Annotated in this window: 44 protein-coding genes; 31 read left to right on the forward strand and 13 right to left on the reverse strand. The window is 69.6% G+C overall.

Features of this window, described 5'->3' with window-relative positions:
- Positions 1 to 816 precede the first annotated feature (816 nt).
- A complete protein-coding gene (locus AB0B82_RS25190; RefSeq protein ID WP_360173203.1) occupies positions 817 to 1413 on the reverse strand; it encodes a GNAT family N-acetyltransferase in 597 nt (198 codons plus the stop codon).
- 56 nt (positions 1414 to 1469) lie between these two features.
- Between AB0B82_RS25190 and AB0B82_RS25195 the strand changes: the two genes are divergently transcribed.
- Complete coding sequence (locus AB0B82_RS25195) at positions 1470 to 1958, forward strand: helix-turn-helix domain-containing protein (RefSeq protein WP_360173206.1); 489 nt, start codon at positions 1470 to 1472, stop codon at positions 1956 to 1958.
- On the opposite strand, the gene AB0B82_RS25200 is transcribed toward AB0B82_RS25195, so the two are convergent.
- Positions 1955 to 2845: a helix-turn-helix transcriptional regulator gene (locus tag AB0B82_RS25200; RefSeq protein WP_360173209.1), complete on the reverse strand. Its 891-nt coding sequence runs from the start codon at positions 2843 to 2845 to the stop codon at positions 1955 to 1957. The two genes, AB0B82_RS25195 and AB0B82_RS25200, sit on opposite strands and share 4 nt — an antisense overlap.
- A gap of 175 nt (positions 2846 to 3020) precedes the next feature.
- Here AB0B82_RS25200 and AB0B82_RS25205 point away from each other — a divergent pair, with 175 nt between their 5' ends.
- Positions 3021 to 3851: an SAM-dependent methyltransferase gene (locus tag AB0B82_RS25205; protein ID WP_360173212.1), complete on the forward strand. Its 831-nt coding sequence runs from the start codon at positions 3021 to 3023 to the stop codon at positions 3849 to 3851.
- 66 nt (positions 3852 to 3917) lie between these two features.
- Here AB0B82_RS25205 and AB0B82_RS25210 read toward each other — a convergent pair whose 3' ends face one another.
- Positions 3918 to 4472, reverse strand: a complete 555-nt coding sequence (locus AB0B82_RS25210) for an XRE family transcriptional regulator (protein ID WP_360173214.1) — start codon at positions 4470 to 4472, stop codon at positions 3918 to 3920.
- Positions 4473 to 4538: 66 nt separating this feature from the next.
- On the opposite strand from AB0B82_RS25210, the gene AB0B82_RS25215 reads away from it, so the two are divergent.
- From AB0B82_RS25215 to AB0B82_RS25240, 6 genes are all read left to right on the forward strand, one after another.
- Positions 4539 to 5225, forward strand: coding sequence for an AzlC family ABC transporter permease (locus AB0B82_RS25215; protein WP_360173217.1), 687 nt, complete (start codon positions 4539 to 4541; stop codon positions 5223 to 5225).
- A complete protein-coding gene (locus tag AB0B82_RS25220; RefSeq protein ID WP_360173219.1) occupies positions 5222 to 5542 on the forward strand; it encodes an AzlD domain-containing protein in 321 nt (106 codons plus the stop codon). The genes AB0B82_RS25215 and AB0B82_RS25220 overlap by 4 nt, the downstream gene beginning before the upstream one ends.
- A gap of 131 nt (positions 5543 to 5673) precedes the next feature.
- Entirely contained in the window at positions 5674 to 6399 is a 726-nt protein-coding gene (locus AB0B82_RS25225) for a hypothetical protein (RefSeq protein WP_360173222.1), read from the forward strand.
- Between the two features lie 5 nt (positions 6400 to 6404).
- On the forward strand, positions 6405 to 7106 hold the full coding sequence (locus AB0B82_RS25230) for a tyrosine-protein phosphatase (RefSeq protein ID WP_360173225.1): 702 nt from the start codon (positions 6405 to 6407) through the stop codon (positions 7104 to 7106).
- A gap of 42 nt (positions 7107 to 7148) precedes the next feature.
- Positions 7149 to 8030 carry an ABC transporter permease gene (locus AB0B82_RS25235; RefSeq protein WP_360173228.1) on the forward strand — a complete coding sequence of 294 codons (882 nt, stop codon included), beginning with the start codon at positions 7149 to 7151 and terminating at the stop codon, positions 8028 to 8030.
- Positions 8017 to 8802 carry an ABC transporter ATP-binding protein gene (locus AB0B82_RS25240; RefSeq protein ID WP_360173231.1) on the forward strand — a complete coding sequence of 262 codons (786 nt, stop codon included), beginning with the start codon at positions 8017 to 8019 and terminating at the stop codon, positions 8800 to 8802. Before AB0B82_RS25235 ends, AB0B82_RS25240 begins: the two co-directional genes overlap by 14 nt.
- Before the next feature lie 26 nt (positions 8803 to 8828).
- Here AB0B82_RS25240 and AB0B82_RS25245 read toward each other — a convergent pair whose 3' ends face one another.
- A complete protein-coding gene (locus AB0B82_RS25245; RefSeq protein ID WP_360173320.1) occupies positions 8829 to 9827 on the reverse strand; it encodes a glycosyltransferase family 2 protein in 999 nt (332 codons plus the stop codon).
- 12 nt (positions 9828 to 9839) lie between these two features.
- Positions 9840 to 11324: an LCP family protein gene (locus AB0B82_RS25250; protein WP_360173234.1), complete on the reverse strand. Its 1485-nt coding sequence runs from the start codon at positions 11322 to 11324 to the stop codon at positions 9840 to 9842.
- 247 nt (positions 11325 to 11571) lie between these two features.
- Here AB0B82_RS25250 and AB0B82_RS25255 point away from each other — a divergent pair, with 247 nt between their 5' ends.
- The 7 genes from AB0B82_RS25255 (at position 11572) to AB0B82_RS25285 (ending at position 17087) form a co-directional block, all read left to right on the forward strand.
- Positions 11572 to 12426 carry a serine protease gene (locus AB0B82_RS25255; RefSeq protein WP_360173237.1) on the forward strand — a complete coding sequence of 285 codons (855 nt, stop codon included), beginning with the start codon at positions 11572 to 11574 and terminating at the stop codon, positions 12424 to 12426.
- Positions 12427 to 12502: 76 nt separating this feature from the next.
- The gene (locus AB0B82_RS25260) at positions 12503 to 12778 is read left to right on the forward strand and encodes a hypothetical protein (RefSeq protein ID WP_360173240.1); all 276 of its coding nucleotides are present in this window, start codon (positions 12503 to 12505) and stop codon (positions 12776 to 12778) included.
- Positions 12706 to 14586 (forward strand): spermidine synthase, encoded by a 1881-nt coding sequence (locus tag AB0B82_RS25265; RefSeq protein ID WP_360173242.1) that lies wholly within the window; start codon positions 12706 to 12708, stop codon positions 14584 to 14586. The genes AB0B82_RS25260 and AB0B82_RS25265 overlap by 73 nt, the downstream gene beginning before the upstream one ends.
- Positions 14579 to 15211, forward strand: coding sequence for a class I SAM-dependent methyltransferase (locus AB0B82_RS25270; RefSeq protein ID WP_360173244.1), 633 nt, complete (start codon positions 14579 to 14581; stop codon positions 15209 to 15211). Before AB0B82_RS25265 ends, AB0B82_RS25270 begins: the two co-directional genes overlap by 8 nt.
- 76 nt (positions 15212 to 15287) lie before the next feature.
- Entirely contained in the window at positions 15288 to 16241 is a 954-nt protein-coding gene (galE, locus tag AB0B82_RS25275; RefSeq protein WP_360173246.1) for a UDP-glucose 4-epimerase GalE, read from the forward strand.
- An 85-nt stretch (positions 16242 to 16326) separates the two neighbouring features.
- Positions 16327 to 16746 carry a cyclic nucleotide-binding domain-containing protein gene (locus AB0B82_RS25280; RefSeq protein WP_360173248.1) on the forward strand — a complete coding sequence of 140 codons (420 nt, stop codon included), beginning with the start codon at positions 16327 to 16329 and terminating at the stop codon, positions 16744 to 16746.
- A gap of 5 nt (positions 16747 to 16751) precedes the next feature.
- Positions 16752 to 17087 carry a hypothetical protein gene (locus AB0B82_RS25285; protein ID WP_360173251.1) on the forward strand — a complete coding sequence of 112 codons (336 nt, stop codon included), beginning with the start codon at positions 16752 to 16754 and terminating at the stop codon, positions 17085 to 17087.
- 691 nt (positions 17088 to 17778) lie between these two features.
- Here AB0B82_RS25285 and AB0B82_RS25290 read toward each other — a convergent pair.
- Both AB0B82_RS25290 and AB0B82_RS25295 read right to left on the reverse strand, forming a co-directional pair.
- Positions 17779 to 18570 (reverse strand): SDR family NAD(P)-dependent oxidoreductase, encoded by a 792-nt coding sequence (locus tag AB0B82_RS25290; RefSeq protein WP_360173254.1) that lies wholly within the window; start codon positions 18568 to 18570, stop codon positions 17779 to 17781.
- A gap of 2 nt (positions 18571 to 18572) precedes the next feature.
- Positions 18573 to 19253, reverse strand: coding sequence for a TIGR03089 family protein (locus AB0B82_RS25295; RefSeq protein ID WP_360173257.1), 681 nt, complete (start codon positions 19251 to 19253; stop codon positions 18573 to 18575).
- Between the two features lie 78 nt (positions 19254 to 19331).
- Between AB0B82_RS25295 and AB0B82_RS25300 the strand changes: the two genes are divergently transcribed.
- Positions 19332 to 19610: a twin-arginine translocase TatA/TatE family subunit gene (locus AB0B82_RS25300; protein WP_360173260.1), complete on the forward strand. Its 279-nt coding sequence runs from the start codon at positions 19332 to 19334 to the stop codon at positions 19608 to 19610.
- Here AB0B82_RS25300 and AB0B82_RS25305 read toward each other — a convergent pair.
- Positions 19548 to 20480, reverse strand: coding sequence for a LysR family transcriptional regulator (locus tag AB0B82_RS25305; RefSeq protein ID WP_360173263.1), 933 nt, complete (start codon positions 20478 to 20480; stop codon positions 19548 to 19550). The genes AB0B82_RS25300 and AB0B82_RS25305 overlap by 63 nt on opposite strands.
- A gap of 71 nt (positions 20481 to 20551) precedes the next feature.
- Between AB0B82_RS25305 and AB0B82_RS25310 the strand changes: the two genes are divergently transcribed.
- The 7 genes from AB0B82_RS25310 (at position 20552) to AB0B82_RS25340 (ending at position 28623) form a co-directional block, all read left to right on the forward strand.
- Positions 20552 to 21379 carry an SDR family NAD(P)-dependent oxidoreductase gene (locus tag AB0B82_RS25310; RefSeq protein WP_360173266.1) on the forward strand — a complete coding sequence of 276 codons (828 nt, stop codon included), beginning with the start codon at positions 20552 to 20554 and terminating at the stop codon, positions 21377 to 21379.
- Between the two features lie 55 nt (positions 21380 to 21434).
- The gene (locus AB0B82_RS25315; protein WP_360173268.1) at positions 21435 to 22772 is read left to right on the forward strand and encodes a hemolysin family protein; all 1338 of its coding nucleotides are present in this window, start codon (positions 21435 to 21437) and stop codon (positions 22770 to 22772) included.
- Positions 22769 to 23851, forward strand: coding sequence for a hemolysin family protein (locus AB0B82_RS25320; RefSeq protein WP_360173271.1), 1083 nt, complete (start codon positions 22769 to 22771; stop codon positions 23849 to 23851). Before AB0B82_RS25315 ends, AB0B82_RS25320 begins: the two co-directional genes overlap by 4 nt.
- A gap of 897 nt (positions 23852 to 24748) precedes the next feature.
- A complete protein-coding gene (locus AB0B82_RS25325) occupies positions 24749 to 25816 on the forward strand; it encodes an NAD(+)/NADH kinase (protein WP_360173273.1) in 1068 nt (355 codons plus the stop codon).
- 11 nt (positions 25817 to 25827) lie between these two features.
- Positions 25828 to 26922 carry a sugar phosphate nucleotidyltransferase gene (locus AB0B82_RS25330; RefSeq protein ID WP_360173276.1) on the forward strand — a complete coding sequence of 365 codons (1095 nt, stop codon included), beginning with the start codon at positions 25828 to 25830 and terminating at the stop codon, positions 26920 to 26922.
- A gap of 106 nt (positions 26923 to 27028) precedes the next feature.
- Positions 27029 to 27394, forward strand: coding sequence for a YciI family protein (locus AB0B82_RS25335; RefSeq protein WP_360173279.1), 366 nt, complete (start codon positions 27029 to 27031; stop codon positions 27392 to 27394).
- Entirely contained in the window at positions 27394 to 28623 is a 1230-nt protein-coding gene (locus AB0B82_RS25340; protein WP_360173282.1) for a sigma-70 family RNA polymerase sigma factor, read from the forward strand. The genes AB0B82_RS25335 and AB0B82_RS25340 overlap by 1 nt, the downstream gene beginning before the upstream one ends.
- A gap of 53 nt (positions 28624 to 28676) precedes the next feature.
- On the opposite strand, the gene AB0B82_RS25345 is transcribed toward AB0B82_RS25340, so the two are convergent.
- From AB0B82_RS25345 to cofD, 3 genes are all read right to left on the reverse strand, one after another.
- Complete coding sequence (locus AB0B82_RS25345) at positions 28677 to 29354, reverse strand: DUF3105 domain-containing protein (RefSeq protein WP_360173285.1); 678 nt, start codon at positions 29352 to 29354, stop codon at positions 28677 to 28679.
- 136 nt (positions 29355 to 29490) lie between these two features.
- Entirely contained in the window at positions 29491 to 30465 is a 975-nt protein-coding gene (locus AB0B82_RS25350) for a coenzyme F420-0:L-glutamate ligase (RefSeq protein ID WP_360173287.1), read from the reverse strand.
- The gene (cofD, locus tag AB0B82_RS25355; protein WP_360173290.1) at positions 30462 to 31451 is read right to left on the reverse strand and encodes a 2-phospho-L-lactate transferase; all 990 of its coding nucleotides are present in this window, start codon (positions 31449 to 31451) and stop codon (positions 30462 to 30464) included. The genes AB0B82_RS25350 and cofD overlap by 4 nt, the downstream gene beginning before the upstream one ends.
- 114 nt (positions 31452 to 31565) lie before the next feature.
- Here cofD and AB0B82_RS25360 point away from each other — a divergent pair, with 114 nt between their 5' ends.
- The 4 genes from AB0B82_RS25360 (at position 31566) to AB0B82_RS25375 (ending at position 37978) form a co-directional block, all read left to right on the forward strand.
- The gene (locus AB0B82_RS25360; protein ID WP_360173293.1) at positions 31566 to 32822 is read left to right on the forward strand and encodes a hypothetical protein; all 1257 of its coding nucleotides are present in this window, start codon (positions 31566 to 31568) and stop codon (positions 32820 to 32822) included.
- Between the two features lie 314 nt (positions 32823 to 33136).
- On the forward strand, positions 33137 to 33403 hold the full coding sequence (locus AB0B82_RS25365; RefSeq protein ID WP_355473429.1) for a WhiB family transcriptional regulator: 267 nt from the start codon (positions 33137 to 33139) through the stop codon (positions 33401 to 33403).
- A gap of 184 nt (positions 33404 to 33587) precedes the next feature.
- The gene (locus AB0B82_RS25370; protein ID WP_360173296.1) at positions 33588 to 36500 is read left to right on the forward strand and encodes a glycosyltransferase family 2 protein; all 2913 of its coding nucleotides are present in this window, start codon (positions 33588 to 33590) and stop codon (positions 36498 to 36500) included.
- Positions 36497 to 37978 (forward strand): DUF5719 family protein, encoded by a 1482-nt coding sequence (locus AB0B82_RS25375; RefSeq protein ID WP_360173299.1) that lies wholly within the window; start codon positions 36497 to 36499, stop codon positions 37976 to 37978. The genes AB0B82_RS25370 and AB0B82_RS25375 overlap by 4 nt, the downstream gene beginning before the upstream one ends.
- A gap of 18 nt (positions 37979 to 37996) precedes the next feature.
- On the opposite strand, the gene AB0B82_RS25380 is transcribed toward AB0B82_RS25375, so the two are convergent.
- Complete coding sequence (locus AB0B82_RS25380) at positions 37997 to 38380, reverse strand: DUF3499 domain-containing protein (RefSeq protein WP_360173302.1); 384 nt, start codon at positions 38378 to 38380, stop codon at positions 37997 to 37999.
- Between the two features lie 31 nt (positions 38381 to 38411).
- On the opposite strand from AB0B82_RS25380, the gene AB0B82_RS25385 reads away from it, so the two are divergent.
- The 4 genes from AB0B82_RS25385 (at position 38412) to AB0B82_RS25400 (ending at position 42092) form a co-directional block, all read left to right on the forward strand.
- Positions 38412 to 38858: a metallopeptidase family protein gene (locus AB0B82_RS25385; RefSeq protein ID WP_360173305.1), complete on the forward strand. Its 447-nt coding sequence runs from the start codon at positions 38412 to 38414 to the stop codon at positions 38856 to 38858.
- A gap of 132 nt (positions 38859 to 38990) precedes the next feature.
- Positions 38991 to 40067: a Gfo/Idh/MocA family oxidoreductase gene (locus AB0B82_RS25390; protein WP_360173308.1), complete on the forward strand. Its 1077-nt coding sequence runs from the start codon at positions 38991 to 38993 to the stop codon at positions 40065 to 40067.
- Positions 40060 to 40797, forward strand: a complete 738-nt coding sequence (locus AB0B82_RS25395; protein ID WP_360173311.1) for a ThuA domain-containing protein — start codon at positions 40060 to 40062, stop codon at positions 40795 to 40797. Before AB0B82_RS25390 ends, AB0B82_RS25395 begins: the two co-directional genes overlap by 8 nt.
- A 245-nt stretch (positions 40798 to 41042) precedes the next feature.
- Complete coding sequence (locus AB0B82_RS25400) at positions 41043 to 42092, forward strand: IS110 family transposase (RefSeq protein ID WP_360173314.1); 1050 nt, start codon at positions 41043 to 41045, stop codon at positions 42090 to 42092.
- A 1044-nt stretch (positions 42093 to 43136) separates the two neighbouring features.
- Here the strand turns inward: AB0B82_RS25400 and AB0B82_RS25405 are convergent.
- Positions 43137 to 43463 carry a hypothetical protein gene (locus AB0B82_RS25405; RefSeq protein ID WP_360173317.1) on the reverse strand — a complete coding sequence of 109 codons (327 nt, stop codon included), beginning with the start codon at positions 43461 to 43463 and terminating at the stop codon, positions 43137 to 43139.
- Between the last annotated feature and the right edge of the window lie 243 nt (positions 43464 to 43706).

A 43706-nucleotide genomic window follows, 5' to 3' on the forward strand; every position in this document is an offset into this window, starting at 1 on the left:
GTGTTGTGGGTTCCTGACCCGTGTGAGGGGTGCGGAACCCACAACACCGTGGGTGAACCCACCGCGCGACGGAAACCCGGAACCCGGGAACCCCCACGACCACGCCGCACCACCACGCCGGACCACCACGCCGGACCACCCGCGCAGCACCATCACCGCACGCCACGCCACTACGCCGCACTACCACACCCCGCCGCCACGCAGCACCACCCTCGACAGTTCGTGTGGTGCGGGACGGGTGTGTTCGGTGTCTGATTCACGCTCAGCTGTGGCTCCTGGCACGGGAGACGTCCGACCTGACACACGCCACACACCCGAGCGTCCTCGGCTCCCATCGCCGCCCACGACCACCCAATCCAGACCAGGCCGTGCATCAATCGTCTAGATCACCGCTGGCTAATCCGCGGCAGCATACGAGTGGATAACCCCGCGTGTTGGGGGTTCTTCGTCGGTATGAGAGCAGAGAACCCCCAACTGGCGGGGTTACCCGTTCGTATGGGGCTGGCTGCGTCGGTCGTGCTGCGGGCTGAAGTCGGGGGTTTGGACAGGTTGTGGTGGGTGTGGACTGGCTATTGCTTGTCCAAGGTCCCGGCCGGTTGTCCAAGGGTCCGGCTGGTTGTCCAAGGTCCCGGCTGGTTGTCCGAGGGTCCGGCTGGTTGTCCGAGGTCCCGGCTGGTTGTCCGAGGTCCCGGCTGGTTGTCCAAGGGTCCGGCTGGTTGTCCGAGGTCCCGGCCGGTCGTCCAAGGTCCCGGGAGGGTGTGGGAGGTCCCGGGATGGGGCGCACGGTCGGTCGGTCGCGTAGCGATCCGTGGGGTGCTAGCACGCCGGGACTGCAGCGTGCATTGGTCGGAGTTCGACGGTGGCGGGTACTTCGCTGCGCTCGAGGCCCCGGACCTGTTCGTCGACGACAGCCGCGCGTTCTTCCGGCTGGTCCGGTAGCCGCGCCGGTGCGACGAAGCTGAGCACAGCGCCATCACGTTCGACCGTGGCGTCCGGCCAGCGACGGCGGACCATCCGGATCGTGCGTTCGTTCGCCGCGCTGACCACGAAGAGAAAGCGTGTCGCGCCGGCCGCGATCGCGTCGGCGGCGGCGACGGCCAGCATCCGGACGCCGAGCCCGTGGTGCTGGTCGGCTTCGGCGATCACGGCCGCGAGTTCGGCGGTCGATTCGCCGGGTGCCCACGCCCACATCGCATGGCCGACGATCTCGGTGCCACGGGTCGCGACGAACGATGCGCCGCTCGGGCACAGCATGCGGAGCAGCACGCTCGGGCGCGGCGGCGTACCGATCGCGGTCTGGAACCGGAAGTAGCGGCTGAGTTCGCTCAGTCCGGTCAGCATCCTCGCCAGCTCGTCCGCGTCGGGTTCGCCGGCGCGGCGGACGAGTGGCGGCCTCACCTGAGTCTGATTCACGGATTCAGCCTGATCCCACTTGGCTAAGTCTGTCAAGTGGACTTAGAATCAGGGCCATGAGTACGGCGGTCGACAGCGTGCCGGAGGCGATGCGCTGGTCCACGGAGAACTGCACGATCTCCCGGACCATGGAGATCCTCGGCGACAAGTGGACGTTCCATGTCCTGCGGGAGCTCTTCGTCGGCGTCCGCCGCTTCGAGGACATCCGCGCGCGGGCCGGCATCCCGCGGCAGGTCCTCACCGAGCGGCTTGCGGCGCTGATCGAGCGCGGCCTGATCCGCCGCCATCCGTACCGGTTGCCCGGCCAGCGCGAGCGCTCGGAGTACCGGCTGACCCAGGCCGGCCTCGACCTGTACCCGGTGCTGGTCGCGATGATCCAGTGGGGCGATCAGTACCTGCCGCTCGACGCCGGGCCGCCGCTCGAGGCGCGGCATCGCGGCGACTGCGGTGCGCGCGTCACGGTGCGGATGGAGTGCGAGGACGGTCACGAACCGGCGCCCCGTGAGGTCGCGTTTCGTCCCGGGCCGGGCGCGCAGCCGCGTTAGCGCTGTTCCAGTTCGTCGAGGTCGGCGATCGCCCGGCGCAGGATCTGCTCGGTCTCCCGGGGCTGGGCCGCGGTGATCGAGACCGCGTCCATCGTGACGACGTACGTGTCGAGTTCCTCGCGCTTGTCGAGGTAGACCGCACTGGTCAGGTGCTCGATGTAGACGATGTCGGGGAGGTCGGCATCGTTGAACCGGAGCAGGGTGAACGCGCCGCCGGTTGCCGTGTAGCCGCCTTTGTCGAACGGGATGATTTGCAGCGTCACGTTGTGCCGGCGGGACGCCTCGATCAAGTACTCGAGCTGGGCCCTGAGGATCCTGCGGTTGCCGATCGGCCGGCGCAGTACGGCCTCGTCGATGACTGCCCACAGGCGCGCGGGCCGTTGCCGGGTCAGCACGTCCTGGCGGTTCATCCGCAGCGTCACCAGGCGATCCAGCTCGGGTTTCGCGAGCGGCTGGTCCTGCCGGCCGAGCTGGATGACGGCCCGCGCGTACTCAGGTGTCTGCAGGAGGCCCGGGACGAACTGCAGCTCGAAGGTACGGATCAGGTCGGCCGCCATCTCCAGGCCGAGATAGGAGTGGAACCACTGCGGCGTCAGGTCGTCGTACCGCTGCCACCAGCCCGGGTTGTTCGCCTCGCGGGCCAGCGCCAGCAGCCGCTCGCGTTCCTCGGGGTCGTCGAGTTTGTAGAGCGTCAGCAGGTCGTCGACGTCGCGTTCCTTGAAGCCGACGCGGCCGAGCTCGAGGCGGCTGATCTTGGACTCCGAGCCGCGGATCGCCCAGCCCGCGTCGGTACGGCTGACCCCCGCGCTCTCCCGAAGCCGACGCAAGTGCACCCCGAGCATGATGCGCAGGGCGGTCGGGCCGCTCTGCGCGCCCGGCTCCGTCACTGTTCGCCTCCCAGCAGGCCGTGTCCAGGTCGAGTCCAGATGCCGACAGCTGATCATTTCACAACCAAGCGTGACAACGTCCACCCTGACGCACCAGCACGGTGTGTTCACTGCGCCCTACCGTGAGTAGAGTCGGGCGCACAGAACCCCCGATCACTCTCTGCGAGGACTACCGATGGTCGATGTCAGCAAGGCGCCCAGCTCGGATCCGGTCGGCGTGGACACGACCCGGGCCAGTATCGCCCGGGTGTACGACGCCGCGCTGAACGGCAAGGACAACTTCGAGATCGACCGCGAGGTACTGCGCCAGGTTGCCACCGTGGCGCCCGAGGTGAACGACCTCGCCTGGTCGAACCGGAACTTCCTGATCCGCGCCTGCCGCTTCCTGGCCGGCCAGGCCGGGATCACGCAGTACCTGGACTGCGGCTCCGGGTTGCCGACCGCGGAGAACACCCACCAGGTCGTGCAGCGCCTCGAGCCTGAGGCCAAGGTGCTCTACATCGACAACGACCCGGTCGTCCTCGCGCACGGCCGCGCGCTGCTCGAAGAGAACGAGAACACGCTGTTCGTCAGCGCCGACATCTTCGACCCGGACCAGGTGCTGAGCAAGCCCGAGGTACGCGAGTTCCTCGACTTCAGCCAGCCGATCGCCGTGATCCAGAACGGCACCCTGCACCACTACACCGGTGACGACGGCGCGGAGATCATGAAGAAGTACGTCGACGCGGTCGTGCCCGGGTCGTACACGGTGATCGCGCACTTCTTCGACCCGGAGACGCCGAGTCACTCCGAGTTGGCCCGGAAGATGTCGGACAAGTTCGTGCACAGCCCGATGAAGAGCGGCGTGTTTCGGACCCGCGCGGAGCTGATGGAGTTCTTCCCGGATCAGGAGCTGGTCACCCCGGGCCTGGTGCTCTGCGACGACTGGTGGCCGGACGGTCCGCGGATCAAGCCGCTGAACCAGGTCGAGGAGTGCATCGCCGGCGCGGTCGGCCGCAAGCTCTGACAGCACTGCACCTGACGGCGCCCGGGTCCGCGACCCGGGCGCTGTTGTTGTTGCTAGAGGCAACCGTCAGACGTGCTCGGAGACGAGTGTCGCGGCGGTCCCTTCCTCGAGTGCCTGGAAGATGTGCGGCAGGTCGCCCGGATAGGCGATGTAGTCACCCGGGGTGAGCTCGACCGGCTCGTCGAGCGGACCGACCAGCGCCCGCCCCGAACTCAGCACGACATGCTCGACGACGCCCGGCATGTGCGGCTCGGACTTCCGGCCAGGGCCCGGGGAGGCGACGATGCGGTAGATGTCGCGGCGCGCGTTCGGCGGACTCGAGGCGACCAGCGTGGCGCTGTAGTCGGCCTGGTCGGAGTAGATCGCCGGGCCCTCGCCCGCGCGGATCACCTGGACCTTCGGGCGCGGCGGGTCGAGCAACGCCGCGAACGGGGTGTCGAGCGCGACGGCCAGTGCCCACAGGGTCTCCACGCTCGGGTTGCCGGTCCCGGATTCGAGCTGGGAGAGCGTCGACTTGGCCACCCCGGCACGTTTCGCGACCTCCGTCAGCGACAGGCCCGCGCGGGCCCGGTGCCGGCGGAGAGACGCTGCGATGACGTCCAGGGGTGCGCGGGTGTCCATTGTTCGCTCCATCGGTCCGTTTGTTCGCCTTGACGAACGCTCGACGACGTGTTCATCATAATGCCCATGCGTTCGATTTGGCGAACACTGGATCCGGGGCTGGCCCGGGACATCGGACTGGTCTGCCTGGCCGACGGTGTCGTGGGGCTGTCGTACGGCGCGATCAGCGTCGGCGGCGGGCTGCCGCTCTGGGTGCCGGTGCTGTTGTCGGTCGTGGTCTTCGCCGGCGCGTCGCAGTTCCTGTTCGTCGGCATCGTCGCGGCCGGTGGCAGCCCGATCGCTGCGATGATCGCCGGGGTACTGGTGAACACCCGGCACGTCCCGTTCGGGCTCGCGGTCAGCGATGTGATCGGCAGCGGCTGGCGGCGCTGGCTCGGCAGTCACCTGATGACCGACGAGAACGTCGCGTTCGCGCTGGGGCAGGAGGAATTGCAGCAGAAGCGGAAGGCGTACTGGGCAGCCGGCCTCGGAATCTTCGTCTGCTGGAACCTCGGCGTCGTGATCGGTGGCCTCGCCGGCTCGGTCATCACCGACACCGATGTCTTCGGGCTGGACGCGGCGTTCCCCGCCGTGCTGCTGGCTTTGGTGCTGCCCGCGCTGCGCGACCGCGCCACCCGCAGAGCTGCGCTGATCGGGGCGGTGGTCGCGCTGGCGACCACGCCGATCCTGCCGTCCGGTCTGCCGGTGTTGTGCGCCCTGGCAGGACTGCTGTTCTACCGCACGGACAAGCCTGCGCTGGAGGTCGGTCGATGAACACCACGCTGGTTCTGGTGGCGATCGGGGTGCTCGCGGTCGGCACCTTCTCGCTCCGGTTCGCCGGTCCGGTGTTGCGGAGCCGGATCGAGATCCCGGAGCGCGCCGAGCAGGTGGTTGCCGCGGCCGCGATCGTGCTGCTGGCCACGTTGGTCGCCACCTCCGCGCTCACCGACGACCAGGGCCCGGCCGGGATCGCCCGACCGGCCGGCGTGCTGGTGGGCGGCATTCTGGCCTGGCGCCGCGCGCCCTTCGTCCTCGTCGTGGTCGCCGCCGCGGCCACCGCCGCCGGGCTACGCCTCTTGGGTGTGCCGTGATGGGTGTGTCATCTCGACAGGAGGTGTCGTCGGTGGAGTCGCGTGGCTGAGCCTGATCGGGCCCGCGGGTACACCGTCTCGCCGGTGCACTTCCTGTCGAGATGACACACCTCACCAGTTACCGTGCCGCCATGACGATGCCTGCGCCGGCCAAGAAATCGATCCTGCCCAAGGTGGCGATCGCCTGCTTTGTCGTCGGCGCGATCCTGGCCGGGTTCTTCGTCTGGCGGATCGTCGACACGGCACCGCGCAGCCCGCAACCGATCGAGGCCGGCGTGGTGCACTTGAAGAAGGAAGGCGTGACGATCTACGCGTCGGTGCCGGTGCCGACTCCGCCGTGCGAGGTGCGGGACGCCGACGGCAACGACGTACCGGTCGAGCGGCCCGGTGGGTCCGAGACGATCACGATCAACGGCGACAGCTGGTACGTCGTCGCGCGGTCGACGCAGCCCGTACCGGCCGGTGACTACAGCATCTCCTGCACCGACGACGAGACCAGCGCCACGTATGCGGCCGGGCCGCGGTCGTCGGTGCTCGGCTTCGTACTGTCGATCTTCGGCCTGGTGTTCTCGCTGCTGATCTTCATCGGCCTCGGCGTCACGCTGCTCGGCGTCGGCGCGCTGAAGCAGCGGCGGGCCCGGCGGGGCAACACCTTCCCGGCCCAACCAGGTGCCTACGGCAACTACCCGCACCAGCCGCAGCAGCCGCACCAGCCGGGGCCGGCGGGACAGCCGGGACAATCAGGACAGCCGGGACAGCCGCCGAACCACACCTTCCCGGCGCCACCCGCGTACCGGCCCGGGCCGAACCCGGACCGCCCGCAGGACCGCCCCTACGACCCGCCGCAGGACCGGTGAGTGCGATGGATCTGGATTGGCCCGGATGCCGGAACGCCCGTGATGTCGGCGGTCTGCCGACCGCGGACGGGCGGGTGATTCGCGAAGGTGTGCTGATCCGTTCGGAGAGTCTGCATTACCTCACCGAGGAGGGGGTCGAGGCGGTGCGCCGTTCCGGTGTGACGAAGATCCTCGATCTGCGCGCGGACGCGGAGGTCGAGCTCGCGCCGACGCCGTTCACCGGTACGCCGCTGGCGGTCCGGCAGCCGGTCGCGGACCCGGCGGATCCCGACCACGGGCAGCCGACGATCATCGCGGCCTGCATCTGGATGCTGGACCGCCGTCCGGAGTTGTTCGCGGCCGCCGTGAAGGCGATCGCGGACGAGCCGGACGGCGCGGTGGTCGTGCACTGCCACGGCGGCAAGGACCGGACCGGGATGGTCGTCGCGCTGGCACTCAGCGTGGCGGGTGTCCCCGAGGACGAGATCGTCGCCGACTACTACCTCACCCAGTCGCGGATGGCGCCCTTGCTCGCCGAGCAGCTGGCGGGCGAGCCGGACACCTCCAAACACGCGGAGATGATCGAGTTCCGCGACACGCGGCTCGAGTCGATCGTCGCGATCCTGCGCCATCTGGACGAGCGGTACGGCGGGTCGGAGGCATACCTGCGGCACGGTGGTCTGACGTCGGCCGACCTGGCGAAACTCAGAGCGCGGCTGATCGCCTGACCTGCGTCTCGCGGACATTGCGCAGCACAGTACATTGACGCAATGCCGACCGCCGCAGGCCAGACCGACGCAGCCGACCTGGCGCGCCGTCACGGGCTCACCAGGAGCTCGGTCCGCCCACCGCTCGGCGCGTACCTGCGCGAGTTGTGGAGCCGGCGCAAGTTCGTCGTCAGCTACGCCACCGCGCGCACTTACGCGATGTACGCCGGCGCGCGCCTCGGATCGATCTGGCAGGTGCTGACCCCGTTGCTGAACGCGGCGGTGTACTACCTCGCCTTCGGTGTGCTGCTCGGCACGAAGAACGGCATCGACAACTACGTCGCGTTCCTGCTCAGCGGCATCTTCGTGTTCACGTTCACGCAGCGCTGCATGACCGAAGGATCGCGGTCGCTCGCGCTGAACCTGTCACTGATCCGGACGCTGCACTTCCCGCGCGCGACGCTGCCGCTCGCGTACGTCCTCAACGAGCTGAACCAGATGCTGGTGTCGATGGGCATCTTGTTCGTGGTCGTCGGGTTCACCGACGGTCCGGCGTGGAGCTGGCTGCTGGTCGTACCGGCGATGGTGCTGCAGGTGATGTTCAACATCGGGATCACGCTGGTGTTCGCGCGGTTCGGGACGTTCGTGTCCGACATCACACAGCTGCTCCCGTTCGTCACCCGGACCTGGCTGTACGCGTCCGGGATCTTCTTCTCGCTGCCGGCCAAGCTGCAGCAGGTCGACGCGCCGAGCTGGGTGATCCAGGTGCTCGCGCTGAACCCGATCTCGGCGTACATCGACATCGTCCGGCGCTCGTTGCTCGCCGAGCACGAGCCGAACGAGCTCCCGCACGCGTGGACGATCGCGGTGGTCTGGTCGTTCGTGATGCTGGTCGCCGGGTTCGCGTACTTCTGGCGGGCGGAGGACCGATATGGCCGCGGCTGAATCCGAACCGGCCGCCGTGCCCGGGGCCGAACCGACGGTCATCGCCGACCAGCTCGACATCGTCTACAAGCTGATCGCGGGCCAGGGCGGCAAGGGTACGGCGGCGACCGCGCTGCGCCGGATCATGCGGCGCCAGGACCGGCCGACGATCCGCGAGGTGCACGCGGTGAAGAACGTCAGCTTCACCGCGTACAAGGGCGATGCGATCGGCGTGATCGGCCGCAACGGCTCCGGGAAGTCGACGCTGCTGCGCGCGATCGCGGGCCTGCTGCCGCCCGCGAGCGGCGCCGTGTACACCAGCGGGCGTCCCTCGCTGCTCGGTGTCAACGCCGCGATGATGAACGACCTCACCGGCGACCGGAACGTCGTCCTCGGCTGCCTCGCGATGGGGATGTCACCGGCCGAGGTGAAACGCCGGTACGACGAGATCGTGGAGTTCTCCGGTATCGGTGAATTCATCGACTTGCCGATGTCGGCGTACTCGTCCGGCATGGCCGCGCGGCTGAAGTTCGCGATCGCCTCCGCGAAGACGCACGACATCCTGCTCGTCGACGAGGCGCTGGCGACCGGCGACGCGGAGTTCCGGGTCCGGTCCGAGCGCAGGATCAAGGAGCTGCGCGACCAGGCCGGGACGGTGTTCCTGGTCAGCCACAGCCTCGAGGTGGTGCAGGACACCTGCAACCGTGCCCTGTGGCTGGACAACGGCGTGCTGAAGCTCGACGGCCCGGTCGACGAGGTCGTGAACGCCTACATCAGGTCCACCCGCGCCTAGCCGTTGCCAGGGCGTTCTGGACCGTCCTAGACGGCCTTCGGGCGCTCCCGCAGGCCGACCAGGAAGCCGAGGCCCCACGACACGTGCATCGTGGCGCAGACCAGCGGCAGCCAGGCCAGCGCCTTCCACGGCAGGTACCGGCCCTCGACCGCCGAGCCGGCGATCAGCAGCAGCGCGTACCCGAGCGGGGCCAGGAAGCCGAGGTCCAGCCAGGCGGTGCCGGTGGCCAGGCCGATGATGCCGAGGATCGTGCCGACGGCCAGGCCGATCACCGCGATCGGCGGCGCCAGGTACCGCTTGCTGGCGGTTTCCGGATGCCGGCGGATCACCTCGCGGCGCCACTGGCCGGTGTGGAAGAACTGCTTGGCCACCGCCGACAGCGACGACCGCGGCCGGTAGGTCACCGACAGGTCCGGACTGAACCAGATCAGCCCGCCGGTCTTGCGGATCCGGTAGTTCAGCTCCCAGTCCTGGGCCCGGTGCATGGTCTCGTCGAAGCCGCCGACCCGTTCCAGCGCGGCCCGCTTGAACACGCCCAGGTACACGGTGTCGGCCGGGCCGGCCTTGCCGCCCTGGTGGAAGGTGGACGCGCCCAGGCCGAGCCGGGAGCGGTACGCGCAGGCGACCGCCATCTCGGTCGGCGTCCGACCCTCGGCGGCCATCACGCCGCCGACGTTGTCCGCGCCGGTCTCGTCCAGCAGCTCGACCGCCCGGGTGATGTAGCCGTCGGTGAGCGCGCCGTGCCCGTCGACCCGGACCAGGATGTCGTGCTTGGCGTGCGCGATGCCGACGTTCAGCGCGGCCGGCGTCTTGCCGGTCGGGTTCGGGACGATCGTGATCCGGTGATCGGACTCGGCCAGCTTCTCCGCGATCTCCTGGGTGCGGTCCTTGCTCGGGCCGATCGCCAGGACGACCTCCAGGTCACCGGGATAGTCCTGGTCGAGGACGCGGCCGACCGCCTCCTCGAGGTGGCGTTCCTCGTTCAGCACGGGCATCACGACGGACACGGGTGGCCAGTGGGACAGCGGCATATCAGGTCAGGCCTTACAGATCGATGCGACGTCGTCGACGCCGGTGGCGGGTGTGGTCGGTGCTTTCGTCGGCTTCTTGGTGGTACCGGTGCTCGGCTTCTTCGTCGTACTGCTGGTCGGCTTGCTGCTACTGGGAGTGCTCGAAGTCTTACCGTCTCCTCCCGCGCCGTCCTTGTCCAGCGATTCGGACTTCGCGATCGCCTCCGCGACCTTGGTCCGGATCAGTGCGAAGTCCGGGTTGCCGGTGTGGATCAGCGGCGGGACCGCGGAGAAGCTTGACACCGGCAGCTTCTTCGCGTCCAGCGCCAGATCGGTGAACGTGCCCAGTTCACCCGCCGGAATGTTGGTCTTGACCACCTGTTTGCTGGCCGCGGCGATGCCCTGGAACTTGGTCAGCACGGTCTGCGGAGACAACTGGTTCAGCATCGCGGACATCACGCATTTCTGCCGCGCCATCCGCTCGTAGTCCGACGACTCGGCCCGCGACCGGGCGAACCAGAGCGCGTGGTAGCCGTCCAGGTGCTTGTTCTTGCCGGGCTCGATGTACCCCTTGATCGGTGAGCTGCCGCCGCCGATCGGCACCCGCTTGCCGATGTCGAGCGTGATCCCGCCGACCGCGTTCAGCAGGTCGCGGAAGCCGGCCAGGTCGATCAGCACGAAGTAGTTGATCTTCAGCCCGGTGACCGCCTCGACCGCCTGCGTGGTCGCGGTCTCGCCCGGGTTCGGGTCGCCGGGGAACAGGTTCTTGTGGTTCGCGGCGTAGGTGTACACCGCGTTCAGCAGGCACTCGGCGGCGCAGTCCTTCCACCGGAAGCCCTCCGGGAACTGCTTGGCCATCGCGGTCCCCTCCGGGAACGGTACGCGGGCCAGGTTCCGCGGCAGGCCGATCAGGACCGTGCGGCCGGTGTCGGCGTCGATACTGGCCACCGTCATGCTGTCCGGGCGGGTGCCGATCCGGTCCGCACCGGAGTCGCCGCCCATCAGCAGCACGTTGTAGCGGCCCTTGTCGGCCTTGGACTTCTGCCCGCTGCCGAACACGCTGGCGACGAAGTCGCGCTGGGTGTTCACGATCACGCTGGCATAGACCAGCGCGCCGACGACCGCGAAGATCAGCACGCCGTCCAGGATGCTGGCGGTCAGCCGGTGGTTGCGTTCCAGGGTCAGCGGCTGGCCGAGCCGGTACGCGTCCACGAACAGCGCGGCCCAGCCGATCGCGAGCAGGATCAGCAGCACCTGGACGATCCGCAGCGTGCCGGGCCGGGCCAGGATGTTGATCGTTCCGGACCGCCAGATCAGGCCGAGCAGGACGAAGAAGACGATCAGCGCGACCAGGCCGGCGAGCACGCGCCAGGCCCAGCGGCCGGCCTTGCGGCTCCCGGCGACGATCTGCGCGGACCCCGGCAGGACCAACGTCATCAGCAACAGCGTCAGCGCCCGCTTGAACCGGACCGGCTCGCGGAGATTGCGCAGGTCTGGCTTCTCCTGCGGCATGACGTCCTTCCGTTTCCTTCCGGGGCGGCTGATGCCGACCGTACCTTGTCCCCCCACTGTCATCAGTACGACGTGCCGGGTGCGGGGATGGTTCGAGCCCGGGCGGATCCGGAGACGAAGAGTAGCAGGGCAGGTACGGAGCGCAGGAAAACCCCTGCGGTGACCCTGCTTGACACAGTTGTGATGGTCGGCGGCGGACGGATGCGTTACGAAGTTCTGCAAGCACAAACAGTGAGGAAACCGCCCCATGAAACTTTTCCGTCCACTCTTGGCTGCCGTCGCGGTGGCCACGACCACCCTCCTCGGCGCCGCGTCCGCCCAGGCCGCGCCAGTTGCCGAACCTGTCGCCGCGCCTGGTGCCGACTTCACCGGGATCGCGGCGCTGAGCAACTGTTCGGCGTCCCTCGTCCGCTACACCGGCTCGGTCGACACCGACAAGGCGCTGGTGCTCACCAACGGGCACTGCTACGAGGGCGGGTTCCTGCAGCCCGGCCAGGTGCTGGTGAACCGGGCCTCGTCCCGCTCGATCACGCTGCTGCGCCCCGACTCCAGTCGCGCCGGTACGATCCGCGCCGAACGGATCCTGTTCGGCACGATGACGAAAACCGACATGATCGTGTACCAGGTCAACGAGAGCTACGCCTCGATCAAGAGCCGGCTGAACGTCACCCCGCTGACGCTGGCCGAGCAGGCCCCGTCCGACGGCGCCGGGATGGCTGTGGTGTCGGGGTACTGGAAGCGGATCTACACCTGCTCCGTCCAGGCCACGATTCCGCAGCTCCGCGAAGGCGACTGGACCTGGCAGAACTCGATCAAGTACCGGCAACCCGGCTGCGAGACGATCGGCGGTACGTCGGGCTCGCCCGTGGTCAGTACGTCGACCGGCCAGGTGATCGGCGTCAACAACACCGGGAACGAGGACGGCGAGCAGTGCACGGTGAACAACCCGTGCGAGGTCGACGCCGACGGCAACATCACGGTCGACCAGGGTGCGGCGTACGGCCAGCAGACCTGGTGGCTCTACACCTGCCTGACCGCGAACCGGACACTCGACCTGAACAAGTCGGGGTGTGAGCTGCCGAAGCCTGCCCGGAGGCGCTGACTCGCGGCACCGACTCTCGGCGACCTGCCGTGCGGGGTGACGCAGACCACTTGGTTATCAGGTAACGTCGCCCCGCATGGCAGTCGACTCCGCTACTGATCCCGCCGTCCGGACCGGGTGGCCGAGCCCGTTCGGCGTCCGCACCCGGCTGGTCGCATCGAGTGCGCTGATGCTGTTCGTCGAGCTCGCGCTGATCCGCTGGACCGGCTCGAACGTCGTGCATCTCAGCTACTTCTCGAACTTCTCCTGCTGGGCTCGTTCCTCGGCATCGGGATCGGGGTGCTGCGTTCCGGCCGGGCGAAACGACTGCCGTACTACTCGCCGATCATGCTCGGCCTGCTGGTCCTGGTGATCGCGTGGAAGCCGGTCACGGTCGACCGCGGCAGCTCGTCGAGCGTCATCTACTTCACCAGCCTGAACACCACCGGCCCGCCGGTCTGGGTGATCCTGCCGATCGTCTTCGTCGCGGCCGCCGTGGTGCTGGCCGGTCCGGCCGAGCTGGTCGGTCGCTGTTTCGCCGAGCTGCCGCGATTGACGGCGTACCGGTTCGACCTGGTCGGCAGCCTGATCGGGATCATCACGTTCACCGCGCTGTCGTTCCTGGGCGCGCCGCCGATCTGGTGGGGGCTCATCGTCACGGTCGTGTTCGCGGCACTGATGATTCCGTGGGTGCAGGACGGTGGACGGCGTGCGGTCGCCTTCGGGCTGAGTGCCGCGATGGTGCTCGCGCCGATGCTGGTGATGCTCGGCGTGCTGTTCCACGAGTCGACCCGTCCGGACAACAGTTGGTCGCCGTACTACAAGGTGCAGACGAAGAAGTCGAGCTGGGAAGGCGTCCCGCTGCTCACCATCACGGTGAACGGCGTACCGCACCAGCAGGCGATCCCCGCGGACGCACGGTTGCAGTGGGAGCCGCAGTACGGCCTGCCGTACGAGCGCGCGACCGCGGGCAAGCAGCCGAAGAACGTGCTGATCATCGGCGCCGGCTCGGGCTCCGACGTGGCGATCGCGCTGAAGAAGGGTGCGGAGCACGTCGACGCGGTCGAGATCGACCCGGAGATCCGCGACCTCGGCAAGGCGTTGCACCCGGACCGCCCGTACCAGGACCCGCGGGTGAGTTCGCACATCGACGACGGCCGCGCGTTCTTGTCCCGGACCGACAAGAAGTACGACCTGATCCTGCTGGCGTTGCCGGACTCGCTGACGCTCGTGAACGGCGCGAGCTCGCTGCGGCTGGAGAGCTACCTGTTCACCAAGGAGGCGTTCGAGTCCGCGCGCGACCACCTGAACCCGGGTGGCGCGTTCGCGATGTACAACTACTACCGCGAGACCTGGCTGATCGACCGGCTCGCGTCGACGGCGGACGAGGCGTTCGGTCACAAGCCCTGTGTGGACAAGATCGGCGACGGGCTGCAGCAGGCGGTCGTGACGGTCGGCCTCACCGAGCAGGACCAGACCTGCGGTGCCGAGTGGGCGGGCGCCAGTGAGACGACGCCGCCGCCCGCGACCGACAACCGCCCGTTCCTGTACCTGTTCACCGACCGGATCCCGTCGCTGTACCTCGTGACGCTCGGTCTGATCCTGGTCGCCGGCGTGATCGGCGTCGGGATCGCCGGCGGTGGTTCGTCGTACCGGCGGATGCGCCCGTACGCGGACCTGTTCCTGCTCGGCGCCGGGTTCATGTTGCTGGAGACCAAGAGCATCACCGGGTTCGCGTTGCTGTTCGGTACGACGTGGGTCGTGAACGCGATCGTCTTCGCGGGCGTGCTGGTGGCGGTGCTCGCGGCGGTCGAAGTGACCAGGCGGTTCCGGACGCCGCCGTTCAAGGTGATGTTCGCGATCCTCTTCGGCGGGCTCGCGTTGTCGTGGGTGTTCCCGGACAGCTGGCTGCTGTCGATGCCGGTCGGGTTGCGGGCGCTGGTCGCGGTACTGATCGCGTTCCTGCCGATCTTCGCGGCGAACGTGATCTTCGCGAAGCGGTTCACCGACACCGCCGACCCGACCGCGTCCTTCGGCGCGAACCTGCTCGGCGCGATGCTCGGCGGCTGCCTCGAGTACGCCGCCCTCATCCTCGGCTTCCACGGCCTGCTGATCATCGCCGCCCTGCTCTACATCGGCGCCTTCGTGCTCACCCCGAAACTCCAGGCCGCCCGTGAGTGAGCTGGGCGACTACTACCGCGAACGTGCCCAGGAGTACGACGCGGTCTACGACAAGCCGGAACGGCAGGAGGACCTCGCTCGCCTGCGGGCCCTCCTGCCTCCGCTCGTCGCCGGCCGCTCGGTCCTGGAGATCGCCGCGGGCACCGGCTACTGGACGAAGGCACTCGCGACCACGGCGCGGTCGATCGTGGCGACGGACCTGAACGACGAGACGCTCGCGGTCGCCCGGACCCGGTCGTACGGCGCCGCCGACGTCCGGTTCCAGACCGCGGACGCCTACGACCTCGGTGCGGTGCAGGGTCGCTTCGATGCGATCTTCGCCGGCTTCTTCTGGTCGCACGTCCTGCGGGCCGACGTACGGCGGTTCGCGCAGGGGCTGCTGGAGCGGGTGGAGCCGGGTGGCGTGGTGATCCTCGCCGACAACCGGTACGTGGAGGGCAGCAACTATCCGATCACGCGGACGACGGACGCGGGGGACACGTACCAGACCCGGCAGCTGTCGGACGGTCGTACGTTCGAGGTGCTGAAGAACTTTCCGAGCCAGGACGAGGTCGCGAGTGCGGTCGCGCCGGCGCGGGTCGAGTGGACCGAGCTGACGTACTTCTGGCTGGCAACGATCTCCTGAGCGGTGTTTCCTGGGCTGGTGCGGGTTCGGCCCGTCTGCGGCGCCCTGACGGTGGGGTGGTGGCAGGATCTGGGACATGACGTGGCTTGTGACTGGTGGTGCCGGGTACATCGGGGCGCATGTGGTGCGGGCGTTCCGCGAGGACGGGATCGACGTGGTCGTGATCGACGACCTGTCGAGCGGAAAGGCGGAGTTCGTACCGGACGGCGTACCGTTCGTGCGCGCGAACCTGCTCGACGGTACGGCGGTCCGCCAGGCGCTCGAGGGCGTCGACGGGGTCGTGCATCTCGCCGGGTTCAAGTACGCCGGGGTGTCGGTGGAGCGTCCGCTGCACACCTACACGCAGAACGTGACCGCGATGGTGTCGCTGCTCGAGGCGATGGCCGAGACGTCGGTGCGCAACATCGTGTTCTCCTCCAGCGCGGGTGTCTACGGGACCCCTCGCGACGAGGTGGTGACGGAGGACACCGCCCCGGACCCACAGTCGCCGTACGGCGAGTCGAAGCTGATCGGGGAGTGGCTGCTGCGCGACCAGGCGGTCGCGACCGAGTTGCGCCACACGTCGCTGCGCTACTTCAACGTCGTCGGCTCCGGCGACCCCGCGGTGTACGACGCGTCGCCGTACAACCTGTTCCCGATCGTCTGCGACCTGCTGACGCAGGGGAAGGTGCCGCAGATCTACGGCACCGACCACCCGACCCCGGACGGCACGTCGGTGAAGGACTACATCCACGTCGCCGACCTGGCCCGTGCGCACGTGGCCGCGGCCCGGGCGCTCGAGTCCGGCAAGTCGCTCGAGCGGGTGTACAACCTGGGCAGCGGCACAGGGACCTCGGTGCGCGAGATCATGGACGCCGCGCGCCGGGTGACCGGGATCGACTTCACCCCGTCCGAGGGCCCGCGCCGGCCGGGTGACCCGTCCCGCGTGGTGGCCAGCGGCGAGCTCGCCGCGCGCGACCTCGGCTGGCAGAACACCTACACGGTCGACCAGATGTTCGCCACCGCCTGGGAGTCCTGGCCGAAGGGCTGACTCAGTGGTCGGTCGCGGTCGGCGGCGGTAGCCTGTGGCCAGTTCGGTGCTGCTTCGGCAACGAGCACGATCGAGGGGTGCGATCATGACTCACGACAGCCTGCCGCGGTTCCTCGCGAAGGTCGATCTGTTCGGGGGACTCCCCCGACAGACGCTGGACGACCTGATGGAGCGCGGTACGACGCAGACCTTCCAGGCCGGGCGCCACGTCATCGAACAGGGCGCTGACGACGCGGGGCTGCAGATCGTCCTCGAGGGGACGGCCGAGGTGACCGTGAACGGTACGCCGCGGGCGACGCTCGGCCCGGGTGACTACTTCGGCGAGATCTCGCTGATCGACGGCCGGCCGCGCTCGGCGACGGTTGTCGCCGGACCGGACGGGCTGACCACGTTCGCGCTGTCCGCGCTGGCGTTCGCCCCGGTGCTGAAGGGGAGCCCGGACGTCGCCCAGGCGATGCTCAGACCGCTGGCCGCGCGGGTCCGCACGCTCGACGAGCAAGGCTGACCGGATTGGCCACCGAATCGGCAGCTGAGGTCGCCGCCGAGCCGCGGTGTGGGTGCGGCCAGGCGGTCGAGCAGCCGTGGCGGACGCGGGACACCTGGTGGAGCCCCGCGTCTGTCATTGGTTGGCTGGTCTGGTTCGCCCTCGGCCTGTGGCTGGTTCTCGCCGGGCGGACGATCGCCGGGGGCGTGGTGCTGGGGGTGCTCGGTGCGCTGATCGTCGGCAGCCTGGTGCTGCAGGCAGTACGGCGGCATCGCGGGTGGTGCTGGTTGCGCCGCGGCCTGTGGTTCGGAATGGCCGCCGCCGGCCTGCCGTGGCGCATTGCCGGCGCCCTGAACTTCTAGATGATTGATGCACGGCCTGGTCTGGATTCGGTCGTAGACGGTGATGGAGCCGAGGACGCTCGGGCGTGTGGCGTGTGTCAGGTCGACAGGAGGTTTCCCGCGCCAGAGGCCACAGCTGAGCGTGAATCAGACACCGAACACACCCACCCCGCACCACACTAACTGTCGAGCGTACACACCGTCGGGCCGTGCATCGATCATGTAGGCGAAGTCTGCAACCCAACCCCGACCGCCGACCACTCCACAGCGACCCAGCCCCGGGCAGCCAGCGACCGCAACCAGCCCCCAGACACCTCCAACAACCCGCAGGCACCTCGAACAACCCGTGGGGCTTTGGACAGGTAATTGCCTGTTCAGGGTGCCCGTGCCCTGTTCCCGCTCACCGCTGTCTGTGCAAACCCGCGGGGTGGCTGTCAGGTGCTCGGGGCCGGGGTAGTCCGTGGGGACCTTGGGCCGTTCGCGGGGACCTTGAACAGTCCGCGGGGGCTTTGGACAGGTAATTGCCTGTTGACACCGACCGCCGCCTGTTCATGCCCACCGTGATCTGGTGACAGTCATCGGGGACTGTTCACACTCGTTGGGACTGTCGCGTTCCCGGTGCGCCTTGAGGGAGGCGCCGTACATTCAGAGCCTGGGGCACACGGCGGATGCGGGGACGAGATTTCGCTGTGATGCTGGGTCAGCGGACGACCTAGGACTGCTGCTTGTATTCCTTCTTGTAAGCCCCGGACGGCGTCAGGTCGAAGAGGCCGGGGCCGGTGAGGATGCCGCCTTCCACCGGCAGCGTGTGGCCGGTGATCCAGGACGCGTCGTCGGAGGCGAGGAAGGCAACGGCCGCGGCGATGTCCTCCGGTTCGCCGATCCGGCGGAGCGGGTACTGCGTCGCGAACCGGTCGAGGGTGTCCTGACGGCCGTCCCAGTTCGGGGTCCGAATGGTGCCGGGGGCAACTACGTTGAAGCGCACGCCGAGCGGCCCGTAGCGGGCCGCGTAGTTGACGCTCATCGCGATCTGGCCGGCCTTGGCGGCGGAGTACTCGACGTTGCCGAAGGCGGCGATCCCGTTCACCGAGCTGATCGTCACCACGTTGCCGCGGTGCTCGACCAGCTGCGGCAGCGCGGCCTGGATGCAGCGCGAGGCGCCGACGAGTGTCAGGTCCAGCTGTGCGTGGAACTCCTCCGGCGTGGCGTCCTCGGGCGCCGACCGCACGATGCAGCCGCCGGCGTTGTTCACCACGACGTCCAGACGGCCGTACCGTTCGACCGCGGCCGCGACCGCCGCCCGTACGTCGTCGTCACTCGTCACGTCGACGCGGACCGGCAGCGCCTGCTCGCCGATCTCGCCGGCCACCTCGGCGAGCTTGTCCTCCTGCAGGTCGGTCACCACCACCGCGGCGCCTTCGGCGGCCAGCCGCCGCGCGACTGCGGCCCCGATGCCCTGCGCCGCCGCCGTGATCAGCGCGACCTTGCCCTGGAACCGTTGCACGGCTACCCCTCCACGATCCGGTCGACCTTCTCGTCCGCCACCCGGCGCTCCAGCTTCGAGCTGTCCAGGTTGCGGCAGAGCACGATCGAACCACCCCCGGCGATGACGCCGACCAGCAGGGCCAGCCCGGCGCGGTCGGTCAGCGTCCGCGTCACCAGGATTCGGTCGCGGACCGGCTCCGCCGCGTCGATGAGCGCCTCGTGGGTGAGGTCGTCGTACGCCGGAGTGCCCGGCGTCGGCGGGTCGAACGGGACGAACACGTCGGGATGGTTGTAGACCTCGGCGCCGTAGTCCTGGATACCGTCCGGGATTGCGTCGCGGAAGCGTCCGCCGAGGGGGAGCAGCGCCGAGGCGACGGTCTCGCGCTCGCCGCGGATCGCGAAGTCCGGGCCGGTGATCGCGAGGGTGCCGGTGCCGCTGGTCAGACTCGCGCCGGCCGACCAGGTGGACAGCGCCCATACCACGCCGAGCCAGTGCGGCGGCAGGCCGATCGCGACCGTCTCGCCGGGCTCCAGGTCGTACTCGTCGACGAGCAGGTTGGCGGTCTTCGCGACCCAGTTCGCGGTCGTGACCGCACTGAGCTCGATCCGCTCCCCGGTCGCGTCGTCGTAGTAGGTGAGGAACGGAGCAGCGCCGTCGCGACGGACCGCGGCGGCGAAAAGCTCGGGCAGAACTCGTGACATATGGCCCACCCTACGGTTCGGCCGCCGACGTACTTTGGACGGGGATCACCCCGGGAATGCTCGGAAAGAAGGCTTGTCATGGTCCTGGACCTCGCGCTGCCCGAAGGTGGCGAATGGATCGTCATCCTGGTCATCGTCGTCCTGCTCTTCGGCGCCAAGAAGCTGCCCGAACTGACGCGCAACGTGGCCCGCTCGATGAAGGAGTTCGAGAAGGCCCGCCGCGAGGGCGACTCCCCGCCGGCGCAGATCACCCGGCCGGCCGCAGAGACCGACGAGGCGGCCGATAGTCAGGACTCAGCCGATCGGCGAGGGACGGCCGAGGTCAACAGCGGCGGTGCGCAGGGCGTCGGCCAGTAGCCGGACCGGCTCCGGCACCGGCCCGGGAAGCCGGGCCAGGATCGTCCGGCGCAGTTCCTGCGGCCCGCCGCGAACCGTCACCACCCGCACTCCGGCCGGCACGACCGGCGTCATGGTCGCAGCGATCGTGGTGAGACCCGCACCGGTCGCGACCAGCTGGAGCTTCGCGAGCCAGTCGCGGGCGGTGTGCGCGATCACCGGCCGCTCGTCCAGGCCGGGCCAGACACCGAGCCACACCTCGTTGCTCGACGCGGGACCTGAGATCCACCGCTGACCGCGCAGGTCCGCGACGTCCACCGAGTCGCCGGCGGCGAGCGGATGCCCGGCCGGTACGGCGACACACAGGCTGCGCTCGGACAGGGTCTCGAGCTTCAGGGCCGGGGTCTCGGAGTCGGGTGGGCGGAACGGCGGTGCCGACGCGATCAGCGCGAGGTCGATCGTGCCGGCCCGCAAGGCTCGCACCAGCGTGGGCGTGGTGCCTTCCCGTGTGGTGACGGTGACGGCGGGATGAGTACGACGGAGCGCGCCGACGGCCCGCGGGAGCAGCGCGGCGCCCGCGCTGGGGTACCAGCCGAGCCGGACGGTACCGCCCTCGGCCGGCAGTCCCGCGAGCTCCCGAGCGGTCGCGTCGATCCGGTCGAGCACGGCGGCAGCGTTCCGCAGTACGACCTGCCCCGCGGCGGTCAGCGCGACACCTTCGCGGCGGCGCTCGAGCAGTTTGCTGCCGGCGGCTCGCTCGAGAGCGGCGATCTGCCGGGACACCGCCGACTGCGTGTACCCCAGCGCTGCCGCCGCCGCGGTGAACGTGCCGCGCTCGGCGACCTCGCGGAACACCCGCAGCGCGACCAGCGAGACGTCGGAGAAGTCCATGACGACAACGCATACTACCTGTGCGTGAATTTCGTTGGAGTCATAGCTACACACCTCCTTACGGTGGCCGCATGACACGGAGAATCGCGCTGGTCACCGGCGCCAATCAAGGCATCGGGTACGCCCTCGTGCAGGAGCTCGCCGGGCGGATGGACCCCGACGACCTGATCCTGCTCACCGGCCGGCACGCCGGACGGGTCGCTGCCGCCGCGGCCCGGGTGAGCGGCCGGGCGCGGGTCGAGGGACGGGTTCTCGACGTGACCGACACCGATGCGGTCCATCGGATGGCCCGCGAGCTCGGCCGGGTGGACGTCGTCGTGTCCAACGCGATCGGGCCGCTCGAGCCGGCGACGCCCGCGACGGAGCAGGTGGACGAGTTCGTGGACGTGGCGAACCTGGGCGCGCAGGCGGTGCTCCGCGCCTTCGCGCCGGTGCTGCGACCGGGCGGCCGGTTGATCGTGGTGGCCAGCTCCCTCGGAACGCTGGCCCAGTTGCCCGCACCCCTGTGGTCCTGGTTCGACGGGGCCACGCTGGACGAGGTCGACAAGGCGGTGGAGGAGTGGCGTACGGCGGTGCACGACGGTACGGCTGCCGCGCGGGGCTGGCCGGAGTGGATCAACCTCCCGTCGAAGGTGGCGCAGGTCGCCGCCGTCCGCGCGGTGGCCGCCGAACGCCGCGAGCGGGACCTCGCGGCGGGCACGCTGGTCGCATCGGTGTGTCCGGGCCTGGTCGACACGCGCGCGTCCCGGCCGTGGTTCGACGACTTCAGCCGGGCGCAGACGCCGGCCGCGGCCGCCGTACCGATTGCGGACCTGATCCTGGCCGACCGGGTGGACCCGGCGTGGTACGGCGAGCTGGTCCGTGCCGGTCAGGTCGTGGCCTGGAAGCCCGCAGACTGAGGGCACGCTCGAAGCACGGTGCTGTCAGGCGGGGCAGAGTCGGTAAAGTCGTCTCATGCTGATCCTGGCCGGTCTCGGTCTGATCCTGGTCCTGACCGTTGCCACCGGCTACTTCGTCTCCCAGGAGTTCGCGTACGTCGCCGTCGACCGCAGCCGGTTGCAAACGCTGGCCGAGGAGGGTGACGCCGCCGCCGCGCGCGCACTGAGGGTCACCGCGCGACTGTCGTTCGTGCTGTCCGGGGCGCAGGTCGGGATCACCATCACCGCGCTGCTGGCCGGGTACTTCGCCGAGCCCTACCTCGGTGCCGGACTGTCGCGGCTGCTCGGCGGCGCCGGCGTACCGGACACGGTCAGCAGGTCCGTCTCCGTGCTCGTCGCGTTGCTGCTGGCAACAATCATCCAGATGGTGCTGGGCGAACTGGCGCCGAAGAACCTGGCGATCGCGAAACCCGAGGCGATCGCGCTCCGGCTGGCCCGCTCCACGTTGTGGTACCTGACCGTCGCCGGCCCGGTGATCCGCCTGTTCGACTCGGCGTCGAACCGGATCCTCCGCCGCGTCGGCATCGAGCCGGTCGAGGAGCTTCCGCAGGGCGCGACCGCGCAGGAGCTCGACCGCATCATCGAGACGTCGTACGAGCAAGGCCTGCTCGACCGCGACACCACCCGGTTGCTCGACCGCGGCCTCGACTTCCGCGGCCGGACCGCCGGCGAGGCGATGGTGCCGCGGGTCGACGTGATCACCGTGCACCGCGACGAACCGCTCACCCGGGTGATCGAGCTGCAGGAGACCGGGCACAGCCGGTTCCCGGTGATCGGCGAGTCGGTCGACGAGGTGATCGGGGTCGTCGCGATCGGTGACGTGGTCGAACTCGAGCCGGCCGACCGCGCGAAGGTCGCCGTCGGGTCGCTGGTCTCGCAACCGGTCGCCGTACCGACCACGCTGCCGCTGCCCGCGGTCCTCGAGCAGCTGCGGATCGCCCACCGGCAGCTCGCGATCGTCGTCGACGAGTACGGCGGATTCGCGGGCATCGTGTCGCTGGAGGACATCGCGGAGGAGCTGGTCGGCGAGATCCGGGACGAGGACGATCTGCCCGAGACCGGGCTGGTGCGCGGCTCGGACGGATCCTGGACGGTGCCGGCGCGCTGGCGGCTCGACGAGGTCGCCGAGGCCACCGGCGTCCAGCTGCCGGTGAGTGACGCGTACGAGACGATGTCCGGTTTGGTGATGGCGCGCCTCGGTCGGATTCCGGAGGTCGGCGACTCGCTGGTGGTGGAGCTGCCGCACCGCATCGACCACGACGGACGGCCGGTACCGCCCGAGTACGTCCGGCTCACCGTGCAGACGATCGAACGTCGGGTCCCCGGCGTCGTGGCGATGGAGCGGATGGCATGAGTACCACGCTCGCGCTGATCATCTCCGTCGTACTGCTCGCGCTGAACGGATTCTTCGTGGCCGCCGAGTTCGCGTTGGTGGCGTCGAAACGGCACCGGCTGGAGGAGGCCGCGGCGTCCGGCAGCCGGTCCGCGCGCGCCGCGATCGCGGGGGTCAGCGAGTTGTCGCTGATGCTGGCCGGGGCGCAGTTGGGGATCACACTGTGCACACTGGGCCTGGGGTCGCTGAGCGAGCCGGCGGTGGCGCATCTGCTGCATCCGTTGTTCGAGCTGATGCACATTCCGGACAGCGTGGGGCACGTGATCGCGCTGATCATCGCGGTCGGCGGGATCGGTCTGCTGCACGTACTACTCGGTGAAATGGCGCCGAAGTCGTGGGCGATCAGCGATCCGGAGCGGTCGGCGCTTGTGCTCGCGTTGCCGTTCCGCGGGTTCACCTGGGTCTTCCGCCCGTTGCTGATCGTCCTCAACTGGATGGCCAACGCGTGCGTACGGCTGATCGGGGTGACACCGCAGAACGAGATCGCCAACGCGCACGGCCCGGACGAACTGCGCCTGCTGATCGAGTCCTCGCGCGAACACGGCACCCTCGAGCAGCCCGAGCACGAACTCCTCACCGCGATGCTCGCGCTGCAGAAGACCACAGTCGGCCAGGTGATGACCCCGCTCGACCAGCTGTCCACGGTGCCCGCGACCGCGACCGCCCGCGAGGTCGAACTCACCAGCCGTCGCGAAGGCCACTCCCGCCTCGCGGTCGTCGGCCCCGGCCCCGACGGCAAGCCCGGCATCTGCGGCATCGTCCACGTCCGCGACGCCGCCCGCGCCACCACCGCCGGCGATACCACCGCCCGCGCCGCCGACCTGATGGTGCCGGCCCTCGAACTCGGCGACCACACGCCGGTCGCCACCGCCATCCGCACCATGCGCGACGCACGCTCCCAGCTGGCCGTCGTCTGCGGCGGCGACCAAGCGATCGGCGTGGTGGCGCTCGAGGACCTCCTGGAAGAAGTCATCGGCGAGTTCGACGACGAAACCGACCCCATCATCACCGCCACCAAACCCCGCACCCCACCCAACTAACCCCACCCACCTGACCCGGCTAGGTCACCGTCGTCCCCGCCACCCGGCGGCCGCCGATGGAGCACTTTGTGCACGAGATCCGTACTTTTCGGCGCTCGAAGTACGGATCTGGTGCACAAAGTGGGCTTGGGTTACGGATCTGGTGCACAAAGTGATCCCGTCCCCGCCCTCGCGCCGACCGCCCTCGCGTCGGCCACCTCGGCCACCTCGCGTCGGCCGCCCCCGCCTCGGCCACCTCGACCACCTCGCGTCGGCCGCCCCCGCCTCGGCCACCTCGACCACCTCTCGCGTCGCCTCTCGCGTGGGCCACCTCGGCGATCGCTCGGCTCGGGTGCCTCCGGCGCCCTCGTCGTCGCCATCCGGCGGCCTCGGAGGGGCACTTTGTGCATGAGATCCGTACTTTTCGGCGCTGGAAGTACGGATCTGGTGCACAAAGTGGGCTTGGGTTACGGATCTGGTGCACAAAGTGATCCCGTCCCCGCCCTCGCGCCGGCCGCCTTGCGCCGACCGCCCTCGCGTCGGCCGCCCTCGCCTCGGCCACCTCGGCCACCTCGGCCACCTCTCGCGTCGCCTCTCGCGTGGGCCACCTCGGCGATCGCTCGGCTCGGGTGCCTCCGGCGCCCTCGTCGTCGCCATCCGGTGCCCTTGTCCTCGCCATCCGGCGGCCTCGTCGTCGCCATCCGGCGGCCTCGGAGGGGCACTTTGTGCATGAGATCCGTACTTTTCGGCGCTCGAAGTACGGATCTGGTGCACAAAGTGGGGAGGAAACGGAGCTGGTGCACGAAGTCGGGCGTGCTGGGCTGGTGTACGAGGTGCGGCGCGGGATGGGGAGCTGGTGTGCGGAGGGGGTGGTAACGGGGCGGGTTACCTTGGTGGGGCTAGCGGCTAGGAGGGTATGTGGGGATCGAGCGGATCGGGCTGGTGGTCCATCAGGGGCGCCCGTTGGCGGTGCAGACCGCGGAGACGGTGCGGAAGTGGGCGACCGCGCACGGCATCGGGTGTACGGACATCGACGTCTGGAAAGACCACGACAAGCGGCGGACGGGCACCGACGAGCTGCACCATGCGGGGGATCCGGACCTGGTCGTCACGCTCGGCGGTGACGGGACGTTCCTGCGCGGCGCGCGGATCGCGGCGAAGAACAACGCGGCCGTCCTCGGCGTCGACCTGGGCAAGGTCGGGTTCCTCACCGAGGTGGCGTGCAAGGACGTCGAAGCTGCCCTCGAGGCGGTTCACCACGGCGGGGCGACGTACGAGGAACGCATGACGCTGACGATGCGCGCATCGCGTCCGCTCGAGATCCCGACCGGCATCGAGTCCCTGCTGCGGTACGGTCACGGTCCCGCGCTGCCGCCACCGCCGGTACGGCACGAGGTGGTGGAGGGGGACGGCTGGGGGATGGCGCTCGACGTCACCGCGCTGAACGATGTCGTGGTCGAGAAGCTCGCTCGTGACCATCAGGTGGCGCTCGGCGTGTACCTGTCCGGCCGGCTGCTCGCGTCGTACTCCGCCGACGCGGTGATCGTGGCGACGCCGACGGGCTCCACGGCGTACAGCTTCGCGGCCGGTGGCCCGGTGCTGTCGCCGAACACGGAGGCGATCGTGTTCACGCCGGTCGCACCGCACATGACGTTCAACCGGACGGTTGTCGCGGCGCCGGACGAGCCGATCGCGCTCCGGGTGCTGCCGCATTCGGGGCAGGCGGCGGTCAGCATCGACGGGCAGTTGCGCGGCGTACTCGATCCGGGCGACTGGATCGGCGTGTACGGATCACCGCAGCGGCTGCGCCTCGTCCGGCTGCGGCCGACCGACTTCTACGGGCGGCTTCGCGACCGCTTCCGGCTGACCGACGCGCCTGCGACGGCGCTCGACGGGCAGACCGAGTTGTTCTGGCAGCCCGACAGCCCGGTACCGCCGGACCTGCAGCACCTGCGACTCGGCCCTCCGCCTGGTGATGACCGGTAGGGTTCGTCCTCATGCGAAACGTGGTCATCTTGGCAGGTGGGTCGGGGACACGGCTGTGGCCGATGTCGCGAGACGACAGGCCGAAGCAGGTGCTGCCGCTGGCGGCCGGGCAGTCGCTGCTGCGCGTGGCGTACAACCGCCTCCAGGGCCTGGTCGATCCGGAGAACATCTACGTCTGCACCGTCGGCGCGATCACCGACGTCGTCCGCCAGGAGTTGCCCGAGCTCGGACCGCACAACATCATCGGTGAGCCGGCCCGGCGGGACACCGCCAACGCCGTCGGCCTGGCGTCGGCCGTGGTCGCGCGCAACGACCCGGACGCGATCGTCGCGTTCGTCGGCTCCGACCACCTGATCAGCCCGGAGACCGAGTTCCGGGCCGCGATCGAGCACGGGTTCGAGGTGGTGGAGGCGCGGCCCCGGTCGCTGGTGACGTTCGGGATCGAGCCCACGCACCCGCACACCGGCCTCGGCTACATCGAGCGCGGGGCGCCGATCGAGGGTACGTCGGCGTACGTCGTCGACCGCTTCCGCGAGAAGCCGGACCGCGAGACCGCGGAGGAGTACCTGGCCACCGGGCGGTTCTGGTGGAACTCCGGCATGTTCGTCTGGCAGGCGTCCACGGTGCTGAACGTGCTCGACACCCTGCTGCCGGAGTCGGCCGCCCGGTTGCGCGAGGTCGCCGCGGTCTGGGACACCCCGGAGCGCGAGAACACGCTGGCCGAGATCTACCCGAACCTGCGCAAGATCAGCGTCGACTACGCGGTGATGGAGCCGGCCTCACAGGGCAAGGTCGACGCGGACGTGGTCGTCGTACCGATGCCCGTGCACTGGCTCGACGTCGGCTCGTGGGCCGCGCTGGCCGACACGTACACCGCCGACGAGAACGGCAACCGCACCGACAGCATCACGCTGAGCTGCCTGCTCGACTCGCACGACAACATCATTGTCACCGACGACCCCGACCACCTGGTCGCCGCGGTCGGCCTGCGCAGCCACATCATCGTCCACACCCAGGACGTGACGATGGTCTGCCCGCTGTCCGACGGCGAACGCGTCAAGGACCTGGTCGCCCAGGTCCAGTCGGATCACGCGGACTACATCTGAGTAGTCGGCGGCAGAATTAGTTCGGGACGGGTGTCGATCCGGGCGTTTCTCGTTCGACCTTGGGCGCGAGGGCCGAGCGGCGGCTCCGCGGGACGAGGAGGACACGATGCCGAAGTACATGCTGATCATGCGCGGGACCGACGAGTCGAACGCGGCGCTGATGGCGACGATCGAGGAGTCGATGGCGGCGACCCGGCAGTTGATCGAGGAGATGCTGAGGGACGGCGTACTGTTGGCCGCCGAAGGGCTGGACGACCCGAAGCGGGGTGTCGTGGTCGACTTCGGCGGCGAGGCCCCGGTGGTCACCGACGGGCCGTACGGGGAGACGAAGGAACTGTTCGGCGGCTACTTCCTGCTGGACGTCGCCTCGCAGGCCGAGGCGGTCGAATGGGCCAGGCGGGTGCCGGCGGCCAAGGGGGCGAAGATCGAGGTCCGCCGGGTGGCCGGCGACGACGAGGTCCCAGAAGTCTGATGGGTACGGCGGCCGACGTCGCGGCTGTCTGGCGGATCGAGTCGGCGCGGATCGTGGCCGCGCTGACCCGGTTCACCGGGGATTTCGGGCTGGCCGAGGACGCGGCGCAGGAGGCGGTGGCCGAGGCGCTGGTGTCCTGGCCACAAGGCGCTCCGGCCGATCCGGCCGGCTGGCTGATGACCACGGCCCGGCGGCGGGCGATCGACGCGATCCGGCGCCGCGTCGCGCTTCGCGACCGGTACGCGCTGCTGGCCGCCGAGGCCGATGCGCATGCGGATGCGGATGCGCAGATCGATCCCGAGCGGATCGACGACGACGTGCTGGCGTTGATGTTCATCAGCTGTCACCCGGTGCTGTCACCCGAGGCCCGGATCGCGCTGACGCTGCGTGTGGTGGCCGGCTTGTCGACCGAGGAGATCGCGCGGGCGTTCCTGGTGCCGGTGCCGACCGTGCAGGCGCGCATCACCCGCGGCAAGAAGACGATCGCCGCGGCCGGGATTCCGTTCGAGCTGCCGCCGCCGGACGAGCGCCGGGAGCGGTTGAGCAGCGTGCTCAGCGTCCTCTACGTGATCTTCACCGAGGGCTCGACGGCCACGTCCGGTGAGCGGCTGGTCCGTCCGGACGTCGCCTACGAGGCGGTCCGGCTCACACGCACGCTGGCGGCGCTGCTGCCGACCGAGCCGGAGGTGCACGGCCTGCTCGCGTTGTGTGAGCTGACCGCCGCGCGGTTCCCGGCCCGGACCAGCGCCGACGGTACGCCGATCTTGCTCGACGACCAGGACCGCACGCGCTGGGATTTCGCGGCGATCCGGCGCGGACTCGCGGCCCTGTCCGTGGCGTCCACCCGCGGACTGGGCCCGTACGGACTGCAGGCCGCGATCGCCGCCACCCACGCGTCGGCGTCGTCCGTCGAGGACACCGACTGGGACCGGATCGTCGTCCTGTACGAGGCCTTGGGCCGGGTCGCCCCCTCGCCGATCGTCGAGCTCAACCGGGCGGTCGCGGTGGCGATGGCCACCGGTCCCGCCCAGGCGCTGCTGATCGTCGACGAACTGATCGCCACCGACCGCCTGCCCGGCTCGCACCTGGTGCCGACCGTCCGCGGCGAGCTCCTCACCCGCCTCGGCCGCCACCCCGAGGCGCGCGCCGAACTCGAACTGGCCGCCCGCCGCTGCCCGAACCTGCCCGAGCGCTCGGTTCTGCTCCGTAAGGCCGCGGCCCTGGCCTGAACGACGATGCCCCCGAGGAAAGGATCCTCGGGGGCATCGTCGGCAGCCTGGCGTCAGCCGCCGTTCGGCTCCTGAGCGTCGGTGGCGGGGTACTTCTCCATGAACTGCTTCAGGGCCTCGCCGCTGACCGAGCCGCAGAACTGGCGATGGCCGAAGGACTTCTGCGAGGAGTCGGGGCCGCTCCAGTGCGCGAAGGCGAGCTTCTTGCCGTCCGGCCACGGGGCGCCCTCGTCCGGGCGGAAGGGGGCGGCGATGAACTTGCCGAGCGACGGATCCGGGAGCTTCGACTTGGAGATCTTCTCGATCTCGTCGACCTGGTCCTTCGGCAGCGTGTCGCTGTACCAGAGGATGGTGTACCCGTGCTCGAGGTTGTGCACCAGGTTCTCGATCGCCGGGCGGTCGTCCATCGTGTAGAACTTCTTCCCGAACGGCGCCCAGTTCGCGTAGTGCGGGCCGGACGACGGCGGCGAGACCGGGTAGATGATCTTCTCGCCGTCGGGCCGGTGGTCCTGAGTACCGCCGCCCTCGTCGTTGGTCGGGGTGTCACACGACGCGGCCGACGCGGCGACACCGAACTCGGTGAGGGCCTGGTCCTTGGTCCGGGAGTCCTGGATCAGCTTGATCGCGGGGTAGGCGATGATGGCCAGCCCGACCACGATCGAGCACACCACGATGAGGATCGTGCGGCGACGGTCGGCTCGGGCCTGGTCGCGCTGCATCTTCTCGATCATTTCGCGGCGCGACTGCTTCTGCGACGACGCTTTACCCACAGTGTTGGTCTTCCCGGACAGGGGCGGCCACCTCGCCGCCGTGCGCATGCAGTGTACGAGGTGCCCCTGAGAAGTTGCCTAGAAAACTACCGCCCGATCAGGCAGAACGTGAGCCGAACGTGACCGTAGCCACGTTTCCGGGCCCCGGACGGACACTTACGCCGTACCTTTCGGCATGCAGCAGGACCGCGATCCGCTCGGCCACCAGGCCCACCGCCACCGGCTCGTCGCCGACCACGGTGACAGCGTTGTCGCCGGCCTCGACCCGCACCCCGGTGATGTCGTCCAGTACGCCGGCCCACACCGACGGGTCCGCCGCTCGCGGTCCGGACGGCGGCTGCCGGTCCAGTACGGCGGCGCGCGCGGCCTCGCGGGTCCCGAGGCTGAACATGTCGTTCTCGGCGTCGCGGACCAGTGCGCGGGCGCCCGGCCCGTGCTCGCCGACCGGGAGGACGACGTCGTCGAGTCCGCGCAGTACGGCGACCGGCACGCCGTCCGCCTTGCCCTTGACGAGCTCGCTCGCGCCGGCGATCTCGTCGGCCAGCGCCGGCTCCGTCACCGCGAGCACGTTGCCGTGGCTGTCCGTCGTACCGCGCAGGTCCTCGACGACGCGGACGCCGGCCGCACCGATCGCGAGATCGGTCTGACCATTGCGCCACGGGCGGCCGAGGGTGTCGGTGACGACGATGCCGACGTTCACGTCGTACCGCTCCTTCAGCGCGACCCGCAACGAGCGCGCCGACGCGTCCGGGTCGAGGGGGAGCAGCAGGACCGTGCCGGGGGCGGTGTTCGAGGTGTCGGTGCCGGCGGCGGCCATCACCAGGCCGTGCCGGGTCTGGACGATCCGCGTCTCGCCGCGCTGCGCGACGACGCGGACCAGCTCCGCGTCGACGGCCTCCTGACGGGTGCCGTACGTCAGTCGGCCCTCGGCCTTGCTGACGATCTTCGACGTCACCGCGACGACGTCGCCGTCGCGGAGATCGGTGCCGTCGGCAATCAGTGCGGCCAGGTCGTCCCCGGCCGCCACCTCCGGCAGTCCGGTCACCGGGAAGATCTCCAGGTGCTTCCTCATCGCCGTACGGCCTCCGCGAGGGTCAGTGCCGCGTCAGCCATTGCGGCGGTGGTGGACTCGTCAGTCATCCACAACGGCACGGCCTGCACATGAATTCCGGCTCCGGCGATCGAATCCGCCTGGATCGCGTCCGAGGAGTCGATCAGCCAGCCGTCCAGGACGCCCCCGGAGCTGCGGGAGCCGTAGTACCGCGCGACGGCCGAGGCGGTGGACGCGACACCGACGGTGGCGAGCACCTTGTCCGCCATCCCGCGAACCGGACCGGTGCCGATGATCGGCGAGAGACCGATGACCGGAGCGGCGGTCTTCTGCACCGCCTCGCGGACCCCGGGGACGCCGAGGATGGTGCCGATCGACACCACCGGGTTGGACGGCGGCAGGATCAGTACGTCGCAGTCCGCGATCGCCTCCAGCACGCCGGGCGCGGGCTTGGCCTTGTCGGCGCCCACGGCAACGATCTGGTGCGCGGTGATCTCGGCGTGGTGGCGGACCCAGTACTCCTGGAAGTGGATCGCCTTGCGCCGGCCGGCCCGGGACCCGGCGCCGTCCGGATCGTCGACCACGACATGGGTCTCGATCCGGTCGTCGCTCATCGGCAGCAGCCGGACCGGCAGCTTCCAGCGGGTGCAGAGTGCTTCGGTGACCGCACTGAGGGTGTAGCCGGCGTCCAGCATCTGGGTGCGGACCAGATGCGTCGCGATGTCGCGGTCACCGAGGCCGAACCAGGTCGGCTCGACGCCGTACTCCGCGAGCTCCTCCTTGATCACCCAGGTCTCGTCCTCCCGGCCCCACTTCCGCTCCTGGGAGATGCCGCCGCCGAGGGTGTACATCACGGTGTCGAGGTCCGGACAGACCCGCAGACCGAACAGGGTGATGTCGTCGGCGGTGTTCCCCACGACGGTGATCTCGGCGTCCGGGCGGGCCTTCAGCAGGCCCTGGAGGAAGGTGGAGCCGCCGATGCCGCCGGCCAGCACAGTCAATCGCATGGGAAGAGTCTGCCCGAGTCGTCAATGCGGCGGACCACCGCAGGACTATGCTGCGGAGGGTCATCACATCCGCACAGCTCAGTTGTACGGCCCCCCAACATCCGAGGAGCCCTAGTGGTCACCGACGCAACCAAGAAGCTCAAAGAGCCGGTCGCGTACATCTTGCTCGCATTCGCAGGCCTGTTCGCGCTGGCCATGCTGATCCAGCTTTTCGTCGGCGACAGTACCTTCGTGGTCCGCGCCGGCGGCGTGCAGAACGCCATCGTCCCGCCGTCCGTGCTCAGCCTGATGCTGCTCGCGGCGCTGGTCGGCGCGGTCTGGCTGGTCAACGAAGGTGAGCGGACGCCGAACGCGCGGATCGTCGTCTTGGGCACGCTTGTCATCACCGGCCTGTTCCTGCTGATCGGGTTGATCGGCACCTTCGCGCAGTTCAACGGCAGCGGCACGGGCGGTGACAAGGTCGTCGGCTTCATCGCCGCGCTCGGTGGCCTGGCGCTGTACGGCGCCGTCGGCCTGTACGCGCTGAAGACGTTCCAGACGCTCCCCGCGCCGGTGCGCGCGCCGAAGCCGGGCCAGTTCCAGCAGCAGGGCCAGCCGGGCCAGTTCGGGCAGGCGCCGTACGGCCAGCAGGGCTATGGGCAGCCGGGGCAGCCGGCCCAGCCGGGTCAGTACGGCGGTCAGTACGACCAGGGTCAGCAGTACGGTGGTTACGCGGCCGCGGGTGCTGCCGGTGGTTACGCCGCAGGCCAGGACCAGGGTCAGCAGTGGCCGCAGGAGCAGCAGTGGGGCGGCGACGCCGGCCAGCAGGCATGGTCCGCCGGTGAAGCCGAGGCGCAGCAGGCCGGTCAGCACTCCGCGCAGCCGGCCGGCCAGGAGCAGGCATGGCCCGCCGAGGGTCAGAGCGCCGAGCCGACGCAGCCGTGGAGTTCCGAAGGCCAGCAGCAGTGGGGCGGCCAGGACCAGGGTCACCAGGCGCAGCAGTGGCCGCAGGAGCAGCAGTGGGGCGGCGGCGACGCCGGCCAGCAGCAGTGGGGTGGCCAGGAGTACGGCCAGCCCGCCGCGGGTCAGGAGTACGGCCAGCAGGCGCCGGCAGGTCAGGAATGGGGCCAGCCGGAGCAGAGTACCGGCGACAGCTCGCAGGACGCCGAGGCGCAGTCGGCCCAGCAAGCGCAGCAGGCCCAGCAGGCCTGGCAGCAGGAGCAGGCCTGGCAGTCTCCGGAGGCTCCGGCCGCTGAGCAGCCTGCTGCTGAGCCGCAGCAGGCCGAGTCCGCCGACGAGACCCGCATCGACCCGCGCGTCGAGCAGGACAAGGACGACCAGAACCAGCAGGGCCAGCAAGGACAGCAGGGTTGGTGGTCGCAGCCGTCCTGACGGCAGCCCGCTGACGGCAAGCCTTTGCCGTACAAGGTGAAGAAATTCGGGACAAACTCGGTTTGAGCTTGGGTACCCGGCGCGAGAGGCCTGTATCTACAGGCCTCTCGTTCTTTTGCGGGCGTGTTGCGGATGATCCCAATAGCAGAGCACGGCTTGACTTTCGTGGATTGCAGGAATGTAATTTCAACCGTGTCGTTCGTTAGGACACTCGGTATCGGGGACCGTTGCAGAGCGCAGGACGGACGAGGTCAGGCATGTGGACCGCAAACCCACATGTACAGGGGAACGAACAGGGTCGAGGAGGTCGGACCGTGACAGAGAGCCTGATGGCGATTGTCGACGGTGAGGCGATCGAGGAGGAGCCGAACTGGCAGGAACGGGCACTGTGTGCCCAGACCGACCCAGAAGCGTTCTTCCCGGAGAAGGGCGGATCCACCCGCGAGGCCAAGAAGGTGTGCCTCGGCTGCGACGTCCGGGGTGAATGCCTCGAGTACGCGCTGCAGAACGACGAACGCTTCGGGATCTGGGGCGGCCTGTCGGAGCGGGAACGCCGCAAGCTGAAGAAAAAGGCCGTCTGACGGTCCGGACACCACAGCACAACTTCACGACGGACTTCCGCGAGGCCCCGGGGCGAAAGCTGCCGGGGCCCGCGGCTTTCCGGGGACCGGGGCCCACCTGCTCGCCGGCGGCTGTATGGTGATTCCTCGCCGGGACCTGCGGTCACGGTGACCGTCCGCAAGCATCGAGGTGTCACAGCTCCGCATGGAACAAGAAGCCCCGGCCGGCTGGGAATTCTTCGACTCCGTCGACTTCCCGACCGATCACATCGACGATCCGATGGGTCGTCCGCGGGTCCGGCATGTCGTCACCGCCGTGGTGGTCGGGCACGAAGGCGCGGCCTGGCTGCCGCGACTGTCCGAGGCCTTGTGGGCGCTGAACCCGCGCCCGGACCGGCTGATTGCGGTCGACACCGGATCCACCGACGAGACCGCGGAGCTGCTGGCCGCGATGCCCGGTGTCGAACCGGTGGTCAGCGTCTCCGCGCGGACCGGGTTCGGCGTGGCGGTCGCGCGTGGTCTCGAGGCGCACGGTTTCGCGCCGATCCCGAGCGCGGTCGGCCCGTACGGCGACGACGGCCACATGCCCGTGGTGGAGTGGCTGTGGCTGCTGCACGACGACTGCGCGCCGGCACCGAAGGCCCTGGAGAAATTGTTGCTTCAGGCCACTATATCGCCGAATACCGGTGTCTGGGGCCCGAAACTGCGGCTCTGGCCGCGGGACCGCGAACTGCTCGAGGTCGGTGTCACCACCTCGCTCGGCGGCCGGCGCGACACCGGCATCGAGAACGGCGAACTCGACCAGGGGCAGCACGACCAGCCGCGCAACGTGCTTGCGGTCAGCTCGGCCGGCATGCTGGTACGGCGCGACGTCTGGGAGGCGCTGCGTGGCTTCGACCCGCGGCTGCCGATGTTCCGCGACGACATCGACTTCGGTTGGCGGGCCAGCCGCGCCGGATTCCAGGTCGGCGTCGCACCGGACGCGGTCGTGTACCACGCGCAGGCTGCGGCGACCGGCGAGCGGGCGCTCGCGGGCACCAGGCGGCACGCGTACCAACTCGACCGCGCGCATGCGTACTACACCGTTCTCGCGAACGCTCCCGGCAAACTGCTGCCGCTGCTGATCCTGCGCTTCCTGCTGGGCACCGTGCTGCGTTCGGTCTGGTTCCTGATCGGCAAAACGCCGTCAGGTGCCGTCGACGAGTGGACCGCGTTGCTGGGCACTTTGCTGGCCGGCGGCTGGACACAGGCCCGCAAGAACCGCCGGAGCCTCGACAGAGTTCCGTACGACGACATCAAGGGACTGTTCTCCCGGTCCGTGCACGCACTGCGGCACAACCTGGAAGAAACGACCACCACGATCTCCGAGCGGATCCGCGAAGCCTGGGCGGATGAGCCGGAAGAGCAGGTCGTCACCACCGCACGCCGTGCGAAGTCGACTGCGCGCGTCGCGGTCGACCAGCCGCGCTGGCGGCGTCAGCTGATCCGGCGGCCGTTCCTGGTCGCGTGGGTGGTGCTGGCGATCGGTGCGGTGGTCGCGGCGCGTGACCTGATCGGTGGCGGCGTACTGCGGTCCAACCTGTTGCTGCCCGCGCAGGAGAATCTCGCGGCGTTGTGGCATGTGGCAGCGTCCGGTCCGCCGGGCGTGACACCACCTGCCTGGTTGGGACAGTTCTGGGCGTTCTCAACCGTCATGTTCGGCCCGACGGGTGCGACGAACGTCTTTCTGCTCGGTGCGGTACCCCTGGCCGGTCTCGCGGCGTGGGTGTTGTTGCGCGCGTTCGTGGTCGATCGCGTTGCGCGGGCGTGGGGCGCGTCGGCGTACGGGCTGGCGGTCTTCACCAACGGTGCGATCACGCAGGGCCGGTTGGGGACGGTCGTGGCAGCGATTGTGCTGCCGCTGCTCGGTGCCGCCGTGCACACTGTCGCGCGGCGGCGGCGTGTGGTCATTCAGGGCAGCTGGCGGGCCGCGTGGTTCGCCGGCATCTGTCTGGCCGTGCTGTTCGCGTTCACTCCGGCGCTGGGCCTGCTCGCCGGTGTCAGCCTGGTTCTCTTCGCAGTACTACGGCTCGGGTGGCGGCGTCAGGGACGTCAGCTCGTGTTCTCGGTCATGCTCGGTCTGCTGCTCGTGCTGCCGTGGACGATGGAGCTCATCCGGCACCCGTCGAGGCTGGGGCAGGAGGCGGGCGGTCCGCCGACCGCTGCCATCGGCCCTGGTGACAGCCTGCCGAATCTGCTGACCGGTACGCCGATCGGTGCACCTGCCCCGTGGTGGTTCGCCGTACCGCTCATTGTGGTGGCGTTGGTGAGTTTGCTGCGGCAGTCGCGGCAGCGGTACGAGCTGCTCGGCTGGTTCGCCGCACTGGCGGGTCTGGCCGGCACGCTGGTCGCCAGCCGGCTCGGTGGTGGCAGCGGTCCGCTGATGTTCCTGATGACCGCCGGCTGGATCATCGCCGTCACTGTCGCCTGGGACTCGGTCGGCAAGTCGACCGACATCATCGTGCAGGGCTTCCTCGGGATCGTCGTGCTGACGACCGTGGTGACGGCCGGCTTCTGGCTGGTGCGCGGCGTCGACGGTCCGCTGTGGCGCGGACCCGCGCAGGACCTCCCGGCGTACCTGGTCTCCGCACAGGATCCGCCGGAGAACCAATCGATCCTGGTGATCCGCAAGGCGCCGGAAGGCCCGATGCGGTTCTCGCTGGTCAAGAACGGCGGCCCGCGGCTGGGCGCGCTCGAGGCCGCGCCCACGACGGCCCAGACCAAGCCGATCACCGACGTCCTGGCGACGCTCGGCGGTGGCGGCAGCGGCGAGGAAGGCCGGCAGTTGGCCGGGCTCGCGATCGACTACGTCTACCTGCCCGGGCCCGTGGATCCGACGCTGCAGTCGACGCTCGACTCGCTGCCCGGCCTGACCAGGGCCAGCGCGAACGACGGCGACGCGTCCTGGCTGGTGGACCGGTCCAAGGTCGAGGGCACGACCCCGATCGTCGACCAGACCCACACCCTGTGGCGAATTCTCGGCGTGATCGCGTGGATCCTCGCGCTGATCTTCTGTCTGCCCACAGTGCGCCGCACGGTCGCCGTACCGCAGGGCACCCACGCGAGGAGGGACCGGTGAGCCGGTTGCTGTCCGACCCGCGTCTTCGGGTCGGTGCCGTGGTCGCCGCGATGGCCGTCCTGGCCGGGCTCGGCGTCGTCACGCATCCGAAGCAGGCGGACACCCGCGTCGAGGCGGCGGTCACCGAGCCGGCCAAGGCGGTGGTGAACCGGACGGCGCTGGCCTGCCCGGTGCCGGCGCCCGGCGGCACGCTGGCGTCCCTGGTCAGCGGTGTGTCGCCGACGCTGCCGGAAGGTACGCCGATCGCGCCGGGGAACGCCGAGCCGCTGTCGATCGCTCCGCTGCCGGCCACGTCCGCGCCGGTCGGCTCGCTGCTGAAACGCGGGACGATCGGCTCGAGCCCGGTGGTGAAGAAGCCGGAGACGCTGTCGATCCAGGGCGCCGGTCCGCTCGCGGCCGGGACGGTCGGCACGAGTACGACGACCGCGCCGGAGGGCGTGAACCGCGGCATGGCCAGCGTCCCGTGCCAGCTGCCCGGGTCCGACTTCTGGTTCGTCGGGGCGTCCGGTGGCAGCGAACGGCGCGACGTGCTGGTGCTGACCAACCTGGACACCATCAACGCCGAAGTGAACGTCAGCGTGTACGCGCGGACCGGCGCCCAGGACCTGCCCGCGGCCCGCGGCATCGTGGTCCCGGCGCGTGGCACGTACGAGCTGTTCCTGCGGCAGGTCGCTCCGAACCTGCGGGACATCGCACTGCACGTCGAATCGACCGGTGGTCGGGTCGCGGCTGCGGTCCGCTCCAACGCCTCGAACGGCAGTGAGCCTGGCGGTGTGGACTGGCTCAACGCCTCGGCACCGCCGGCCACCAAGGTGTTCGTGCCCGCTGTCGCCGGCGGTGCCGGTCTGCGGATCCTCTCGGTGGCGAACCCGACCGACCTGCAGGCGACCGCGAGCCTGACGGTGAACGGGCCGAACGGGCCGTTCAAGCCGGCCGGTCTGGAGACCGTGCAGATCGCGGCGGGCTCGGTGAAGACCTTCGTCCTCGACCCGGTGCTGCATGGTGACCCGAGCGGGATCACGGTGTCCTCGGACCAGCCGGTGACCGCGTCGATGCGGATGACCGACAAGAGTCGCACCGAGTTCGCGTCGATCGGATCCGGTACGGCGCTGACCGGACCGGCGTACCTGGTCATTCCCGCGCACAAGCAGCCGGCCGTGCTGCAGATCACGGCGCCGGGCAAGAACGGCAGCGTGAAGTTCGAGCTCCACGACGCGGCGGGCCGGGTACTGACCACGCGGGCGCTCGACGTGGTCGGCGGTTCGACCTCCCAGATTGCGTTCCCGGCGCAGCCGCGGCCGACGTACCTGATGGTTCAGCAAACACGTGGAAGCGTGATCGCAGGCGTCACGCTGATGCCGGCGGCGAAGCCGGACGAGGACGACGTACCCGAGGTGGCGGCGTGGCCGCTGAACACGTCGCTGGTGTTCCGCGCTCAGCTGGGTGCTCAGCCCGACGTCAGCGCCGCCCTGCGGTAGCGAGGTCGGGCCGGGCGCTCAGCCGTCGTTGGTGTTGGCGCTCGGGTCCTGCAGCATCCGCAGGTGACCGCGGCGAGCCACCTCGACCGGCGCGCCCGGCGTACCGGCCTGCGGCTCGCGGCGGGGCAGCGGGCGTGCTGCCTCACGGACCGCGTTGGCCAGCGCTTCCAGGTCGTCCGAGGACGGTCCGGCGGCCGCGGGGTCCGGCGCGAGGCGGATGACCTCCCAGCCGTTCGGTGCGGTCAGGCGGTCGGCGTGGTCCGCGCACAGGTCGTAGCAGTGCGGTTCGGCGTACGTCGCCAGCGGACCGAGCACGCAGGTGGAGTCGGCGTACACGTAGGTGAGCGTCGAAACGGCCGACTTCTGACACCCGGCGCGCGAACAGATCCTGGCGATGCTCACGGACAGACGTTACCCCCACTAGGCTGAGCGTGTGACCGAGGCTCGCCGTCATCGCAGGCACATCGACCGCCACGGGCGCGGCATGCTCGGCCCGATCAGCCGGCCCAGCCCGTTCGCGCCGCGCGGATTGCCGCTGCAACGCTCCACCGCCGCGAAGTTCGACGAGGTGGTCGCGGTCGAGGTGACGCGGCTGGAGAAGCGGCTGCCGCAGGTGATCGCGCGGGTCGAGTTCGCGATCGAGGACGTCCCGAACCTCGACCTGGACGCCACCGACGTCCCGCTCACACACGCCACCGGCGGGACGTCGCACGAGCCGTACCGGATCGTGGTGTTCCGGCGGCCGATCGAGCTCCGTGCCGAGCGCTCCGGCGCCGGCCTGGCTTGGCTGGTCCGCTCCGCGCTGGTGCTCGAGCTGGCCGACGTCCTGGCGCTGTCCCCGGAGCAGATCGACCCCGATTTCGACACCGACGACGACTGAGCCTGAGCCGGCGCCCGCCACGGCGTCCGTGCGGACACGCACCGTCCCCCTCGACCTGCGCATGTTCGAAACTGTTCCGTAGTGTGGAAGCCAGTTTGTGACCTTCGTTGTCATCGCGAGAGGATCGTGCGTGTGAACGATCAAAAACTGCGGGTCGGAGTCGTAGGACTCGGCTTCGCCGGCCGGACGGCGCTCGAGGCGTTCTCCGAGCTCCCGGACGTCGAGGTGGTCGCGTTGGCGGGCCTCGAGAAGGACGCCCTGACCAGCCTGGGCGAGAAGCACGGTGTGCCCCACCTGTACGAGCGGTGGGAGGATCTGCTGGAGACCCCGGGTCTGGAAGCGGTCAGCATCGGTACGCCGACGCAGCTGCACGCCCCGATCGCGCTGAAGGCGCTCGGGAAGGGCCTGCACGTGCTGTCGGAGAAGCCGCTGGCCCGGACGGTCGCCGAGGGCACCGCGATGGTCGAGGCCTCGAAGCAGGCCGGCCGGGTGCTCAAGGTGGTCTTCAACCACCGCGAGCGCGGTGACGTGGCGGCCCTGAAGCACCAGATCGACGAGGGCCAGCTGGGCCGGATCTACTACGCCAAGGCGCACTGGATGCGCCGCAACGGCATCCCCGGGATGGGTGGCTGGTTCACCAACCGGGAACTGTCCGGCGGCGGTCCGCTGATCGACCTCGGCGTCCACATTCTCGACATGGCGCTGCACCTGATGGGCGAGCCGCAGATCAGCACGGTGTCCGCGGACACCTTCGCCGAACTCGGCCCGCGCGGCAAGGGCAGCCGGGACCCGAACGCGAACACGCTCGGCTCCGCGTTCGAGGTCGAGGACCTGGCCACCGCGTACCTGCGGCTCAAGGGCGGCGGCGCGCTGCAGCTGGAGACCAGCTGGGCGACGTTCCGCGCTCCGGGCGACAACTTCGGCATCGAGCTGTTCGGTACCGAGGGCGGCGCCAAGATCGAGGTCCAGAACTACACCAACGAGGACACGCTGCGGATCTTCACCGACGTCGGCGGCGTACCGGCCGAGGTCAAGCCGGCCACCGGCGCCGGGCTCGGCCACCGCGCGGTGGTCCGGGAGTTCGTCCGGATCGTGCGCAGCGGTGAATGGGAAGGCCAGAACGGGTCCGAGGCGCTGCTGCGGACCGAGATCATCGACGCCTGCTACGCCTCGGCGAAGGCGGGACGAGAGGTTGTGCTGCATGACTGATCCGATCCGCGTCACCGTCTGGGGCGAGAACGTCCACGAGAGCCGGGACGAGACCGTCCGCAAGCTCTACCCCGACACCATGCACGAGACGATCGCGGCGGCGCTGCGCGAGAAGCTCGGCCAGGAGGTCGTCGTCCGGACGGCGTGGCTGCAGCAGGACGAGCACGGTCTGACCGAGGAGGTGCTCGCGGACACCGACGTACTCACCTGGTGGGGGCACGCCGCGCACGGCGACGTCGACGACGCGATCGTCGATCGGGTGCACAAGCACGTGCTGTCCGGGATGGGCCTGATCGCGCTGCACTCGGCGCACTTCAGCAAGATCTTCATCAAGCTGATGGGCACCACCTGCTCGCTCGACTGGCGCGCCGAGAACGACCGTGAGCTGATCTGGACGGTCGCCGCCGGCCACCCGATCGCGCAGGGCATCCCGCACCCGCTGGTGATCGAGCGCGAGGAGATGTACGGCGAGCTGTTCGACATCCCGCAGCCGGACGAGCTGGTGTTCGTCAGCTCGTTCTCCGGCGGCGAGGTGTTCCGCTCCGGCTGTTGCTACCGCCGCGGCCAGGGCCGGGTCTTCTACTTCCGTCCCGGCGACCAGGAGTTCCCGACGTACCACCAGCCCGAGGTGCAGCAGGTCATCGCCAACGCCGCGAAGTGGGCCGCCCCGACCAGCCCGCGCCAGCTGCCCGAGGTACACCACCGCAAGGACACCGGCTGGTTCGAGTAACTGCCGCCCGCAGAACCCTCCCGGGAGCGAACGGCGCTGTGGCGCCGAAACTCTCCCAGGAGGGTTCTTGCTGGTAGGCGGGTGAAAAGATGACATGCAATCGGCTCGCGCGCCAGCGGGCTCGGCGTGGTGAGTCTGGTTGAGGGAGACCTCCTCAGCTCAGACGCATCATCATCGGTTGTATCTATCCGTTTGCGTTGCGGGCGCGGTTTCGTGGTGCCCGTTGGGAGCTTGAGGAGGTCCCGATGCCCATCGTAGGAGGGTTGGACATCCACCGGAAGCAGATCACGTTCGACTATCTCGACGTCGACACCGGTGAGGTGCGGTGCGGGCAGATCGCGCCGGCCGACCGGGCACATCTGGCCGGCTGGCTGGCGGAGCGCTTCACCGGCGAGCGGGGTGATGTCGAGTTCGCGGTGGAGGGATGTACCGGGTGGCGGTATGTGGCCGAGGAACTCATCCGCGCCGGGGTGGTGGCGCATCTGGCCGAGCCGGCCGACACTGCCGCGTTGCGGGGCCGGAAACGGCACGCGAAGACCGATCGGACCGATGCGCGGCATCTGCGGCAGGTGCTCACCGACGGCCGGCTGCCGGAGTGCTGGATCCCGCCAGGTCACGTCCTGGAGTGCCGGGCGCTGCTGGAGCTGTATCGCGCGCTGCGAGCCGAGCACACCGCCTGGGTGCAGCGGATCCACGCGGTGTTGTTCCACCAAGGTGTCGCCCTGCCGGGCGACCTGCGCACCGAGCAGGGCCGGGCCGTGCTGCGCACGGTCGCGCAGACGCAGCTGTCCCCGGCTGGGCAGGTCCAGATCGTCACCGCCTTGGACATGCTCGCTGCACTCGATGAACACCTCGACGCGATGCGCCGCCGGCTGCTGCACGCCGCCCGGCACCTGACCGGAGCCAAGGTGCTCACCGAACGGCTGTATGGGGTCGGGCCGATCACCGCGCTAGCACTGACCTGCTGGCTGGCCGGGACTGTGGGCGGGGCCGGCCGGTTCTCCTCGGCCCGCAAAGCGGTCCGGTTCACCGGCCTGGATATCACCGTCTACTCCTCCGACGGCAAACACACACCCGGGCACCTGTCCCGGCAGGGCCCCGCGGTACTGCGCTGGTGTGTCTATGAGGCCGGCAAAGTTCACGCCCGTCGCACCGCTACCGACCACGCCTACTACGCGCGGGTGAAGGACCGCAGCGACGGCAAACGCGCCGCTATCTCTGAAGCCCGCAAGATCGTCCGGCAGGCCTGCCACATCCTCACCGAACTCGGCGACGACGCGCTCACCACCACCTGAGCCGCGGGGTGAACCCCGCCGTGACAGGCGGACACGGGACCCAAGCGAACAGCAGCACCATCAACACCGATGTGGGAACCACCGCGGCCAGCTCCCGCCAGGAGACTGTCAGTCCCCACCCTGCCGCGCAGGGACAAACCCGGACGGCCTGAAAAGACTGAGCGGCCGCACCCCTTCCCGCCGAGCGGGGAGACACCCAATCCATCATCATGTCGCCGGGCCACCAAGCCCGCGGACCTAGGTAAGTCTGGCTGCCTCATCGCTCAGTCCCCAACCACCCCAACATCCCAACGCCCGGCTCGCCGGGCCGGAAACGAAAGGACACCGCTCCACCCGACACCCACGCTCGAGCAACTGCCCGAACGCCCACATGATCCACTCCCGGGCCGACGCCTCAAGGGCGCCTCCGGCGCCGCGGGACGCGGGCGCTACGCGCCCCTTGACCCCTCCACCCGCTCGCGGAACCAGCAGCTATCCGGGCAGCCCTCGCAACACCGAAGCAATGCAGGTAAGTCTCCTAGCCTCGGGATTCACCTTGCACAGGTTGTGGTGGGTGTGGACCGGCTATTGCTTGTGCACGGTCCCGGGCGGGTGTGCATGGTCCCGGGCGGGTGTCCACGGTCCCAGGTCGGGCTGCACGGTCCCAGGTTGGGGTGCACGGTCCCAGGTTGGGGTGCACGGTCACGGGTGGGTGTTCGCGGCCCCAGGTCGGGGCTCAAGGGGCCTCGGCGGCCGGCGGTCACACAGGTCCACCGCCCAGGTCACCCCGAACCGCCTACCGTGCCTCCCCTCACCCCTCTCACCCCCCCGTGACCCCAGCTGCCTGCCTCACGAACTGGAGGGTTGCCCACTCGAAATTTGGATGGGCAACCCTCCACTTGAAGGGATGCCCCCTCAAGTGGAGGGTTTGCGCCGTCCGCCGTCCGCCGTCCGCCGTCCGCCGTCTGCCGCCAGCTGCCAGGTCTCGCGCTGCGGGCGTCAGGCGTCGGGTATCCCGCGTCCGAGACTCGTGCGTCAGGGACTCGTGCGTCAGGGGCTCGTGCGTCAGGCCGTGGCTGTTGCGGGGGTGGGGGTGCGGTGGGTGCGGCGGCCGGTGGCGAGGATGTGTGCGACCTCGCCGGGGAGCAGGTCGGTGCCGGGCACGGGCTCCAGTTCGGAGACGTCCAGCCAGCGCACGACGGTGGCACCGCCGTGGCCGTGGACCGCGAGGATGGAGTCCAGGTCCGGCCAGACGGCCGTGGAGGGGTTCGCGCCGTGCCAGCGCAGTGCCACCGAGCCGTCGGTGAACACACAGCCTTCGGCGACGACGCCGGTCCCGGAGACCCCGCTGATGTCGGTGTAACGGACGAGTTCGAACGTCTGCGGTTTCACCGGCGACACCCCGGGTGATGAGGTGAGAGAGTTGCCATGATCCTTTCCCCGTCGTGGCGTGGTTGTGTTCTCGCCACAAACCGGGGACATGTACCGATTGTCAGCGGGGAAGGACGGTCTGTAGCGACTCATCTTCTCCCCACAAGCTAGGGCCCTGACCCTGGTTCTTGGACACGCTGAATCCAGCCATGTGCTGGGGAAGCGAGATGATCAGGACCATGGCCCGCAAGAACTACTCCGAGG

Source organism: Kribbella sp. NPDC048915, assembly GCF_040649595.1.
In the GTDB taxonomy this organism is placed as follows: domain Bacteria; phylum Actinomycetota; class Actinomycetes; order Propionibacteriales; family Kribbellaceae; genus Kribbella.

Excerpts from the sequence above, each read along its gene's own strand:
- AB0B82_RS25195 (WP_360173206.1), top strand. The coding sequence starts at position 1,470 with ATGAGTACGGCGGTCGACAGCGTGCCGGAGGCGATGCGCTGGTCCACG.
- AB0B82_RS25205 (WP_360173212.1), top strand. The coding sequence starts at position 3,021 with ATGGTCGATGTCAGCAAGGCGCCCAGCTCGGATCCGGTCGGCGTGGAC.
- AB0B82_RS25210 (WP_360173214.1), bottom strand. The coding sequence starts at position 4,472 with ATGGACACCCGCGCACCCCTGGACGTCATCGCAGCGTCTCTCCGCCGG.
- AB0B82_RS25215 (WP_360173217.1), top strand. The coding sequence starts at position 4,539 with ATGCGTTCGATTTGGCGAACACTGGATCCGGGGCTGGCCCGGGACATC.
- AB0B82_RS25220 (WP_360173219.1), top strand. The coding sequence starts at position 5,222 with ATGAACACCACGCTGGTTCTGGTGGCGATCGGGGTGCTCGCGGTCGGC.
- AB0B82_RS25225 (WP_360173222.1), top strand. The coding sequence starts at position 5,674 with ATGACGATGCCTGCGCCGGCCAAGAAATCGATCCTGCCCAAGGTGGCG.
- AB0B82_RS25230 (WP_360173225.1), top strand. The coding sequence starts at position 6,405 with ATGGATCTGGATTGGCCCGGATGCCGGAACGCCCGTGATGTCGGCGGT.
- AB0B82_RS25235 (WP_360173228.1), top strand. The coding sequence starts at position 7,149 with ATGCCGACCGCCGCAGGCCAGACCGACGCAGCCGACCTGGCGCGCCGT.
- AB0B82_RS25240 (WP_360173231.1), top strand. The coding sequence starts at position 8,017 with ATGGCCGCGGCTGAATCCGAACCGGCCGCCGTGCCCGGGGCCGAACCG.
- AB0B82_RS25250 (WP_360173234.1), bottom strand. The coding sequence starts at position 11,324 with ATGCCGCAGGAGAAGCCAGACCTGCGCAATCTCCGCGAGCCGGTCCGG.
- AB0B82_RS25255 (WP_360173237.1), top strand. The coding sequence starts at position 11,572 with ATGAAACTTTTCCGTCCACTCTTGGCTGCCGTCGCGGTGGCCACGACC.
- AB0B82_RS25260 (WP_360173240.1), top strand. The coding sequence starts at position 12,503 with ATGGCAGTCGACTCCGCTACTGATCCCGCCGTCCGGACCGGGTGGCCG.
- galE (WP_360173246.1), top strand. The coding sequence starts at position 15,288 with ATGACGTGGCTTGTGACTGGTGGTGCCGGGTACATCGGGGCGCATGTG.
- AB0B82_RS25280 (WP_360173248.1), top strand. The coding sequence starts at position 16,327 with ATGACTCACGACAGCCTGCCGCGGTTCCTCGCGAAGGTCGATCTGTTC.
- AB0B82_RS25295 (WP_360173257.1), bottom strand. The coding sequence starts at position 19,253 with ATGTCACGAGTTCTGCCCGAGCTTTTCGCCGCCGCGGTCCGTCGCGAC.
- AB0B82_RS25300 (WP_360173260.1), top strand. The coding sequence starts at position 19,332 with ATGGTCCTGGACCTCGCGCTGCCCGAAGGTGGCGAATGGATCGTCATC.
- AB0B82_RS25305 (WP_360173263.1), bottom strand. The coding sequence starts at position 20,480 with ATGGACTTCTCCGACGTCTCGCTGGTCGCGCTGCGGGTGTTCCGCGAG.
- AB0B82_RS25310 (WP_360173266.1), top strand. The coding sequence starts at position 20,552 with ATGACACGGAGAATCGCGCTGGTCACCGGCGCCAATCAAGGCATCGGG.
- AB0B82_RS25315 (WP_360173268.1), top strand. The coding sequence starts at position 21,435 with ATGCTGATCCTGGCCGGTCTCGGTCTGATCCTGGTCCTGACCGTTGCC.
- AB0B82_RS25320 (WP_360173271.1), top strand. The coding sequence starts at position 22,769 with ATGAGTACCACGCTCGCGCTGATCATCTCCGTCGTACTGCTCGCGCTG.
- AB0B82_RS25330 (WP_360173276.1), top strand. The coding sequence starts at position 25,828 with ATGCGAAACGTGGTCATCTTGGCAGGTGGGTCGGGGACACGGCTGTGG.
- AB0B82_RS25335 (WP_360173279.1), top strand. The coding sequence starts at position 27,029 with ATGCCGAAGTACATGCTGATCATGCGCGGGACCGACGAGTCGAACGCG.
- AB0B82_RS25340 (WP_360173282.1), top strand. The coding sequence starts at position 27,394 with ATGGGTACGGCGGCCGACGTCGCGGCTGTCTGGCGGATCGAGTCGGCG.
- AB0B82_RS25345 (WP_360173285.1), bottom strand. The coding sequence starts at position 29,354 with ATGATCGAGAAGATGCAGCGCGACCAGGCCCGAGCCGACCGTCGCCGC.
- AB0B82_RS25350 (WP_360173287.1), bottom strand. The coding sequence starts at position 30,465 with ATGAGGAAGCACCTGGAGATCTTCCCGGTGACCGGACTGCCGGAGGTG.
- cofD (WP_360173290.1), bottom strand. The coding sequence starts at position 31,451 with ATGCGATTGACTGTGCTGGCCGGCGGCATCGGCGGCTCCACCTTCCTC.
- AB0B82_RS25370 (WP_360173296.1), top strand. The coding sequence starts at position 33,588 with ATGGAACAAGAAGCCCCGGCCGGCTGGGAATTCTTCGACTCCGTCGAC.
- AB0B82_RS25395 (WP_360173311.1), top strand. The coding sequence starts at position 40,060 with ATGACTGATCCGATCCGCGTCACCGTCTGGGGCGAGAACGTCCACGAG.
- AB0B82_RS25400 (WP_360173314.1), top strand. The coding sequence starts at position 41,043 with ATGCCCATCGTAGGAGGGTTGGACATCCACCGGAAGCAGATCACGTTC.